Annotated in this window: 50 protein-coding genes, 1 rRNA gene and 1 riboswitch (1 of these 52 only partly in view); of the genes, 42 read left to right on the top strand and 9 right to left on the bottom strand. The window is 41.9% G+C overall.

Features of this window, described 5'->3' with window-relative positions:
- The 14 genes from rrf to purD form a co-directional block, all read left to right on the top strand.
- Window positions 1–104: ribosomal RNA gene (gene rrf / locus ACQKFG_RS24615) — 5S ribosomal RNA — on the top strand; the annotation flags it as partial.
- A 534-nt stretch (window positions 105–638) separates the two neighbouring features.
- A complete protein-coding gene (locus tag ACQKFG_RS24610) occupies window positions 639–839 on the top strand; it encodes an NETI motif-containing protein (protein ID WP_192207621.1) in 201 nt (66 codons plus the stop codon).
- A gap of 74 nt (window positions 840–913) precedes the next feature.
- Window positions 914–1,015, top strand: a riboswitch (purine riboswitch).
- 177 nt (window positions 1,016–1,192) lie between these two features.
- Entirely contained in the window at window positions 1,193–1,681 is a 489-nt protein-coding gene (gene purE / locus ACQKFG_RS24605) for a 5-(carboxyamino)imidazole ribonucleotide mutase (RefSeq protein WP_098370632.1), read from the top strand.
- Entirely contained in the window at window positions 1,665–2,825 is a 1,161-nt protein-coding gene (gene purK, locus ACQKFG_RS24600) for a 5-(carboxyamino)imidazole ribonucleotide synthase (protein ID WP_427563643.1), read from the top strand. Before purE ends, purK begins: the two co-directional genes overlap by 17 nt.
- The gene (purB, locus tag ACQKFG_RS24595; protein WP_076372692.1) at window positions 2,822–4,114 is read left to right on the top strand and encodes an adenylosuccinate lyase; all 1,293 of its coding nucleotides are present in this window, start codon (window positions 2,822–2,824) and stop codon (window positions 4,112–4,114) included. The genes purK and purB overlap by 4 nt, the downstream gene beginning before the upstream one ends.
- 104 nt (window positions 4,115–4,218) lie before the next feature.
- Entirely contained in the window at window positions 4,219–4,938 is a 720-nt protein-coding gene (purC, locus tag ACQKFG_RS24590; RefSeq protein WP_192207624.1) for a phosphoribosylaminoimidazolesuccinocarboxamide synthase, read from the top strand.
- The gene (purS, locus tag ACQKFG_RS24585; protein ID WP_034306118.1) at window positions 4,931–5,185 is read left to right on the top strand and encodes a phosphoribosylformylglycinamidine synthase subunit PurS; all 255 of its coding nucleotides are present in this window, start codon (window positions 4,931–4,933) and stop codon (window positions 5,183–5,185) included. The genes purC and purS overlap by 8 nt, the downstream gene beginning before the upstream one ends.
- On the top strand, window positions 5,182–5,868 hold the full coding sequence (purQ, locus tag ACQKFG_RS24580) for a phosphoribosylformylglycinamidine synthase subunit PurQ (RefSeq protein WP_192207625.1): 687 nt from the start codon (window positions 5,182–5,184) through the stop codon (window positions 5,866–5,868). The genes purS and purQ overlap by 4 nt, the downstream gene beginning before the upstream one ends.
- Complete coding sequence (purL, locus tag ACQKFG_RS24575) at window positions 5,852–8,074, top strand: phosphoribosylformylglycinamidine synthase subunit PurL (RefSeq protein WP_427563639.1); 2,223 nt, start codon at window positions 5,852–5,854, stop codon at window positions 8,072–8,074. Before purQ ends, purL begins: the two co-directional genes overlap by 17 nt.
- Window positions 8,059–9,474 carry an amidophosphoribosyltransferase gene (purF, locus tag ACQKFG_RS24570; protein ID WP_192207627.1) on the top strand — a complete coding sequence of 472 codons (1,416 nt, stop codon included), beginning with the start codon at window positions 8,059–8,061 and terminating at the stop codon, window positions 9,472–9,474. The genes purL and purF overlap by 16 nt, the downstream gene beginning before the upstream one ends.
- Window positions 9,475–9,516: 42 nt before the next feature.
- A complete protein-coding gene (purM, locus tag ACQKFG_RS24565; protein WP_427563637.1) occupies window positions 9,517–10,542 on the top strand; it encodes a phosphoribosylformylglycinamidine cyclo-ligase in 1,026 nt (341 codons plus the stop codon).
- Entirely contained in the window at window positions 10,542–11,117 is a 576-nt protein-coding gene (purN, locus tag ACQKFG_RS24560) for a phosphoribosylglycinamide formyltransferase (RefSeq protein WP_353871389.1), read from the top strand. Before purM ends, purN begins: the two co-directional genes overlap by 1 nt.
- 18 nt (window positions 11,118–11,135) lie before the next feature.
- Window positions 11,136–12,671, top strand: coding sequence for a bifunctional phosphoribosylaminoimidazolecarboxamide formyltransferase/IMP cyclohydrolase (gene purH, locus ACQKFG_RS24555; protein WP_427563634.1), 1,536 nt, complete (start codon window positions 11,136–11,138; stop codon window positions 12,669–12,671).
- A 19-nt stretch (window positions 12,672–12,690) separates the two neighbouring features.
- Entirely contained in the window at window positions 12,691–13,965 is a 1,275-nt protein-coding gene (purD, locus tag ACQKFG_RS24550; protein WP_427563632.1) for a phosphoribosylamine--glycine ligase, read from the top strand.
- A 49-nt stretch (window positions 13,966–14,014) separates the two neighbouring features.
- Here purD and ACQKFG_RS24545 read toward each other — a convergent pair whose 3' ends face one another.
- Window positions 14,015–14,281, bottom strand: coding sequence for a YgaP-like transmembrane domain (locus tag ACQKFG_RS24545; protein WP_260288220.1), 267 nt, complete (start codon window positions 14,279–14,281; stop codon window positions 14,015–14,017).
- Between the two features lie 145 nt (window positions 14,282–14,426).
- Here ACQKFG_RS24545 and ACQKFG_RS24540 point away from each other — a divergent pair, with 145 nt between their 5' ends.
- From ACQKFG_RS24540 to ACQKFG_RS24465, 16 genes are all read left to right on the top strand, one after another.
- Complete coding sequence (locus ACQKFG_RS24540; protein ID WP_427563630.1) at window positions 14,427–16,172, top strand: adenine deaminase C-terminal domain-containing protein; 1,746 nt, start codon at window positions 14,427–14,429, stop codon at window positions 16,170–16,172.
- Between the two features lie 43 nt (window positions 16,173–16,215).
- On the top strand, window positions 16,216–17,253 hold the full coding sequence (locus tag ACQKFG_RS24535) for a DUF3048 domain-containing protein (RefSeq protein ID WP_353871392.1): 1,038 nt from the start codon (window positions 16,216–16,218) through the stop codon (window positions 17,251–17,253).
- 26 nt (window positions 17,254–17,279) lie between these two features.
- Complete coding sequence (locus ACQKFG_RS24530; RefSeq protein ID WP_034306094.1) at window positions 17,280–17,594, top strand: YerC/YecD family TrpR-related protein; 315 nt, start codon at window positions 17,280–17,282, stop codon at window positions 17,592–17,594.
- A gap of 220 nt (window positions 17,595–17,814) precedes the next feature.
- Window positions 17,815–18,498 (top strand): heptaprenylglyceryl phosphate synthase, encoded by a 684-nt coding sequence (locus tag ACQKFG_RS24525; protein WP_192207635.1) that lies wholly within the window; start codon window positions 17,815–17,817, stop codon window positions 18,496–18,498.
- A gap of 61 nt (window positions 18,499–18,559) precedes the next feature.
- Window positions 18,560–20,806, top strand: a complete 2,247-nt coding sequence (pcrA, locus tag ACQKFG_RS24520; protein ID WP_144529660.1) for a DNA helicase PcrA — start codon at window positions 18,560–18,562, stop codon at window positions 20,804–20,806.
- Between the two features lie 103 nt (window positions 20,807–20,909).
- Window positions 20,910–22,916: an NAD-dependent DNA ligase LigA gene (ligA, locus tag ACQKFG_RS24515; protein WP_349730506.1), complete on the top strand. Its 2,007-nt coding sequence runs from the start codon at window positions 20,910–20,912 to the stop codon at window positions 22,914–22,916.
- Window positions 22,917–22,927: 11 nt separating this feature from the next.
- The gene (locus tag ACQKFG_RS24510; protein ID WP_192207638.1) at window positions 22,928–24,097 is read left to right on the top strand and encodes a CamS family sex pheromone protein; all 1,170 of its coding nucleotides are present in this window, start codon (window positions 22,928–22,930) and stop codon (window positions 24,095–24,097) included.
- Window positions 24,098–24,476: 379 nt separating this feature from the next.
- Window positions 24,477–24,767, top strand: coding sequence for an Asp-tRNA(Asn)/Glu-tRNA(Gln) amidotransferase subunit GatC (gene gatC / locus ACQKFG_RS24505; RefSeq protein ID WP_076372748.1), 291 nt, complete (start codon window positions 24,477–24,479; stop codon window positions 24,765–24,767).
- A 12-nt stretch (window positions 24,768–24,779) separates the two neighbouring features.
- Window positions 24,780–26,240 carry an Asp-tRNA(Asn)/Glu-tRNA(Gln) amidotransferase subunit GatA gene (gene gatA / locus ACQKFG_RS24500; RefSeq protein ID WP_342615781.1) on the top strand — a complete coding sequence of 487 codons (1,461 nt, stop codon included), beginning with the start codon at window positions 24,780–24,782 and terminating at the stop codon, window positions 26,238–26,240.
- A 12-nt stretch (window positions 26,241–26,252) separates the two neighbouring features.
- A complete protein-coding gene (gene gatB / locus ACQKFG_RS24495) occupies window positions 26,253–27,680 on the top strand; it encodes an Asp-tRNA(Asn)/Glu-tRNA(Gln) amidotransferase subunit GatB (protein ID WP_427563626.1) in 1,428 nt (475 codons plus the stop codon).
- A 165-nt stretch (window positions 27,681–27,845) separates the two neighbouring features.
- Window positions 27,846–28,388, top strand: coding sequence for an RNA polymerase sigma factor (locus ACQKFG_RS24490; protein WP_427563624.1), 543 nt, complete (start codon window positions 27,846–27,848; stop codon window positions 28,386–28,388).
- Window positions 28,385–28,858 carry a hypothetical protein gene (locus ACQKFG_RS24485; protein ID WP_427563622.1) on the top strand — a complete coding sequence of 158 codons (474 nt, stop codon included), beginning with the start codon at window positions 28,385–28,387 and terminating at the stop codon, window positions 28,856–28,858. The genes ACQKFG_RS24490 and ACQKFG_RS24485 overlap by 4 nt, the downstream gene beginning before the upstream one ends.
- Window positions 28,851–29,921 carry a hypothetical protein gene (locus tag ACQKFG_RS24480; protein WP_192207642.1) on the top strand — a complete coding sequence of 357 codons (1,071 nt, stop codon included), beginning with the start codon at window positions 28,851–28,853 and terminating at the stop codon, window positions 29,919–29,921. Before ACQKFG_RS24485 ends, ACQKFG_RS24480 begins: the two co-directional genes overlap by 8 nt.
- Entirely contained in the window at window positions 29,918–30,844 is a 927-nt protein-coding gene (locus tag ACQKFG_RS24475; RefSeq protein WP_427563619.1) for a hypothetical protein, read from the top strand. Before ACQKFG_RS24480 ends, ACQKFG_RS24475 begins: the two co-directional genes overlap by 4 nt.
- A 175-nt stretch (window positions 30,845–31,019) precedes the next feature.
- Window positions 31,020–31,934, top strand: a complete 915-nt coding sequence (locus ACQKFG_RS24470; RefSeq protein WP_192207644.1) for a diacylglycerol kinase — start codon at window positions 31,020–31,022, stop codon at window positions 31,932–31,934.
- A 62-nt stretch (window positions 31,935–31,996) separates the two neighbouring features.
- Window positions 31,997–32,572: a GNAT family N-acetyltransferase gene (locus ACQKFG_RS24465; protein WP_192207645.1), complete on the top strand. Its 576-nt coding sequence runs from the start codon at window positions 31,997–31,999 to the stop codon at window positions 32,570–32,572.
- Window positions 32,573–32,616: 44 nt separating this feature from the next.
- Here ACQKFG_RS24465 and ACQKFG_RS24460 read toward each other — a convergent pair whose 3' ends face one another.
- Entirely contained in the window at window positions 32,617–32,835 is a 219-nt protein-coding gene (locus tag ACQKFG_RS24460; protein WP_076372766.1) for a hypothetical protein, read from the bottom strand.
- Between the two features lie 189 nt (window positions 32,836–33,024).
- Between ACQKFG_RS24460 and rlmD the strand changes: the two genes are divergently transcribed.
- Both rlmD and ACQKFG_RS24450 read left to right on the top strand, forming a co-directional pair.
- Entirely contained in the window at window positions 33,025–34,395 is a 1,371-nt protein-coding gene (gene rlmD, locus ACQKFG_RS24455) for a 23S rRNA (uracil(1939)-C(5))-methyltransferase RlmD (RefSeq protein ID WP_192207646.1), read from the top strand.
- Between the two features lie 475 nt (window positions 34,396–34,870).
- Entirely contained in the window at window positions 34,871–35,392 is a 522-nt protein-coding gene (locus ACQKFG_RS24450) for a YitT family protein (protein ID WP_370662509.1), read from the top strand.
- An 8-nt stretch (window positions 35,393–35,400) separates the two neighbouring features.
- Here the strand turns inward: ACQKFG_RS24450 and ACQKFG_RS24445 are convergent, their stop codons facing one another.
- The 4 genes from ACQKFG_RS24445 to ACQKFG_RS24430 form a co-directional block, all read right to left on the bottom strand.
- Entirely contained in the window at window positions 35,401–36,261 is an 861-nt protein-coding gene (locus ACQKFG_RS24445) for a DUF421 domain-containing protein (protein ID WP_192207647.1), read from the bottom strand.
- A 30-nt stretch (window positions 36,262–36,291) separates the two neighbouring features.
- Window positions 36,292–36,498: a DUF1657 domain-containing protein gene (locus tag ACQKFG_RS24440; RefSeq protein ID WP_192207648.1), complete on the bottom strand. Its 207-nt coding sequence runs from the start codon at window positions 36,496–36,498 to the stop codon at window positions 36,292–36,294.
- Between the two features lie 234 nt (window positions 36,499–36,732).
- Entirely contained in the window at window positions 36,733–37,737 is a 1,005-nt protein-coding gene (gene spoVAD, locus ACQKFG_RS24435; protein ID WP_342614964.1) for a stage V sporulation protein AD, read from the bottom strand.
- 333 nt (window positions 37,738–38,070) lie between these two features.
- On the bottom strand, window positions 38,071–38,274 hold the full coding sequence (locus ACQKFG_RS24430; protein WP_192207650.1) for a DUF1657 domain-containing protein: 204 nt from the start codon (window positions 38,272–38,274) through the stop codon (window positions 38,071–38,073).
- Between the two features lie 255 nt (window positions 38,275–38,529).
- Between ACQKFG_RS24430 and ACQKFG_RS24425 the strand changes: the two genes are divergently transcribed.
- The 3 genes from ACQKFG_RS24425 to ACQKFG_RS24415 are packed head-to-tail and all read left to right on the top strand — an operon-like array spanning window position 38,530 to window position 40,471.
- Window positions 38,530–38,925, top strand: a complete 396-nt coding sequence (locus ACQKFG_RS24425; protein WP_349730500.1) for a hypothetical protein — start codon at window positions 38,530–38,532, stop codon at window positions 38,923–38,925.
- A complete protein-coding gene (locus ACQKFG_RS24420) occupies window positions 38,922–40,199 on the top strand; it encodes an ammonium transporter (protein ID WP_349730499.1) in 1,278 nt (425 codons plus the stop codon). The genes ACQKFG_RS24425 and ACQKFG_RS24420 overlap by 4 nt, the downstream gene beginning before the upstream one ends.
- Window positions 40,200–40,243: 44 nt before the next feature.
- A complete protein-coding gene (locus ACQKFG_RS24415) occupies window positions 40,244–40,471 on the top strand; it encodes a hypothetical protein (RefSeq protein WP_427563613.1) in 228 nt (75 codons plus the stop codon).
- Between the two features lie 287 nt (window positions 40,472–40,758).
- Here ACQKFG_RS24415 and ACQKFG_RS24410 read toward each other — a convergent pair whose 3' ends face one another.
- A complete protein-coding gene (locus ACQKFG_RS24410; RefSeq protein ID WP_427563649.1) occupies window positions 40,759–41,091 on the bottom strand; it encodes a hypothetical protein in 333 nt (110 codons plus the stop codon).
- Between the two features lie 355 nt (window positions 41,092–41,446).
- Here ACQKFG_RS24410 and ACQKFG_RS24405 point away from each other — a divergent pair, with 355 nt between their 5' ends.
- From ACQKFG_RS24405 to ACQKFG_RS24385, 5 genes are all read left to right on the top strand, one after another.
- Window positions 41,447–42,103, top strand: a complete 657-nt coding sequence (locus ACQKFG_RS24405; RefSeq protein WP_427563611.1) for a 5-bromo-4-chloroindolyl phosphate hydrolysis family protein — start codon at window positions 41,447–41,449, stop codon at window positions 42,101–42,103.
- The gene (locus ACQKFG_RS24400; protein ID WP_192207655.1) at window positions 42,100–43,272 is read left to right on the top strand and encodes a toxic anion resistance protein; all 1,173 of its coding nucleotides are present in this window, start codon (window positions 42,100–42,102) and stop codon (window positions 43,270–43,272) included. The genes ACQKFG_RS24405 and ACQKFG_RS24400 overlap by 4 nt, the downstream gene beginning before the upstream one ends.
- An 11-nt stretch (window positions 43,273–43,283) precedes the next feature.
- Window positions 43,284–43,853, top strand: a complete 570-nt coding sequence (locus tag ACQKFG_RS24395) for a nitroreductase family protein (protein WP_427563609.1) — start codon at window positions 43,284–43,286, stop codon at window positions 43,851–43,853.
- A 194-nt stretch (window positions 43,854–44,047) separates the two neighbouring features.
- Window positions 44,048–44,554 (top strand): SEC-C metal-binding domain-containing protein, encoded by a 507-nt coding sequence (locus tag ACQKFG_RS24390; protein WP_427563607.1) that lies wholly within the window; start codon window positions 44,048–44,050, stop codon window positions 44,552–44,554.
- A gap of 319 nt (window positions 44,555–44,873) precedes the next feature.
- Window positions 44,874–45,872 (top strand): S8 family peptidase, encoded by a 999-nt coding sequence (locus ACQKFG_RS24385; RefSeq protein WP_427563605.1) that lies wholly within the window; start codon window positions 44,874–44,876, stop codon window positions 45,870–45,872.
- Window positions 45,873–45,920: 48 nt separating this feature from the next.
- Here the strand turns inward: ACQKFG_RS24385 and ACQKFG_RS24380 are convergent, their stop codons facing one another.
- Window positions 45,921–46,583: a YcnI family protein gene (locus ACQKFG_RS24380; protein WP_427563603.1), complete on the bottom strand. Its 663-nt coding sequence runs from the start codon at window positions 46,581–46,583 to the stop codon at window positions 45,921–45,923.
- A gap of 16 nt (window positions 46,584–46,599) precedes the next feature.
- Window positions 46,600–48,234 (bottom strand): copper resistance protein CopC, encoded by a 1,635-nt coding sequence (locus ACQKFG_RS24375; protein ID WP_427563601.1) that lies wholly within the window; start codon window positions 48,232–48,234, stop codon window positions 46,600–46,602.
- 325 nt (window positions 48,235–48,559) lie between these two features.
- Here ACQKFG_RS24375 and ACQKFG_RS24370 point away from each other — a divergent pair, with 325 nt between their 5' ends.
- Window positions 48,560–48,778, top strand: coding sequence for a cadherin-like beta sandwich domain-containing protein (locus ACQKFG_RS24370; RefSeq protein ID WP_427563599.1), 219 nt, complete (start codon window positions 48,560–48,562; stop codon window positions 48,776–48,778).
- A 44-nt stretch (window positions 48,779–48,822) separates the two neighbouring features.
- On the top strand, window positions 48,823–49,658 hold the 5' portion of the coding sequence (locus tag ACQKFG_RS24365; protein ID WP_427563597.1) for a cadherin-like beta sandwich domain-containing protein. Its footprint extends 121 nt past the window's final position; 836 of the gene's 957 nt are visible here — the first part of the coding sequence; the start codon lies at window positions 48,823–48,825; its stop codon lies beyond the right edge, outside the window.

Raw genomic sequence — 49,658 nt, 5'->3', positions numbered from 1 at the left:
AGCGAAGAGGTCACACCCGTTCCCATTCCGAACACGGCAGTTAAGCTCTTCAGCGCCGATGGTAGTTGGGGGTTTCCCCCTGTGAGAGTAGGACGCCGCCAAGCCATTTCAAAGATCAGCCATCCGGCTGGTCTTTTTTTGTATAGATAAACTTTCAGCTATCAGGGAGAAGTGAGGTGGTTTAACATCTAGTTCGACCTGTAGAGTAATTTAAACGCCCTGAAACGAGATATGGTTAAACCCGCAGACTATTAATTTCGACCTATCGTAAACACTTGAATTGAAATAATTCATGAGAGCAAGTTACGAATATGTACCGATCATGGAGCAATGGTTAATTTCATGAATCAGGCTATAGTAATTCAGAGGGAGAGAAGGGTAGGATAAATAAAGGGGATGCATAATTTATAAGCGGAGGACTTTAACGGAAGACAGAGATATCATAATCTGAGGCAATAGTGGATTTCTATTATGATGAAATCGGTTTTATTGAGATGTATTCTTGTCTTTATTTGTTCCTTTCATTATACTAGGAAGAATTTATTGTTGATGAAGAACTTACTTAATATTGATAATAATGCAAGTTGATTGCTAAGGAAGAAAACAGACAAAATAGAATTATGGAAGGGGTCGGTATTGTGAGTAAAAAGGGTAAGGAAAGGTTTGAAGTCATCGAGGGCGAGTCGATCGATGCATGTTTAGATCGGATTAAAGCGGCAGGATACTTTCCTGTAAGGCGAACGGAGGAGCCAATCTTTGCCGAGAGAATTGAAAATGGCAAAGTCCAATATGTGCCAGTTGATCGGAAAATTGTATTCGAAGCAAAATTAATTGAGTAAAACACGAACGATTAATTAATATGATGTGAAAATATTCGATTTTAACTTGACATTAAAATGACCGGAAGGTAATATGAAGTTACATTAATACATCTCATATAATCATGGGGATATGGCCCAAAAGTTTCTACCTGATGACCGTAAATCATCGGACTATGAGAAAAGCATCTGACTATTTCGGAAACTAGCCAAGTCTTTTTGCACTTTTTCAAAAAGGCTTTCTTTTCCGGACAGGTTGCTTTCTCGATGAGGAAGCAACCTGTCCGGTTTTTTATTTACATGTTATAGATAATGATAAGCGTCCGTCTACATACTCGGGACGCCATAATATGAGTGTTGGAGGGAAAGATGATATGAAACCGCAAGTTGGGGTTATTATGGGAAGTGTCTCGGATTGGGAGACGATGAAATACGCTTGTGAATCATTGGAACAGCTTGAGATTCCCTATGAAAAAAGAGTCGTTTCCGCCCACCGGACGCCGGATTTACTATTTGAATATGCAGAGAGTGCAAAAGAGAGAGATATTAAAGTGATTATTGCCGGAGCAGGCGGGGCTGCACATCTTCCAGGTATGACCGCCGCTAAAACGATTGTCCCTGTGATAGGCGTTCCAATACAGTCGAAGGCATTAAATGGGATGGATTCGTTATTATCGATTGTTCAAATGCCTGGTGGCGTACCGGTTGCAACGGTCGCGATCGGAAAAGCGGGCGCAGTCAATGCCGGTTTGTTTGCGGCTCAAATATTAGCAGCTTTTGATTCTGACATTGCTGATAGGTTAGAGGCTTTACGAAACGAAACCAGAGAAAAGGTGTTACAGAGCAGTGAACAACTTAAATAATACAGTCATTTTACCGGGACAGACCATTGGAATAATTGGCGGTGGGCAATTGGGCAGGATGATGGCCTTATCGGCTAAGGCATCGGGCTTTAAAATTGCGGTCCTTGAGCCGACTGCAGAAGGTCCATGTGCTCAAGTGGCGGATATAGAAATCACTGGTGCTTATGATGATATCGAAGCATTGAAAAGGTTAGCTGAGGTCAGTGATGTCATAACTTACGAGTTTGAAAATATCAGTTCAGCAGCCTTGGATTGGTTAAAGCAACATGCATATCTTCCACAGGGCTCAGAATTATTAAAGCTGACACAGGATAGATTGACGGAAAAAAAAGCCATATCTGATGCAGGTGCTTCCGTTGCTCCTTATCAGGAAATACAGGATATTTCAGAAATTTACCTTCATATAGAGAAAATAGGGTACCCTAGTGTGTTAAAAACGACGCGGGGCGGTTATGATGGAAAAGGGCAGTTGGTCATTAAGGAAGAAGCCGATATCAAAAAGGCTGAATCCCTGCTCAAAACAGGTAAATGTGTGCTGGAAGCCTGGATTCCTTTCGTAAAGGAAATCTCCATTATCGTGACGCGCAAGGCAAATGGCGAGGTAAGTCATTTTCCGATTGCGGAAAACATTCATATTGAAAACATTCTTCATAAAAGTATTGTTCCCGCCCGTATTAGTCAACAAGCTGAACGGAAAGCTATTAATGAAGCTTTGCAGCTTGCAGAGAAACTTGATTTGGTGGGGACATTGGCAGTCGAGATGTTTTTAACCGCTCAGGATGAGATCATCATTAATGAATTAGCGCCAAGACCTCATAACTCAGGCCATTATACAATGGAAGCATGTGAGACTTCACAGTTCGAACAGCATATTAGGGCTGTCTGCAATTGGCCGCTCGGAAATACGGCGTTATTGAAGCCTGTGGTAATGATAAACATCCTTGGTGAGCATATCGGGCCCTTAATGGATGAAATTCCGACGCTTTCAGATTGGAAGGTCCACCTATACGGTAAGAAAGAAGCCAAGCTTAAGCGGAAAATGGGTCATGTGAATATTTTACGTCCAACGATCGAGGAAGCTCTTTTGGAAAGTGATCGAAGCAAAATATGGAATCAACAGGTTGAAACGGAGGAAGTAAAATGATTGAACGTTATACCCGCCCAGAGATGGGAAACATTTGGACAGAAAAGAACCGCTTTAATGCGTGGTTGGAAGTTGAAATCTTAGCTTGTGAAGCATGGTCTGAGCTAGGTGTCATTCCAAAAGAAGATGTGAAGCTTCTTCGTGAAAAGGCTACATTCGATGTGGACCGTATCAATGAAATCGAAAAAGATACACGCCATGATGTTGTTGCTTTTACACGTGCGGTTTCTGAAACGTTGGGTGAAGAACGGAAATGGGTCCATTACGGACTGACTTCCACTGATGTGGTGGATACAGCTCTTTCATATGTGATTAAGCAAGCGAATGAGATCCTTGCCAAGGATTTAAATAACTTCGTGGAGATCCTGAAAAATAAAGCGAAGGAACATAAATATACGGTTCAAATGGGACGTACACATGGAGTTCATGCTGAGCCGACCACTTTTGGGTTGAAACTGGCTCTTTGGTATCAAGAAATGAAACGCAATGTCGAACGTTTTGAAGAAGCAAGAAAGAACATAGAGGTTGGGAAAATCTCTGGAGCTGTCGGAACTTACGCAAACATCGACCCGTTCGTTGAAAAATTTGTTTGTGAAAAGCTTGGTCTTGAAGCAGCGCCAATTTCAACACAAACATTGCAGCGCGATCGCCACGCACATTATATGAGCACATTGGCTTTAATAGCGACATCAATTGAAAAGTTCGCAGTGGAAATTCGCGGCTTGCAAAAAAGTGAAACACGCGAAGTGGAAGAATTCTTTGCAAAAGGACAAAAAGGTTCTTCAGCAATGCCCCATAAACGGAATCCAATCGGTTCTGAAAATATGACGGGCATGGCACGTGTAATCCGCGGTTACATGATGACAGCATATGAGAATGTGCCATTATGGCATGAACGTGACATTTCACATTCTTCTGCTGAGCGCATCATCTTGCCGGATGCAACGATCGCATTAAACTACATGCTGAACCGTTTCAGCAACATAGTGAAGAACTTGACCGTATATCCAGAAAATATGAAACGCAATATGGACCGTACGCTTGGATTGATTTTCTCACAACGTGTACTGCTTTCCCTTATCGATAAAGGACTTGTCCGCGAAGAAGCTTATGATACGGTTCAGCCGAAAGCGATGGAGGCATGGGAGCTTCAAGTTCCATTCCGAAGCTTGATCGAAAAGGATGATAAAATCACAAGCTTGCTTACGAAAGAAGAACTTGATGATTGTTTCGATCCTACACATCACCTGAAAAATGTTGATGTAATCTTTGATCGTTTAGGTTTATAAAAAGTGAAGGCGGCAAACATGGCACCTCTAAACGGTGATATGTTTGCCAAGCCTAACCAATGGCAGGAAAATTCATAATATTCACAATGTGGGGGTCTTGACAGATGGAAAAACGAGAATTGTTGTATGAAGGAAAAGCGAAACAGATTTTTGCAACGGACAACAGTGAAATAGTATGGGTGGAATACAAGGATTCGGCAACAGCGTTCAATGGCGAGAAGAAGTCAGAGATTGCCGGAAAAGGTAAGTTGAATAATCAAATTACTAGCTTACTATTTTCAAAGCTTGCCCAAGAAAATATCCCGTCCCATTTTATTGAAATGCTTTCCGACCGGGAGCAGCTAGTAAAGAGGGTATCCATCATTCCGCTTGAAGTCGTTGTCAGAAATACGGCTGCCGGCAGTTTTTCTAAAAGGACTGGCATTGAAGAAGGCAAGCCGCTAAAGAAAACGCTGATTGAGTTTTACTATAAAGACGACGAACTCGGCGATCCTCTGTTAACGGAAGACCATATTGAAGAATTGGAACTTGCAAGCAAGGAAGATGTAGCGATTTTAAAAGAAAAAGCACAAGAAATCAGTATTGTCTTAACTTCCTTCTTTAAAGAGTTGGACATTAAATTGATTGATTTTAAATTAGAGTTCGGTAAAACCCCGAATGGAGACATTTTGCTGGCAGACGAAATTTCACCTGATACTTGCCGATTATGGGATATTAATACGAACGAAAAGTTAGACAAAGATGTATTCCGCCGTGATTTAGGAAGTTTAACAGATGCTTACGAAAAAATACTAGCAAAGTTGGAGGGCACTCAACATGTATAAGGTTAAGGTATATATCACACTACGCGAAAGTGTACTAGATCCACAGGGAGCAGCAGTGCAACAATCACTTCATAGTTTGACTTATAACGAAGTTAGCGATGTTCGAGTGGGGAAATACATTGAACTTACAATTAAAGATACGGATCGTGATTTAGATCAACTTGTGAAGGAAATGTGTGAAAAACTATTGGCCAATACGGTAATTGAAGCTTACCGTTATGATGTTGAGGAGGTTATCACCCAATGAAATTTGCTGTCATAGTTTTCCCTGGTTCCAATTGTGATGTCGATATGTACCATGCGATAAAGGATGCACTGGGGGAAGAAGTGGAGTATGTTTGGCACTCTACAGACAATCTAGATCAGTATGATGGGATTCTCCTTCCAGGAGGTTTCTCTTATGGAGACTATTTACGCTCTGGAGCAATTGCACGATTTTCGAATGTAATGGCCGAAGTCGTAAAAGCGGCACAAGCAGGAAAGCCTGTCTTGGGTGTCTGCAATGGTTTTCAGATTTTACTTGAAGTAGGACTTTTACCTGGAGCGATGCGCCGTAATGAAGGCTTGAAATTCATTTGCCGCAATGTAGGACTGAAGGTTGAAAATAATCAATCGATGTTCACGACAGGATATGAATTAAATGAAACGATTACGATCCCGGTTGCCCATGGTGAAGGGAATTACTACTGCGATAATGAGACATTGGCTGAATTAAAACGAAATAACCGCATCTTGTTCACGTATGATGGTGAAAATCCAAACGGAAGCTTGGAACAGATAGCGGGGATTACAAATGAACAAGGAAATGTCCTCGGAATGATGCCTCATCCCGAACGTGCTGTTGATTCGCTGCTTGGCAGTAAAGACGGCTTAAAGATTTTTCAATCCATCGTAAAAAACTGGAGGGAATCACATGTTATTACAGCTTGAACCAAGTCCGGAAAAAATTAAATCGGATCGTTTGTACGCAACTATGGGACTATCCGATGATGAATTTGCAATGGTGGAGAAAATCTTAGGCAGACTGCCGAATTATACGGAAACTGGATTGTTTTCGGTAATGTGGTCAGAGCATTGTTCCTACAAAAATTCGAAACCCATCTTAAGGAAGTTCCCGATTACAGGGGAGAAAGTGCTGCAAGGTCCTGGTGAAGGAGCAGGTATCGTTGATATCGGTGACGATCAGGCTGTCGTTTTTAAAATTGAAAGTCATAACCACCCTTCGGCAATAGAACCTTATCAAGGTGCTGCTACTGGTGTCGGCGGAATTATCCGTGATGTCTTCTCCATGGGTGCCCGTCCAATTGCGATGCTGAACTCGCTTCGCTTTGGTGAGTTAGATAATGATCGCGTGAAATATTTATTTAAAGAAGTGGTTGCCGGGATTGCGGGATACGGGAATTGTATCGGAATTCCAACTGTCGGCGGAGAAATTCAATTTGATCCATCGTATGAAGGGAATCCTCTAGTCAATGCCATGTGTGTAGGTTTGATCGATCATAAGGACATTAAAAAGGGCCAAGCGCATGGAGTGGGCAACACGGTGATGTATGTGGGTGCCAAAACTGGACGTGATGGAATCCATGGAGCAACTTTTGCATCTGAAGAGCTTTCAGAGTCTTCAGAAGAAAAACGGCCTGCCGTACAAGTAGGCGATCCATTCATGGAGAAACTGCTTTTGGAAGCATGCCTTGAATTGATTCAAAATGATGCCCTTGTCGGTATTCAGGATATGGGAGCAGCGGGTCTTACAAGCTCATCTGCCGAGATGGCGAGTAAAGCTGGATCAGGAATAAAAATGAATCTTGATTTGGTACCGCAGCGTGAGACGGGAATGACAGCATATGAAATGATGCTTTCTGAATCACAAGAGCGGATGCTGATCGTTGTAACTAAAGGACGCGAACAGGAAATAGTTGACTTGTTTACAAAGTATGACCTAGAAGCTGTTGCTGTTGGAGAAGTAACGGATGACAAAAATCTAACACTTTCCCATCAAGGTGAAATCGTTGCTGAGGTTCCGGTTGATGCATTGGCTGAAGAAGCCCCAATCTATCACAAGCCATCTGCAGAACCGCAATATTTCCGTGACTTCCAAAGCATGAAGGCTGAAGTTCCAGCAATTGGAGATTACAAAGAAACATTGGTTTCACTATTGAAGCAACCGACAATTTCGAGTAAGGAATGGGTCTACGACCAATATGATTACATGGTCCGCACGAATACAGTCGTCTCACCTGGATCGGATGCGGCCGTAGTGCGTGTACGGGGTACGAATAAGGCCCTTGCCATGACGACGGATTGCAACTCCCGCTTTATTTATTTAGATCCTGAAACAGGTGGCAAAATCGCAGTGGCTGAAGCTGCCCGTAACATCATTTGCTCGGGTGCAGAGCCTTTGGCGATTACGGATTGCTTGAATTTTGGAAATCCAGAAAAACCTGAGATATTTTGGCAATTGGAAAAAGCGGCAGACGGTATGAGTGAGGCTTGCAGAAGCTTAAGTACTCCTGTAATTGGCGGAAATGTCTCCCTTTACAATGAAACGAATGGTGAAGCGATTTATCCGACACCTGTAGTTGGGATGGTTGGTCTTGTTAGTGATCTTCAGCACATCACTACACAAACATTTAAAAATGAATCCGATTTGATTTATGTGGTCGGCGAAGCGAAGGTTGAATTTGGAGGCAGTGAATTACAGAAAATGCTTGAGGGTAAAATCTTTGGGCGCGCTCCAGAACTTGATTTGTCCATTGAACAAAAACGTCAGCAGCAAATTCTAACTGCAATCCAAAAAGGACTTGTTGCATCAGCCCATGACCTTTCGGAAGGTGGTTTGGCAGTGGCTTTAGCTGAATCTTTATTCGGGGCTAGCAAACTTGGGGCAAAAGTGAATATATCCGGCGAACCGGTATCCGAATTATTCAGTGAAACGCAATCACGATTCTTACTGTCCATCAAACCTGAAAACCAAGCGGCATTTGAAGCACTTGTTGAAGATGCGATATGCATAGGTTCAGTAACGGCTGATAATAAATTAGTCGTGGAGACATGCAGTGATAGCAAAGTATTGGAAGCGGACGTTGAAGATTTACAAACAGCTTGGAAGGGAGCCATACCATGCTTGCTGAAATAAGAAGCCTAAACGAAGAGTGTGGTGTTGTAGGAGTCTGGGGACATCCCGATGCTGCACAGCTTGCTTACTACGGTTTGCATAGCTTGCAACATCGTGGTCAAGAGGGAGCAGGCATCGTCGTGACGGATGGTGAGCAGATGTCCATCTCTAAGGGCGAAGGACTTGTCACAGAGATATTCACTGCTGAAAAAATGCAGGCACTTTCCGGTACCGGAAAAGCGGCAATCGGCCATGTCCGTTATACTACGGCAGGCGGCGGCGGGTATCAAAATGTTCAGCCTTTCCTGTTCAATTCGCATACAGGAGGGCTGGCACTTGCCCATAATGGGAATATCGTCAATGCCCATCAGTTAAAAGCGCAGCTTGAAGGACAGGGAAGCATTTTTCAAACGACATCCGATACGGAAGTTCTGGCACATCTGATTAAACGCTCCGGCTACTCGGATGTAAGAGATTCCGTGAAGAACAGCTTAAGCATGCTGAAGGGGGCCTATGCCTTTGTCATCATGACCGAAAACCAAATGATCATGGCAAGAGATCCGCATGGCTTCCGTCCACTTTCCTTGGGGAAAATAGGCGATGCATATTTCGCTGCATCAGAAACATGTGCACTCGATATTGTAGGTGCAGAATTCATCCGCGATATTGAGCCGGGTGAACTTGTTGTCATTAATGATGAGGGAATCACATCCGAGTACTTTTCGCTTTCCAGTCAACAGGCAATGTGCACGATGGAGTACGTGTATTTTTCCCGTCCGGATAGCAATATTGATGGGATCAATGTCCATACGGCACGAAAAAACCTTGGCAAGCAAATGGCACTGGAAACCAAAATTGAAGCAGATGTAGTTACAGGTGTACCTGATTCCAGCATTTCGGCAGCGATTGGCTATGCTGAAGCTGCAGGCATTCCCTATGAAATGGGTTTAATAAAAAATCGGTATGTTGGACGGACGTTCATTCAGCCATCACAAAGTCTGCGTGAACAAGGCGTGAAGATGAAACTATCACCTGTAAGAGGGGTAGTGGAAGGTAAGCGGGTCATAATGGTTGATGATTCAATCGTCCGTGGGACAACGAGCAGAAGGATTGTCCGCATGTTAAAAGATGCCGGGGCGAAAGAAGTGCATGTAGTAATCAGCTCACCACCGATCAAGAATCCATGTTTTTATGGCATAGACACGTCTAAAAAGGAAGAACTGATTGCGAGCTCTAAATCGGTGGAGGAAATAAGGGAAATCATCGGTGCCGATTCCTTAACTTTTTTAAGTGTCGAAGGTATGGTCGAAGCAATTGGAAGACCGTTTCCTGGAGAAACGCGCGGTTCATGCCTAGCTTGTTTCACCGGAAATTATCCGACTGAAATTTTTGAATACGAACGAGAAAAAACAAAATGTTAATCAAGTCGGCAATGATGATTGATTTTCGGAGGAGGATTTCAAATGGCTAATGCATATAAACAGGCTGGTGTGGATATTGAGGCTGGTTATGAAGCGGTAAATCGAATGAAAAAACATGTAAAGCGCACATTTCGTCCAGAAGTAATGAATGGTCTGGGCGGTTTCGGCGGCATGTTTGATTTATCTTCCTTGAACCTTAAAGAACCTGTGCTCATCTCAGGTACGGATGGAGTGGGTACAAAACTTTTGTTGGCGTTCATGATGGATAAACACGATACAATTGGAGTGGATTGTGTAGCTATGTGCGTCAATGATGTTGTCGTTCAAGGTGCTGCACCTTTATACTTTTTAGATTATATTGCCTGCGGTAAAGCAGATCCCGAACGAATTGAAATGATCGTCAAAGGAATTGCAGATGGCTGTGAGCAGGCGGGCTGTGCTTTAATCGGCGGAGAAACGGCTGAAATGCCTGGCATGTACGAGACGGAAGAATACGATGTTGCAGGTTTTACTGTTGGTGCCGTTGAAAAATCACGTCTAATTACTGGTGAAGCAATCTCGGCGGGTGACGTCGTTATTGGACTCGCTTCAAGCGGCATCCACAGTAATGGATATTCCCTTGTTCGTAAAATTCTTCTTGAAGACTCAGGTATGGGGCTTCATGACTTCGTACCGGAACTGGATTGCAAGTTGGGAGAGGAATTATTAAAACCGACAAAAATCTATGTGAAGTCCGTCTTATCGACGTTGGAAAAATTTGAGGTCAATGGTCTTGCCCATATCACTGGTGGGGGATTCATCGAGAATATTCCGCGTATTCTTCCTGAAGGATGCGGTGTTGAAATCGAGCTCGGAAGCTGGGAAATTCCAACTATATTCTCAATCCTTGAAGAAAAAGGGAACCTTGTAAAAGAGGAAATGTTCAATATCTTCAATATGGGAATCGGAATGACGGCCGTCGTGAAAAAAGAAGTGGCATCCGATGTGCTAGCCCACCTACGTTCTTGCGGTGAAGAAGCCTCGGTTATTGGAACGGTAGTGGATGGAAATGGAGTGTCGTTCAAATAATGAAACGCCTTGCTGTCTTTGCATCAGGTAACGGTAGTAATTTTCAATCAATTGCTGAAGCAATAAAAAGTGGAAAGTTAGAGGCGGAAATCTGTCTTGTCGTTTGCGATCGTGAAGACGCATATGTGCTTGAGAGAGCTATGCTTGAGAATATTGATTCTTTCTCCTTTTCAGCGAAGAACTACTCGAATAAGATTGAGTATGAATCGGAAATCCTCGAAAGACTTCGCCAGTATGAGATAGAATTCATCATTCTGGCTGGTTATATGCGTTTGATCGGTCCAACTTTATTACAAAAGTATTCACAGAGGATTGTGAACATCCACCCTTCACTTCTGCCTAGTTTTCCAGGCAAGGATGCAATTGGCCAGGCTTTTGATGCAAGAGTGAAGGAAACGGGGGTAACGGTTCATTATGTCGATGATGGAATGGACACAGGACCGGTCATTGCCCAAAAGGCAGTGCCAATTCTTGAGGGGGATACGAAAGATATCCTTCAAAAAAGGATTCAGGAGATGGAGCATGACTTGTATCCGTCAGTTTTGCGGGAGCTATGCCACAAGAAACTTACTTAATGGAGGGACCAACATAACATGAAGAAACGTGCATTAATTAGTGTATCGGATAAAACAGGTATCGTAGAATTTGCTCAAGGTTTAATTGAAGCAGGTTTTGAAGTCATTTCTACAGGCGGTACCAAAAAAACGCTGCAGGATAATGGTATTGAGGTAATTGGAATCAGTGACGTCACCGGTTTCCCGGAAATATTGGATGGACGTGTTAAAACACTTCACCCGAATGTCCATGGAGCAGTGTTGGCAAAACAGGATGACAAAAATCACACAGCACAGCTTGCAGAGCATAATATTGAACCCATTCAACTAGTCTGTGTGAACCTATATCCATTCCAAGCGACTATTTCCAAACCGGAAGTCACTGTGGAAGATGCTATTGAAAACATCGATATCGGTGGACCGACAATGCTTCGTTCTTCTGCTAAAAACCACGAATATGTGACTGTTATCGTTGATTCCAATGATTATCCTAACGTATTGGCTGAGCTGAAACAAAATGGCGGAGTATCAAAAACCACGAATCGCCGCCTGGCTGCAAAAGTTTTCCGCCATACAGCAGCATATGATGCCGTTATTTCAGAGTATATGACAGAGCTTGCCGATGAAGAAAATCCTGAATCATTGACTGTTACCTTTGAATTGAAACAGTCGCTTCGTTATGGGGAAAATCCACATCAAAAAGCCGCATTCTATAAAAAACCGCTTGGTTCTGTTTTCTCAATTGCAGAAGCGAATCAACTACATGGAAAAGAACTTTCATACAACAACATTAATGATGCTGATGCAGCACTTCAAATCGTTAAAGAATTCAATGAGCCGGCTGCAGTTGCAGTCAAACATATGAATCCTTGCGGCGTCGGTGTCGGTGCGACCATTTTGGAAGCATTTGACAAAGCTTATGAGGCAGATGCCACTTCCATTTTCGGTGGGATCATCGCATTGAACCGTGAAGTTGACAAGGCGACTGCTGAAAAACTTCATGAAATTTTCCTTGAAATCATCATTGCCCCTGGGTTTACACACGAGGCAGTGGAAGTATTGACAAGCAAGAAAAACCTTCGTTTATTAACGATCGATTTCGATGCGGTTAAAAAGCCTGAGCGTAAATTGACATCCATTGAAGGCGGATTACTTATTCAAGATCGGGATGCACATAGCTTAAAGGATGCAGAGATAAAAGTGGCAACGAAACGTGAGCCTACCCCTGAAGAGTGGAAAGCCATGGAACTTGGCTGGAAAATCGTGAAACATGTCAAGTCGAATGCAATAGTGGTTTGTAACGATCAAATGACATTAGGTGTTGGTGCAGGTCAAATGAACCGTGTGGGAGCTGCAAAAATTGCCCTGGAACAAGCTGGGGAAAGAGCGACAGGAAGTGCATTGGCATCAGATGCTTTCTTCCCAATGGATGATACTGTAGAAGCGGCAGCGAAAGCGGGCGTCACGGCAATCATTCAGCCTGGTGGATCTGTTAAAGATGAGGATTCAATCAAGAAAGCTGATGAATATGGGATTACGATGGTGTTTACAGGAATTCGTCACTTTAAACATTAATCAAAAATGAGGTGCGATAATGAATGTACTAGTAATTGGCCGGGGCGGCAGGGAGCATGCCATAGCCCGCAAACTATTTGAAAGTAAACGGGTTGGGACAGTTTTTGCAGCACCGGGAAATCCAGGGATGACTGATGTAGCGACTCTTGTTCCGATTGATGAAAACAATCACGGGGATTTGGTTGCCTTTGCCAAGCAGAATGCAGTTTCATTAACTGTGATCGGGCCCGAAACCCCATTGTTGAATGGACTTGCCGATGATTTTACGGAGGCAGGATTACAAGTATTTGGCCCTAATGGCCGTGCTGCAGTCATCGAGGGAAGTAAATCCTTTGCTAAAGATTTAATGAAGAACTACAGCATTCCGACAGCAGAATATGAAACATTTTCCGATTACGATTCAGCAAAGGCATATATCGAAAAAGTGGGTGCCCCCATCGTCATAAAAGCGGACGGTTTGGCTGCAGGAAAAGGTGTCGTAGTTGCCATGACGATGGAAGAGGCGTTAGACGCCATCCATGATATGCTAGTCGGAGCAAAGTTCGGGGAAGCATCTGCTAAAGTCGTTATTGAAGAATTCCTTGATGGCGAGGAATTTTCATTGATGGCATTCGTTAATGGGGAAAAAGTGTATCCGATGGTCATTGCTCAAGATCATAAGCGGGTTTTTGATGGTGATCAGGGTCCGAACACAGGTGGAATGGGTGCATATTCACCAGTGCCGCAAATTTCCGATGAAATGGTTCAGACCGCAGTCGAAACAATTCTTAAGCCCACGGTAAATGCGATGATTTCGGAGAATCGGAGTTTTACAGGAATATTATATGCCGGGTTGATTGCTACCGATAAAGGCACAAAAGTCATTGAGTTCAATGCCCGTTTTGGCGATCCGGAAACGCAAGTTGTTTTACCGCGCCTAAAAACAGATTTCGTAGATACGCTTGAAGCGGTTCTTTCTGGAGAGGATTTAGAACTTGAGTGGCATGAAGAAGCTGTTCTTGGGGTGGTCGTCGCAGCTGATGGATATCCAGGGGAATATAAAAAGGGTTCTATTATTAATGGCTTGGAAAAGATTGATCAGTATGCCCATGTTTATCATGCTGGAACGGCACTCGATAGTGAGGGGAAATTCATTGCGAATGGCGGACGTGTACTTCTGGTTGCTGCAAAAGGGAAAGATTTGGCCTCTGCCCAAGCTGAAGTATATAAAGAGTTGGGACATATTGAGAAAGACGGCTTATTCTGGCGGATGGATATTGGCTACCGTGCAATAAAATACAATTTCTCATCATAATATAAAGAAGCTGACTCTAAGCGGAGTCAGCTTCTTCTTTAGAAAAAACTTAATAGTGATCAGATTGATTAGATTCATGTCCCTGTTTTGGTTCATTTGTCGTTAAGTTTTGTCTGTTTTCCATCGCATCGACGACAGGGCAATAGCGGAGTATGCCTTCGCCTATTTTCATGGCAGAAAGCATGACCACGAATATATAAGATTGGTTTTTCCATGGTTTTTTCACCATTTTAGCCATAGCCCATGTTAGCAATGTAAAACCACAGGTAATTCGCATTAATGCATTTATTATACTGATATTTTGTTTAAACTTCACTTTAAGTCCATCCCTTCACAAAAATTTAACAATAATCTGGTTAACATTACTGTTCTAATGAGGCAAGTATGTTACTATGAAATAAAATTGGATTGAAAATGGTTTTTTCATACATCTGTTTCTATAAAATTATGGGGGAATGTTTATGCTTGAACAGCGCTATAGATGGAAAAATAAACATCTAAGAGAACATATAGATGTGCTGGATGGCAATAGGGCACCACACATTCTGCTTAAAAATACGACTTATTTAAATCAGGCTTTACGAAAATGGGTAAAAGCGAATATATGGATATATGATGACCGCATCGTATATGTTGGCGATAAGCTTCCTGATAATATAGACCGCTGTGAAATGGTAGACTGTACAAACCAGTACTTAGTCCCGGGTTATATTGAGCCGCATTCACACCCTTCTCAATTATATAATCCCCTATCTTTTTCACGTTATGCATCTCATTTCGGCACAACGACATTGATCAATGATAACTTGCCGTTTTTATTGCAGTTGGATAAAAAGAAAGCGTTTTCTCTTTTGAAAGAATTACGTAACATTCCTGTAACAATGTATTGGTGGAGCCGTTTTGACGGACAAACGGAATTGATCGATGAAGACATGGTTTTTTCTCATGGGGCCGTTAAATCATGGCTGGAGCATGATGCCGTATTACAGGGCGGGGAACTGACTGGATGGCCGAAGCTTCTGGATGGGGATGACATGATGTTGCACTGGATTCAGGAAGCCAAGCGAATGAGGAAGAAAATAGAAGGACACTTTCCAGGTGCTTCAGAGAAGACTTTAGCAAAAATGACCTTGTTCGGCGCCGATTGTGATCATGAGGCAATGACAGGAGATGAAGTCATGTCGCGCTTGCTGCAGGGCTATTATGTATCGTTAAGACATTCTTCGATCCGGCCGGATTTACCGAAGATGATACAGGAAATCCATGAGCTGGGCATCGATCAATATGACAAATTCTTTTATACGACAGATGGATCGCCGCCATCCTTTTATGAGGGTGGGTTCATAGACTGCTTGATCAAAATAGCAATAGAAAATGGCGTTCCGGTCATCGATGCATACAATATGGCAACTATCAACATCGCACGATATTATAACATTGAATACCTTCATGGTAATATTGCCACAGGAAGGGTAGCGAATATCAACTTCCTGACCGATGTAAAGGAACCCGCACCGGTTTCGGTAATGGCAAAAGGGAAATGGGTTAAAAGGGATGGTGAGATCATTCCGGATGAACAGGAAATCCAATGGAGTGATTTCGATTTTAAACCACTTGATCTTGATTGGGATCTTAGTTTAAAGGAAGATTTTGAGTTTTCCATGCCGTTTGGGATTGAATTGGTCAATAATGTAATTACGAAACCCTACTCCCTTGCCAATGATGTTGGGTATGAAGAACTGAACTTTGAGGATGATGAATGCTTTTTCATGCTTATCGATCGGGAAGGGAAATGGCGCATCAATACGATATTAAAAGGGTTTGCGGACAAATTGTGTGGTTTTGCTGGCTCTTATACAAATACAGGTGATATCATACTAATCGGTAAAAGGAAAAAGGATATGCATTTGGCATTTAACCGGCTGAAGGAAATCGGCGGTGGAATCATTTTAACGGAACAAGGCAAGGTGATCCATGAACTTCCTCTGAAATTAAAGGGAGTCATGTCCACCAAGGAGGTTCCTGAACTGATAGAAGAAGAAAATGTATTGAAACATTTGCTGCGGGAGAGAGGTTATCGCTTCGCCGATCCTGTGTATACCCTTTCATTCTTTTCGACAACCCATCTGCCATATATAAGGCTAACCCAGCGAGGAGTATATGACGTAATGAATAAAACTATACTCTTTCCCACTATAATGCGTTAAAATATAAGAGAAGAAATGGCTAATAAATCAGAGGAGTGGAAAGATGAATTTTAAGAGAGTTCTTTTCATGGTTATTGCTATTTTACTGCTGGCAGGCTGTTCTACGAAAGAAGATCCTGCATCGGATGACAGTAAGCCAAAAGACCAAGCTGTCATCAAAAATACAGATGTGAAAAATGAACCTTCCAATGAGTTTCCACTTACAGGTATAGCCACCGATACAGGCAGTGATCGAAGGGCTGCAGCAGTGATGATTAATAATCATCCGGAAGCACGCCCACAATCGGGCCTCTCAGAAGCCGATATGGTCTACGAAATGCTTGCAGAAGGTGACATAACCAGATTTTTAGCTATCTTCCAAAGTGAAATGCCAAGCCAAATCGGTCCGATTCGGAGTGCAAGGGACTATTATATCGAATTGGCTAAAGGCCTTGATTGCATCTATGTCTGTCATGGGAATAGCCCCGAGGCAAAAACCATGCTGGACAAAGGGTATATTGATAACTTGAACGGATTATATTATGATGGTACTTTGTTTCAACGTTCGGCAGATAGAAAAGCACCGCATAATTCCTACACCACCTTTGAGGATATCCAAAAAGGTGCGAAGGAAAAGGGATATGAGTTGAATGGTGCACCGGAGCCTTATGCCTTCCTTACAAAGGAAGAGGCGGCTGGCCTTCAAGGGGAACCGGCATTGAAAACCGAGGTTTCCTACGGATCAGACGAGTATGATGTTCAGTATGAATACGAAGCCACGGAAGAGAAATATAAACGTTATTCGAATGGAGAGCAAACAGTCGAACATAAATCGAGTAAACCTATTTTACTGGATAATATATTGATCATTGAGGCTGCTCATCAAGTGATTGACGATAAAGGGCGTCGAAAAATCGACTTGAAAAGTGGCGGAAAAGGTTATTTACTTCAAAAAGGAAAAGCGAATGAAGTAGAATGGGTTAATAAGGATGGTCGGATTATACCAGTGAAAAACGATAAAGAGGTAGGGTTGATTCCAGGGAAAACTTGGGTCAATATTATTCCGGATGAACCTGGTTTAGTAGGAGACGTCTCATTTTGATACCCATGAAATTGAGGGGGAGTAACATGCAAATTGATAAGTTGAGAGGAAAAGAAACGGATCAGCTGTTTAAGTCGATCCTTTCCTTGCGTGATTTGGACGAATGCTATCGATTTTTTGATGATTTATGCACGGTTAATGAAATTTCATCACTGGCACAGCGTCTTGAAGTAGCCCGCATGCTTGAAGAAGGGAAAACCTATCATAAAATTGAAACGGAAACGGGTGCAAGTACGGCTACGATTTCCAGGGTCAAACGCTGCTTGAATTACGGAAATGACGCTTATTCCATGGCTCTTAACCGTATTAAGGATAACGTCGAGGAAACAACTGAATCTTAATTCTTTCGATTATAATAAAAAGCCGGGAAATTCATTTCCCGGCTTTTTACTTTGAGTCCAGCACTTTCTTTGCCGGCTGTCTTTCAGCCATATCCATGTTATATTGGATTTTAGATTCAGAGGTTCCATTTGGTAATAACATTTTATCGATACTTCTCTTTTTTAATGAAAAATCTTAATGCTATAATGGTGTAATGGGAAGTGTGAATGGAGGATTATAATGTACGATTTTCGCGAGTGGAAACATGTTTTCAAACTCGATCCAAATAAAGAAATAAGTGATGAAGCCCTTGAAAAAGTTTGTGAATCCGGTACCGATGCAATAATGGTCGGGGGAACGGATGGAATCACGCTTGAGAATGTGCTTCATTTAATGGCACGTGTCAGAAGATATACCGTCCCATGTGTGATGGAAATTTCTTCTGTAGAAACGGTGACGCCAGGTTTTGATTTATATTTCATTCCGAGTGTACTGAATAGCACCAACCCTGATTGGATGATGAAACTGCATCAGCAAGCAGTCAAGGAATACGGATACCTTTTGAATTGGGATGAAATTTTCGTTGAAGGGTACTGTATCCTGAATCCTGAGTGCAAGGCGGCCGAATTGACGAAAGCCAATACCGATTTGGATATGGATGATGTGGGTGCATACGCGATGATGGCGGAAAAAATGTTCAACCTGCCGATTTTTTATTTGGAATACAGTGGTGATTACGGCGATGTCCAGATGGTGGAAGCGGCCAAAGAGAGTTTGGAGGATACGATACTATTCTATGGCGGTGGGATAAAATCGGTTGAACAAGCCAAAGAGATGTCTAAGATTGCGGATGTCATCGTTGTCGGCAATGTGATTTATGAAGATTTAAAAGTGGCACTTGCAACAGTTTCGGCAGTTAAATGAAAACATGTAATAAATATAGTATACTAAAACAGAAACGAATGTTCGTATAGGTGGTGTGATAATGCAATATTTAGCGGAAAAATTACTAATAGGTTTGAATGAACAGCAACAAAAAGCAGTGAAATCAACTGATGGCCCACTTTTAATCATGGCTGGGGCAGGAAGTGGAAAGACGCGTGTGCTGACTCACCGAATAGCTTACTTGATGGTCGAGAAGGAAATAGCGCCTTGGAACATCCTTGCAATCACGTTCACCAACAAGGCGGCACGTGAGATGAAGGAGAGGATACGTGCCATACTAGGCGGTGCATCCGAAGATATCTGGATTTCGACTTTCCACTCGATGTGTGTCCGAATTTTACGAAGAGATATTGACCGTATCGGATTTAATAGGAACTTCTCGATATTGGATACAACGGATCAGCAATCGGTCATAAAACAAATCATGAAAGATCGTAATATGGATACAAAGAAATATGATTACCGTGCCATTTTGGGTAGCATCAGTTCAGCGAAAAATGAATTGGTCGGGCCGGAAGAGTACCTGAAGACGGCATCTGATTACTTCACTAAAGTAACTGCCGATGTATATACGGAATATCAAAAACGGTTGCGTAAAAATTCAGCGCTCGATTTCGATGATTTGATCATGATGACGATTCAATTGTTCCAGCTCGTACCTGAGGTGCTTGAATATTATCAGCGTAAATTTCAATACATTCATGTTGACGAGTACCAAGATACGAACAGGGCTCAATACATGCTTGTTAAACTATTGGCTTCACGCTTCCGTAATCTCTGTGTTGTCGGGGATTCCGATCAATCGATCTATCGTTGGCGCGGTGCGGATATTGCGAATATCCTTTCATTTGAAAAAGATTACCCGAATGCCAACATGATTTTCCTTGAACAGAATTACCGCTCGACGAAAAAGATTCTTGAAGCGGCGAATAAGGTCATCGATAACAATCAAAACCGGAAGCCGAAAAATCTTTGGACCGAGAATGCTGATGGCAATAAGATATTCTATTACCGTGCGGACAATGAACAAGGGGAAGCGCAATTTGTAGCCGGTAAGATAAATGAGTTAGTGCAGGCCGGAAGCAGGAAATATTCAGATATAGCAATACTTTACAGGACAAATGCACAATCACGTGTCATGGAGGAAGTTCTGCTTAAATCCAATATAAATTATGCAATAGTCGGGGGCACCAAGTTCTATGACCGTAAAGAGATTAAGGATTTACTTGCCTATCTTCGCCTTATTGCGAATCCTGATGATGACATCAGTCTCCGCCGTGTAATCAATGTACCAAAACGCGGAATTGGTGCAACTTCAATGGACAAAGTGGCAGATTATGCAGATCAATATGATGTTTCCATCTATAAAGCACTCGAATCCGTTGAAATGGTAGGGATAAGTGGGAAGGCTACCAAAGCGGCAAGGGAATTCCATACGCTGATCACTAACTATACAAATCAGCAGGAATATTTATCCGTGACGGAACTTGTGGAGGAAGTCATTAAGAAAACCGGTTACCGTGAGATGCTGCAGGCAGAAAAAACGATTGAATCACAAAGCCGGCTTGAAAATATAGATGAGTTTTTATCTGTTACGAAAGCATTCGAAGATAACAGCGAGGACAAATCATTGGTGGGCTTTTTGACTGACCTGGCGTTGGTTGCCGATATAGACCAACTTGATGAGAATTCCGAAGAAGCTACAAATACGGTAACGTTGATGACACTGCATTCAGCGAAGGGACTTGAATATCCGGTGGTCTTTCTATTGGGCCTTGAAGAAGGGGTTTTCCCTCACAGCCGCTCGCTTATGGATGAAGAGGAGATGGAAGAAGAACGCCGTCTGGCTTATGTGGGAATTACAAGGGCTGAAAATGAGCTATTCATAAGCAATGCCCAAATGCGGACATTGTATGGACGGACTAGCATGAATCCTGTTTCACGTTTCATTAATGAAATACCAGAAGAACTACTTGAAGATTTAAAACCGAAACCGGCTCCTAGAGCAAGGCAAACACCTTTCAGTTCTTCAAGAACCGGATCTCCTTCAACAGCTTCAACAAGAAAAGTGCCTGCCTTTGGAAGAGCTGTTTCTGCACCATCCGCAACTGGCGGAGAAGAAATCGGCTGGGCTGTCGGCGACCGTGCATCCCATAAAAAATGGGGTATAGGAACCGTGGTGAGCGTAAAAGGGGAAGGCGAAGGCAAGGAACTGGATATAGCCTTCCCAAGTCCAATTGGCATCAAACGCCTATTGGCGAAATTTGCACCAGTTGAAAAAGCATAAGCTATTAATATGCTTCTACTGGTAAAGAATAGGGATATCTGACTTTAGACACCGCTCTTCTAAAAGAAGTGCGGTGGAGTCTTCTTTAGAAAGGATTGAACGTATGGACTTACAAGCTGCAGAGAAGAAAGTTCTAGAACTGCAAACGTTATTGAACCAATACAGCTATGAATATTATGTAATGGACCAGCCATCAGTACCTGATGCTGAATATGATCGGCTACTCCGTGAACTGATTGAGTATGAGGAGAAATTTCCGGAACTGCAAACGGCGGACTCACCGACACAACGGGTCGGTGGCGCCATTTTGGATATGTTTGAAAAAGTAGAGCATACCACACCGATGCTTAGTTTAGGCAATGCCTTCAATGAAAGTGACTTAAGGGATTTTGACAGAAAGGTCAGACAATCCGTAGGTGACGATTTTTCCTATGTATGTGAATTGAAAATTGATGGACTTGCCGTCACTCTTCAATATGAGAATGGATTTTTCGTAAGAGGGGCAACTCGTGGAGATGGAACGATCGGTGAAGATATTACCGCTAATTTGAAAACGATCAAGTCGATTCCATTGAAGTTGCGGGAGCCGGTTGCCATAGAAGTGCGCGGTGAGGCCTTCATGCCAAAAAAATCATTCGAATCATTGAACAAGGCAAAAGATGAACGCGGTGAGGAACCATTTGCAAACCCACGAAATGCGGCTGCCGGTTCGTTAAGGCAGCTTGACCCAAAACTCGCTGCAAAACGGAACTTGGATATTTTCCTTTATGCGATTGCCAATTTTGGGGAAACAGGGGTCCGTTCCCACAGTGAGGGTCTGGATTTATTGGATCGCCTCGGGTTTAAGACGAATCGGGAAAGAAAAACATGCTCCAATATAGAGGAAGTAATAGCTTATATAGTAGAATGGACGGAGCAACGTCCAAACTTAGCCTATGATATTGATGGAATTGTCGTTAAGGTGGATTCCCTTGAACAGCAGGATGAATTAGGTTTTACTGCAAAAAGTCCGCGATGGGCCATTGCGTATAAATTCCCAGCTGAAGAAGTCATTACAACCCTAAGGGATATCGAGCTGAATGTGGGCCGTACGGGTGTATTGACTCCGACCGCCGTTTTGGATCCCGTTCGGGTAGCAGGTACGACAGTGCAGCGAGCTTCACTTCATAACGAAGACTTAATCCGTGAAAAGGACATCAGAATCGGAGATCAAGTGGTCGTGAAAAAAGCGGGTGATATCATTCCAGAGGTGGTCAATGTACTGGCAGAGCGCCGTACAGGGGAAGAAGTCGAGTTTAAGATGCCGGCTGAGTGCCCGGAATGCAGCAGTGAACTTGTCCGGCTTGAGGGAGAGGTTGCTTTACGCTGCATCAACCCGAAGTGTCCTGCACAAATAAGGGAAGGCTTGATTCACTTTGTTTCCCGTACAGCAATGAATATAGACAGTCTTGGTGAAAAAGTGATTAGCTTGTTGTTTAAAGAACAACTCATACAAGATGTGGCTGATATTTATAAGCTTACATACGATCAACTGATTGCTTTGGAAAGGATGGGGGATAAATCCGTCAATAAGCTCCTTCAAGCAATCGAGGCTTCGAAAACCAATTCGTTGGAAAAATTACTATTCGGGCTGGGCATTCGCCATGTTGGTTCAAAAGCGGCCAAGACACTAGCACGTGAGTTCGGGACGATGGAAGCCTTGAGCAAGGCGAGCCGTGAAGACCTAACGGCCATTAATGAAATAGGTGATAAGATGGCCGATTCCATCGTAGCCTATTTTGAATTGGAAGAAGTCCATGCGTTACTCAATGAATTGGAAGCAGCCGGTGTGAACCTTACATTTAAAGGCCCAAGAGCTGTTGCCATTGAAGAAATCGATTCCTTTTTTGCCGGTAAAACAGTCGTTTTAACGGGGAAATTGTATCAGTTAACGCGTAACGAAGCAAAAGAGAAATTAGAGGCGCTAGGAGCCAACGTTGCTGGAAGTGTCAGCAAGAAAACCGATTTGGTCATAGCTGGCGAAGATGCCGGTTCCAAACTGGAAAAAGCGGAAAGCCTAGGCGTCATGGTATGGGATGAAGAGAGACTGATTGAGGAACTAAATAATTAAGAGGTGTAGCTATGAGGAAACACTCTATTTTGGGGATGATTCTTATACTGCTTCTTGCTGGATGTGCGCCTAGTTTTGAGGATAAGCAAGAGGTAGTTCAAGACTCCAAAGACAAAAAAGAAACGGCAATTATTCCGAAGTATAAAATTTCGGAAGAATACTATCAAACAATCCTACCGTTTGAACCATCAAAAGCACGCGGTTTGGTCGTATCCAATCTAAATACCCGATATGACATTGAAGAATTCGAAAATGGATTGATGCGGTTGGCCCAAACCCAATTCGACCCGGAAGATTACCTGTTTCAAGAAGGGCAAATGCTGGATAGTTCCACGATATCTTCCTGGCTGAACAGAAAATATACCGATAGTCAGTTGAAAGAAAAGAAGATGAAGGCCTCAGAGAACCTTGGCCTGAATCCGGTTGATCCAGGTAAAGGAGACATTGATAAGCGGAATGAAGAAAACCCGATTTATCTTGCTCATATTTTAGAACATAATTACTTGGTCAAAACAAAGGATAATTCAGTGAGCCTTGGCGGGGTTGTCATAGGTCTTGCTTTGAATTCAGTGCATTACTATCAAAAAGAGGCATTCGGTGCCACCTATGAAAATAAAATAGATAGTAAAAAGCTGAAGCAAGAAGGGGAGAAAATTGCTGCAGAAGTCTTAAAAAGGCTGCGTAAAATGGACAAGCTGAAAAATGTTCCGATTACGATTGCCTTATTCGAGCAAAATGAAAAATCCTCTGTAGTTCCTGGGAATTTCATTTCCTATACAAATATTGATAAAGGCTCTGACAATATTGGAAAATGGACGAACTTGAATGAAGAGTATTTCCTATTTCCTTCTGCTAGTGCTGAAAAAAAATACCGTGATGACGTCAATACCTTCACGAACTTTAAAGAAGATGTCGAAGAGTACTTCCCTAACTTTAACGGAGTCATCGGCAGGGCGTTCTATATGGATGATCAATTGCAAAGTTTGAACATCGATATCCCGATTCAATTTTATGGGAACTCGGAAGCGATCGGCTTTACTCAATATGTTGCCGGGCTTGTAATGGAACGGTTCCCGAACTACATTGCCATACAGGTATCCATTACCTCTGTAAATGGACCTGAAGCGCTCATAGTCCGTGAAGCAAATCAAGACGAACCAACCGTGCATATATACGAATGAAAAAAGATGAAGCTTAACAGCTTCATCTTTTTTGCAACCCGCTTAAAATTCGGATCTGTTTTTTGTGAATTTCAAAATAACCTCTAACCAGGAATGAAAATATATATAGGAAGTAAACCCTTCCATCTCAGGGAACAAATGCACGTTAGAGGGAACATTTGTCGAATTTTACAGGCCTAATTGTCATTTCCCCGGAAATTCCGGCAACTTTCCCATATTTCCCGGAAAATATCTCTTTTTCCTTATGAAATAATTGATTTTCGACATTGTATCTCTTGTTGCTTTACTGTGCAATAGTTTGATATGATTTAAACGATGATTATATGGAGAAAAGCGGCGAAATTCAGTCGATTTGGATATTTTTTCGGAGGTGAAGAGAATGTCACGTATTTCTATGGAACAAGTTAAACACGTTGCCCATTTGGCTCGTTTGGCCATTACGGAAGAAGAAGCACAACAGTTTCAGCATCAGCTTGACCAAATGATTTCATTCGCGGAGCAGTTGAATGAGCTTGATACGGATCAAGTAAACCCGACTTCTCACGTTTTGGATATGAAGAATGTTATGCGCGAAGATGTCGCAAAACCGGGATTGCCAGTAGAAGAAGTAGTTAAAAATGCACCGGATAGCAAAGAAGGATATATCCGTGTACCATCTATAATTGAATAAGGAGGGACAATGATGTCGTTGTTCGAACAAAAAGTTTCTGAGCTTCATGAACGCTTACATAAGAAAGAGATAAGTGTCACTGATCTTGTTAACGAATCGTATAAGCGGATCGGACAGGTAGAGGACAAGGTGAAGGCATTTTTGACACTAGATGAAGAAAACGCCCGCAGTCAAGCAAAACGATTGGATGATCAATTGGTAAAAGGCGAGAACGAAGGCGCTTTATTTGGTATGCCAATCGGAGTGAAGGATAATATTGTCACTAAAAATTTGCGTACGACTTGTGCGAGCAAAATTTTGGAGAACTTTGATCCAATCTATGATGCAACCGTCGTTCAAAAACTACAAAAGGCAGAAACGGTTACGATCGGAAAATTGAATATGGATGAGTTTGCGATGGGTTCCTCTAATGAGAACTCCGCATTTCAAGCTACACGCAACCCATGGAACACGGAATATGTCCCAGGAGGTTCTTCGGGTGGTTCAGCTGCATCTGTCGCTTCAGGTGAAGTCCTATTCTCTTTAGGTTCCGATACGGGTGGTTCGATCCGCCAACCAGCTGCATATTGTGGAGTTGTCGGCTTAAAACCTACATATGGACGGGTTTCCCGATTCGGACTTGTAGCTTTTGCGTCTTCATTGGACCAAATTGGACCTGTCACAAGAACGGTTGAAGATAACGCTTATTTGCTTGAAGCGATTTCAGGTGTAGATCCAATGGATTCAACCTCTGCTAATGTTGACGTGCCGAGTTTTGTGAATTCATTAACAGGCGATGTTAGAGGATTGAAAATAGCCGTGCCTAAAGAATATCTTGGTGAAGGCGTTGGCGAAGAAGCACGTAATTCCGTAATTGAAGCGTTAAAAGTATTAGAGGGGCTTGGAGCTGAGTGGGAAGAGGTATCTTTGCCGCATTCCAAATATGCCTTAGCTGCCTATTATTTGCTTTCTTCATCTGAAGCTTCGGCTAACCTTTCACGTTTTGACGGAGTGCGTTTCGGGCATCGTACCGATAATGCAGAAACTCTTATAGAAATGTATAAGCAAACCCGTGCAGAAGGATTCGGTGACGAAGTGAAGCGCCGTATCATGCTTGGAACGTTCTCCTTAAGTTCCGGTTATTATGATGCTTATTATAAAAAGGCTCAAAAAGTACGTACGTTAATCAAAAAAGACTTTGAAGATGTCTTTGAAAAATACGATGTCATCGTTGGGCCGACTACACCTACGCCTGCATTTAAAATTGGTGAGAAGGTCGACGATCCATTAACGATGTATGCCAATGATATCTTGACGATTCCAGTCAATCTTGCTGGTGTACCGGGTATATCCGTGCCGTGTGGATTCGCAGCGAATGGCCTTCCGCTTGGACTGCAAATGATTGGAAAGCATTTTGATGAAAGCACGATTTACCGAGCGGCTCACGCATTTGAGCAAGCAACAGATTTTCATAAACAATTTCCTAAGCTGTAAGGGGTGAAAAAAATGGACTTTGAAACGGTGATTGGTCTAGAAGTACACGTAGAATTAAAAACGGATTCTAAAATTTTCTCGGCGAGCCCAAACCATTTTGGTGCGGCTCCAAATAGTAACACGACTGTAATCGACCTAGGCTACCCAGGTGTATTGCCTGTCGTCAATAAAAAGGCTGTTGATTTTGCAATGAAGGCTGCAATTGCCTTGAATTGCGAAGTGGCGGAAATTACGAAATTCGACCGGAAAAACTATTTTTACCCGGACAATCCTAAAGCATACCAAATTTCACAGTTCGATCAGCCGATCGGTGAGCATGGCTGGATTGAGATCGAAGTGGGCGGCAAGAAAAAGAAAATTGGCATTACCCGGATTCATATGGAAGAGGATGCTGGAAAGCTGACACATAAAGGGAACTATTCACTTTGTGATTATAACCGCCAAGGTACGCCACTTGTTGAAATCGTATCTGAACCGGATATCACTTCCCCGGAAGAAGCTTATGCTTATCTGGAAAAGTTGAAATCGATCATTCAATACACAGGAGTTTCCGATTGTAAAATGGAAGAAGGCTCACTTCGCTGTGATGCAAACATTTCCTTGAAACCTGTCGGGCAAAAGGAATTCGGTACGAAAACCGAATTGAAAAACTTGAACTCATTCAACTTTGTCCGCAAAGGATTGGAGCATGAAGAAATCCGCCAAGCGGAAATCTTGAATGAAGGCGGCATAATCGAACAGGAAACACGCCGGTTCGATGAAGCTACAGGCAGAACGGTACTAATGCGAATTAAGGAAGGCTCCGATGATTATCGTTACTTCCCGGAACCGGACTTATTGACAATCCATATCGATGAAGAATGGAAAGCACGTATTGCTGCCGAGATTCCGGAACTTCCGGATGCCCGAAAAAAACGTTATGTCGAAGAATTTGGCTTACCTGAATATGATGCAGCCGTTTTGACGGTAACGAAAGAAAGTGCCGATTTCTTTGAAGCGACAGTTGCTTCAGGCGCGGATGCGAAACTAGCATCAAACTGGATCATGGGTGAGGTTTCTGCTTTCTTGAATGCAGAAGGAAAAGAGCTGCATGATGTCAAATTGACTGCCGAATCGTTGGCTGGAATGATCAAGCTGATTGAAGATGGCACGATTTCTTCTAAAATCGCTAAAAAAGTTTTCAAAGAATTGATTGAAAATGGCGGAGATGCTGAAACAATCGTCAAGGAGAAGGGGCTAGTCCAAATTTCCGATGAAGGCGCATTGCGTACAGCCATTGAAGAAGCATTGAATAATAACCCGCAATCAATTGAAGATTTTAAGGCCGGTAAACAAAAAGCAATCGGCTTCCTTGTCGGGCAGATCATGAAAGCGACAAAAGGACAGGCCAATCCACAGCTTGTTAATAAAATTTTGGTGGAAGAAATCAATAAACGTTAATATTGACCGTATCACTTTTAAAGTGGTACGGTTTTCTCTTGATTAAGAAAAGAGTTACCGTGAAAAGGCGGAAAAATATTTTTGATTTTTTTTTGAGTTATCTGTAGGGGTAACTCCTTTTTGTGCGTCTATTACATGAATGATTAAAGGAAAGGAGGAAGAGAAGTGACGGATGAGTTAGTTGAAAAGGTAAGGGCTGGGAATGAGCATGCATTCCGAATGTTGATTGAAACATATAAACAGACGATTTATAGGACTGTCTATTCCGTCTTGCGGAATCAAAAGGATGCAGAAGATGTTACCCAGGAAGTCTTTATCAAAATCTACACCTCTCTTCCTCAATATAAGAACCAAGGCTTCAAAACCTGGATTACCCGAATTGCGGTCAATCATGCTATCGATCTAAAGAGAAAGAGGGAACGTCAAAAGGAAGATTTGCAGGAAGAACATTCATCGGAAGCTAATTTGGGCTTAACGGATGATGCCGAGGCCGTATTCTTTCGGAATGAAAGGCGAAAGCAAGTATTACGGAAGCTGAATGACATTCCAGAGGGATATCGGGATGTTGTATATAGCTATTACATAAAGGAAAAGACATTCAAGCAAATTGCAGAGGAACAGCATATTCAAGTGAAATCTGTCGAGGTAAAGCTATATCGGGCAAGAAATTGGATGAGAAAACATTGGAAAGAGGAGGATTTTTCATGAATCATGTTCCTGAAGCAGAATGGGTGGCATATTTGGCAGATGAAATACCAGAGGCTCTAAAAATTGAATATGAAAATCATCTATACTCCTGTGACAAGTGTTTGTCCGCCTATATGGAAGCGATGGAAATAGAAGAAATCAGTCAGGGCATTGAAGGAGTTGATATTGATATTGCAGGTCCTGTCATGGACTCGATTAGCCGATTGAAAGTTGGCTCTGTTGAAGGGGAAAAGCAACACCGAAAAGAGAAATCACTTCGGACGATAACAAGACATTACCTGATTGCTGCCGGGTTTACGATCTTATTGATGGCAGGCGGAGTATTTCAATCATTGACAGAATACATGGATTCTGTGGAATCAAGCAGTGAAAAGGAAACGCATTCCTTAACCGATGGACTTATTGATAAAACATTTAATTGGATGGAAACTATCGAAAAGAAAAATAAGGAGGGGTTTAGAAATGAATAAAAGTCCGGTTTTAGCTTTTTTATTATCTTTTCTGCCAGGTTTCGGACATTTTTACCTAGGAAAGAAATATAAAGGGTTATTTTATTTTCTTGCCACGGCTGGATTGGGGCTTGGTGGTCTTCTTCTTTCGTTGATCAGTCAATCGGATGCGTTTCTGGCTTTTTCCATTATTGGAATGGTGTTTTATTTCATCAGTATATTTGATCTGGTGGTCACCTCACTGAGGAACCCTAAAAGTGAAGAGGATGTAGGGGGAATGGCAGATCAGCCGGAAACGGAAAGATTTTATGTAATCATCCTATCATTCGTTCCTGGATTAGGGCATTTTCAGCTGGGCCTCATGAATCGTGGACTTATTTTTCTCATAGGCTTTTTAGGCCTTGGCATCATGGTGATATTCATCAGTGTGATGACACAAATGGAAGGTCTGTTAATTTTCATGGCACTATTGCCTGTTATCTGGATTTACAGCTTTTTTGATTCTGTTCAACAGCTGAATAAAAAGCAAAGGGGTGAGGAGCTTATCGATCGGACCGTTTTGGAAGATTTCGAGGAGAGGCGGGAATCCGGGAAGAAGAGTAAATCGGTCGCGACTTTATTCGCTATTTTCCCTGGTGCAGGTCACTTATATTTGGGGCTGCAAAAACGTGGGATACAATTGATGGCCGGCTTTTTATTCGCCATTTATATACTGGATTTACTCCGGTTAGGCTTCTTCTTTTTCCTTATTCCGATTATTTGGTTTTATAGTTTTTTTGATGGATTGCAAAAAGCCTCAAAAATGGAAGAGGGTCCAGTAGAAGATACGCCCATCATTTCTGGAATGGTCAATCATCAAAAATGGGTAGGATTGGGGTTGGTGGGACTTGGAATCTACTTCTTGGCCAGTAATATAATCGTCCCGGCCATTGCTCCTCATTTAGATGAATGGATTGGAAGCAACTTGGAATACTGGTTTAGAGATTATTTTCAAAAAGGTCTTGTATGTATCCTTCTTATAGGCGGGGGAATCAAATTGCTGTCGGGAAGTAAAAAAGGGAGAGCCAAGGAGGAGACAAAATGAGAACATGGAGAGTCGGAACGATTTCAATGGGGATCTCCCTGGTTGGTTTGGGTTTGGTTTTACTGGTTTCTCAAATTGCGGATATGAATTTGACGACGATTCTGCTATCATGGTGGCCGTTGCTGTTCATTATCTTGGGTGGAGAGATTCTACTCTATATTTATTTTTCGAGAAAAGAAAGTTCTTTTGTAAAGTATGATATTCTTAGCATTCTTTTCGTGGGATTGCTTGGAACGACGGGAATAGTTTTAATTCTGCTAACATCAAGCGGATTGATGGATCAAGTCAGGGCTGCCGTGAATAGTGAAGAGAAAACGGTCAATTTGCCTGGTTTCAATCAAAACGCAGGGAAAGGCATACAGCGAGTTGTCCTGGACTCTGGTACATACCCATTGACTATTGAAAGTGGAAATGACGGAAAAGTTTCCGTTTTTGGAACATATGGTGAGCGGGTAATGAAAGATGCTGATACGTTGTTGAAGAAGGCGGAAGATTATTTACTCGTTGAGAGAAGTGGTGATACGCTTTATATTAGCTTCAAGGATTTGCCGATTCAAAATGGACTTTTGGACAGTGGTGCAAAGAATCTTAAGGCAACTCTTATAATCCCTGCTGAGTTGGCAGTGGAGATAGACGGACAAAGTACCGATCTTGTCTTGAAGCCTAGAAAACTCTTGAATGACTGGAGTGTGAAGGATAGCGGAAATCTAAGTGTATTCCTTCAAGATAATAGTGATATCAAGATAGATGCTAGAGGGGTCGAGGAATTTGAGGGTCCAAAGAATGGCTGGAAGATGACTGAAGTGAAAAAAGAAACAAGTGAAGAAGGCATTGTAAAAAAGAATGGGTTATTCAATATGGGTAAAGGGAAACATACTTTAACGGTTACCGATACATTTAACGTGAATGTTCAATATCCATGAAATCATTTACTAGAATAAAATTGTAAAAAGCATTATAATTTCCCTGATACGATTTCTGGTAAAATGCAAAAGATACGGACCGAAATACGGTCCTCTTTTTTTCGAATATTGCTTTTCATGTAACGAAGGATTAAGATGTAAATTATGGAATCAATATGTATAAGGATGATGGGAAATGAAAAGAGCAAGGTTGATTTACAACCCGACTTCGGGCCGGGAAGCCATTAAGAGAAGCCTGCCAGGTGTGCTAGCAAAACTTGAAGAAGCTGGTTATGAAGCTTCTGCACATGCGACGACCGGCGCTGGGGATGCGACGAAAGCGGCTAAGATAGCGATTGAACGCGGCTATGATATAGTTATTGCAGCAGGGGGCGACGGTACGATTTATGAGGTTGTTAATGGACTGGCCACTGCAGAGAAACGTCCGAAACTAGGAATCATTCCGACGGGAACGACTAATGATTTCGCGCGGGCGCTGCATTTACCGAAGACGATCGAAGGGGCGGCGGAAATTATTGCCGGTGGGCATACGATGCCAGTCGATATTGGAAAAATGAATGATAAGTATTTCATCAATATTGCTGGCGGAGGCAGATTGACCGAATTGACCTACGACGTGCCGATCAAGCTGAAAACCATGCTTGGTCAGCTAGCCTACTATATTAAAGGAATTGAAATGCTTCCTTCAATTAAGCCGACGGAAGTTTCTATTGAATATGATGGAAAGATTTTTGAAGGAGAGATCATGCTTTTCTTGGTGGCTAACACAAATTCGGTCGGCGGCTTCGAGAAACTGGCTCCTGACGCCTCTTTGAATGATGGGATGTTCACGTTGCTTATTTTGAAAAAGGCAAACCTCGCTGATATTGTCCGTGTCGCTACATTGGCAATGCGCGGTGAGCATATCCATGATAAGAATGTCATTTATGAAAAAGCCAACCGAATTAAAGTACATGCCAAAAAGGACATGATGCTTAATTTGGATGGGGAATTTGGCGGGATGGCCCCAGCTGAATTCGTAAATCAGTACCGTCATTTTGATGTATTCATCCCGCAAGGAATACTGCCGGACGATCCGGCAAATAAATAGGGTGAAAGGGCCGCTGAATCTGGTGGCCTTTTCAGTTTAATAAAGCAAGGAGAATTGCAAACATGTATATCAGGAAAGCGACACCGGAAGATGCGGACAAGGCAGCCGTATTGACCCGGTTAGCGATTAAGGAAATTGCAGAGGTTTTGACAGGCGAAACGGAAGAAGAAAGAATACTTTCCGTTCTTGCTGATTTGTTCAGGAAAAGCGGGAATCGGATCAGTTATGAAAATACCCTTGTCAGTGAACATGATGGACAAGTATCTGGATTGATCATTGCTTACCATGGCAAGGATGCCGAAAGTTTGGATGAACCGATAGTGAAACAATTAAGGATGAAAATGAAGGACCCTAGCGTTACGCTCGATAAGGAAGCGGAAATGAGGGACTTTTATTTGGATACTGTGTCCGTTGACCCGAATTTTCAAGGAAAAGGAATTGGTAGTGCACTGATTCAATATGTAGAGGGGTACGCTAAACAGAAGGGATATCCAAGAATTTCTTTAGTCGTTGAAAATGAAAATGAAGCGGCGAATCGTCTCTATAGCAGATTAGGATATAGGGAAATGAAGACCATTTCGATTAGCTCCCATGAATTTCGCTATATGGTGAAGAAAATAGAAGAACCCCCTGTTTAACAGGGGGGCCTTTTTAGTCATTTGAAATTTGGCACTGAATGCGGTTACATTTGCTGCCCGTTCATGGCTGCCCAATCAGAGTAAACTCCGGTGCCATTACAGCCGGGACAGTCGTGTATATCGGAAAAATGATATTCCGTAGGTACGAAGGAGCTGTATCCACGTCCGTAACAATCTGGACAGAGGCCTTTTTCCTCCATACTTGCTCGGTGTTTTTCTAACCTTGTAGCATTCCAGGCTGATATAGAGTTAAATAAACCCATTTCCTCACCTCATCTGTTTTTCCTTATTTTTCATTTTTTAATGAACTTTTATACATGGAACTATGAAAAATCCGTAATTCCTTCCACTATATTTTTATGAAAACCAGGGTAAATTGGTGAGTGGTTTTGTGACAAGGCCTCTATTGTGGTAAAATACAGGCTAGCATAAAAAAGAAAAGAGAAGATGATATGAAAAAAACAGCACCGGTTGCTAAAAATGATATTATAGAGGTTTTATTTGAAGATTTAACACATGAAGGAGCTGGCGTCGCTAAAGTCGATGGCTACCCGATCTTTGTTCAGAGCGCCCTTCCAGGTGAAAAAGCAAAAATTAAAGTGATGAAGGCCAATAAAGGTTATGGCTTCGGACGCTTGATGGAGATTATCGAAAACAGTCCTTACCGGGTTGAGGTCACGACTGAAGATTACCATAAATACGGTGGTTGTCAGCTGCAGCATATGAGCTATGAAGGACAGTTGGAATTCAAGGAAAGGCAAGTGCGTGAAGTGATGACACGCATTGGGAAACTTGAGGATGTGAAGGTTCACCCGATCATCGGGATGGAGAACCCGACCCATTATCGTAATAAGGCGCAAGTGCCTGTTGGTGAAAAGGATGGCAAGCTAATAGCAGGGTTCTTCAAACCGCGGACACATGAAATTGTTGAAACGAAAGAAAGCATTATCCAAAATGAAGTGGTCAATGAAGCCGTTCAAGTTGTTAAAGAAATTTTCAGTAAGCTTGGTATCCCTGCTTACAATGAAGAGGCACATAAAGGTGTATTGCGGCACATCATGGCCCGTTATGGCAAGCAAACAGGTGAATTAATGATCGTTCTCGTTACAAGAACGAAAAGTATTCCTTTCATCGAAACAATCGTGAAGGAAATCGTTGAACGTCTTCCTCAAGTGAAATCCATCGTTCAAAACGTGAATTCCAAGAAAACGAATGTTATCTTAGGCGATAAAATGACTGTACTATGGGGCGACGAAGTTATCCATGATATGATCGGTGATGTGAAATTTGCGATATCAGCAAAATCATTCTATCAAATCAATCCGGACCAAACGAAAGTCCTTTATGATAAAGCTCTTGACTATGCAGGGCTGACTGGTGAAGAAACGGTGATTGATGCCTATTGCGGCATTGGAACCATCTCTTTATTTTTAGCTAAAAAAGCGAAAAAAGTAATCGGTGTCGAAGTGGTCGAAGAAGCGATAGATGACGCACGCCGCAACGCTGAATTGAATGATATCTCAAATGCTGAATTCATGGTTGGCGATGCAGGTAACGTTATTGCTGAATGGTATCAAAAGGGCAACACTGCAGATGTCATCGTTGTGGATCCTCCTCGCAAAGGCTGTGAAGAGTCCCTACTGAATACGATCATCGAGATGAAGCCAAATAAAGTCGTATACGTATCATGCAACCCAGGCACTCTGGCGCGTGATCTTCATATCTTGGAAGAGGGCGGATATAAAGCAGTTGATATCCAGCCTGTCGATATGTTCCCAATGACGACACATGTTGAAAATGTAGTGTTATTAGAATTGAAATGATGGAATGGGGCCCGGTCGAAATGACCGGGCCCTACAGTTTTTTTTGGCTTGTACAACTCCAGGCACTCGCTTTCCGCGGGCAATCAGGGAGCCTCCTCGGCCTGCGCTTGCGCGGGTCTCTCCCAGACGCGCTTTTCTAAGCAGAAGTCTCTCATACCCGCTCCAATCCACTTTGTTATAACATTTATAGATAGAAACCATACCCTGAGAAGTTGAAGGTGTTGCTTTGGGGCAGATGGTTCGAGAACATCATGTGATGAAAGATATTTGTTCCGAACGCCTTTTACCTATAAATTGTGGGTCTCGGTCAATGACCGGACCCTTTTTCGATTGAAGTGAAAGGAGGGGGATTTTTTTTTTGAATGGATATTCTTGACGCTCTGACTTGGACATATAGTAAGGATATATATAATGTGAGGCAGGTGATTTTATTAATTTTCAAAAAGCGTTTGCTGTAATTGTTGGTAGCTTTTTGGTGGGTATAGGAATCAATGGCTTTTTAGTCCCGCACCATTTAATAGATGGCGGCGTTATCGGGATTGCACTCATCCTTCATTATTTCTTTGGGTTTCAAACAGGGCTATCCATGTTGATCCTCAGTATTCCCATATTTTTATATGCCTGGTACTATGAACGGTTTTTTTTCTATAGCAGTGTTCACGGATTGCTTCTGACATCCCTTTTTATGGATTGGCTTAATCCATTGAAAAAAGTCTTTTCCATGTCGATACTAACAAGTTCTTTGATTGGCGGTGCCATCATAGGGATGGGGATAGGTCTCATGCTTCGATATGAGACAAGCAGCGGGGGAACGGATATGTTAGCCAAAATTATCTCGAAGTCTACTTCCATGGATATTGCATTGGCGATTATCGTCATAGATACACTAATCATTTCAGCTGCAGCATTCACCTTAGGTATCGAAATTTTTCTTTTTTCATGTGTGACGATCGTCATCATTGGACTGGTCACTTCGCTTATGAAAGTGAGGAAATGAATATACTATCAGTTCCTTAAGATATAGGCCACTTCATCTATTGCCCTTTGCAGCTTTTCGCTATTTTTGTTAAACATCTCTTTAGCTTCCTTTGATTCAGTTCCAAGTGCAAACAACTCTAAGTCCGCTTGGCATTTTTTCAAGGTCGCGAGCAAAAGAGGTTTTTCTTGGGGAGAAGGAACTTTAAGTTTATCATCAAAAAGGTCCACGGTTAATTCCCCGTTGGAATTAGCTTGACCAAGAAACACATTATCAAGGATTACACCCAACTTATCCAGTTCAGTATGAAGCCAATTTCGGTTCAGTCCAATCGTGGAAAGCGGTTCATCAAGTATGTTGCCGTCCATAATGATGGTTTGTGGCTCCTTTACTGCAGCCACTGACAGGTTAAGGTCCTTAGGTGTTATAGGTAGATTTTGCTTCTTTAACATTACGGAAAAATCCCCGTTGGCTTCCAATAAGGCAAACTCAACTTCAGAAACATCGAAGACATCTTTTTTCCGGAGCAATGCCAATAATTCATCAATGGTGTATTTCTCTTTTTTTAAATTATCTTCCATGACTTTTCCATCTTTGATGAAAACCGATGCCTTTCCTTCCACAAGATCACGGAATGTTTTACTTTTTAGGGATATTGATCCCGCAATGAAGGGTGCTATGGCAAAAACAAGAATGGACAGTACACCATGTATAACATTGCCCTCAACTTTCGTAGCTAATTCTGCCCCAACATTACCAATGGTTATACCCGTTACATATTCAAAAAAGGAGAGCTGGGACAATTGTTTTTTTCCTAGCACTTTTGTGATCACAAAAAGAACAATTAAAAAGAATAATGAACGTAAAACAATTTCTATCCAATCCGGCATTACCAAACACCTCCTGCTTGATCATTGTATTTAAAAACCTTTATATTGTGGTTCTTCCCGTTCTAACTCTCCCACGCGCTTCTGTACATCCTCCATAACTTCATTCACCACCAGCATCGTTTCATGTAAGATGCGTTTAGATTCATCATCTTCGGTCCGGAGTGCTAAGCTGGATAAGCCTGCTTCAACTCCTTTAAGGCTAGAGACACATTGTTTTACATTAGAAGCTATTGTCATACAGCATCCTCCTCGTCCTTTGGCTCTTAATATAATGGCTTGTAACACTCCGAGGCTGTTTTTCCCGGCACAGGTTACTTCAATCGTGCCAGTGACAACAACCGATCAATCCATGCTTTTACGCATCCGCTAACGCTCCTGAAAACAATGTCCTCAGCCGCGAATCCTCATTCCGATGAGCAGGCACTTCAAACCATATATGACCCGATTACACAAGTGAATCATGGTTGTCACTCATTCATATTCAATCGAAACGGCATGGGCTATGCATGGGATCGTCTCACTTTGTTGAAAAGATAAGGGAGATAATAAGGCGCCGGTAGCCACGACGAGCAATCGTTTTATTTCTCCCTTTTTCATGCGATTCAATAAATGACCATAAACGACGGTTGCTGAACATCCAGGGCCACTTGCCCCGGACAAGACCGGTTGACCATCCCTGTATATCATTAAACCGCAATCTTTATATTGCTCTTCTTTAATCGGCGTACCATGTTTTTTAAATAATGCCAGAGAAACTTCATGTCCAATCTTCCCTAAATCCCCGGTCACTATTAAATCATAATAGGATGGGTCGAGGTTTCGTTCTCTTAAATGGGCTTCAATCGTATCTACAGCAGCTGGTGCCATGGCACCGCCCATATTGAAAGGATCAGTCAATCCCATGTCGATGACACGGCCTATCGTAGCTGAAGTGACCCTAGGGCCTTCACCGGCACTACTTAATAAAGCCACCCCTGCCCCCGTAACGGTCCATTGGGCTGTTGGAGGTTTTTGCCCTCCGTATTCAGTCGGATAGCGAAATTGCTTTTCTACTGCGGCGTTATGACTTGATGCTCCTGTCAATAAGTACTCTGCCCCTTTGGTATTGACAAGGTATGCACCAAGAGCCAGTCCCTCCATGGAGGTGGAGCAAGCACCGAATAAGCCGAGATAAGGTGTTCCCAGTGTACGACAGGCAAAACTCGTAGGGGTTATTTGATTGATAAGGTCGCCTCCAAGGAAAAAGTGAATCTGTTCCTTCTGAAGACCCGCCTTTTCTATTGCTTTTGTACTCGCTTCTTCCAATAAGACTTTATGTGCCTTTTCATAGGTATCTTGATTTATCCATAAATCGGAATGGAGTAGATCGAAATCATCCGCAAGCAAACCTTCTGCTTCAAATGGACCGCCAACGGTTCCTGTGGAGATGATGACAGGCTTTTGATCAAACACCCATGTGCGATGCCCCGTAAGCATTATAAACCCCTCCATTGTAGAGTATTGTCAGTGCTAAGATTAAACCTTGGAATAAACATTGATCCTTGAGTCAATTCCTTTTGAAATCCTTTTATTAAGGTCTTACGAAAATTTGTAAGCGTATGAATTAATAGCTTCAGCGACTTCGTCCTGTTTCATTAGCTTTAGGCTTGATTGCCTGCTATTCGGTCAATTGGATTGCTTCTATGTAACCCTAGGTATATTCAAGCCCCGTCCTTTATTAAAGAAAAAGAATGGAAGGCTTCATTCTCCTTATGGATTAAAGATATAAAAAAGGCTGGTTGCTTTAACCAACCTTTTTTATATGAATGATTATTGTTTATATTGAGGTTCCTCGCTTTGAATCTCTTCAATACGAGGTGTGATGCTGTCCACGATTGTTTGTGTTTGTTGGGCAGCTTGTTGGTATAGCTGTTTGGCTTGCTCATTATCTGTGGATAGAGCGAAGGTTTCAAAGCTCGCTTGAGCGCTTTTTAGCCCAGCTATAGTTGTCTTAACATCGCTTATTACTGTCATGTTGTATGAACCTCCCTTTTTTGTAACTGCCTTATTAGAGTACGGAAAAAATGATTATCTATACTTTCCAAATTTCTCTAGGAATTGAGTTAATCAAACGTTTGATTAATGGAAAGGAGTGTAGTTAATCTCTCTCCATTTGATACGCAAATCGTTTCATTGTTTAATTATTGACTGAATTCAGAATTATTAATATAATTACAGAAAACATAACGTGATTACGTGAGGTGATATAACATTTATATTCGGGACGATTTGTATAGTAGAGTTGTTTTTGAAATTTCATCTGATGAAGTGTTAAAAGGCCTGCTTTTTTATAAAAGCAAACAGGAGTCGGAAATTGAATCGATCAAAGGTAAAATACATAAATATGAGCAAAAACGAAGAGCTGAGGAAGCTTGGTATCAATCCCTATCACCATTTAAACGTTTTTTTACAGGGCGTGCCCCAAGTCATCACCAGGCCGTTGAGCATTTGGTGAATGTTAAGGATCGATATAAAAAAATTGAGATAATAAAACAGAAGGTTGCTTTTTTAAATCAGGTGATCGGTTTACTCGAAGCTGAAACGGAAAAACGGGAAATGAATTTACCATCAGACATCATTAAAGAAATAATGGACTGGCAGAAAGCGGAGGGAACGCCAAGATGACTCTAGAAACGTTAAACACGGGATTGGATACGGTTTGGGTGGTTCTGACAGCAGCCATGATTCTATTAATGGAGGGCGGGTTTGCTTTATTGGAGGCGGGGTTCGTCCGTACGAAGAATAATGTGAATATCATCATGAAGGTTTTTGCTGATATTACGATCGGCACGCTTTGCTATTTCGTCGTTGGTTTTGGCTTAATGTATGGAACCGATGTATTTGGAACCATTGGGGCAAGTGGCTTTCTTCTGAAAGGCGATTTGTCGCACATCGACCTTACGATTTCCATGGATGCATTTTGGTTATTTCAAGGGGCATTCGTCATCGCCGTTATTTCAATAGTTTCGGGAGCGGTTGCGGAAAGGATTAACTTTCGGGCGTATCTTATTTTTGTTGTAATGATGACGGCATTCATCTATCCGATTGCCGGTCACTGGGTATGGGGGGGTGGCTGGTTAAGCGGGTTGGGCATGCAGGACTTCGCAGGGTCTGCGGTCATTCATGCACTAGGCGGTTTTTCTGCACTTGCGGCTGCCAGTGTAATCGGTCCGAGAGCAGGTAAATTCACTTCACGGGGGACTAGCTCCATTTCACTGCCGAGTAATCTTCCACTGGCATCTGTCGGGGCATTCCTTTTATGGTTTGGCTGGTTTGGATTCAATGCAGGAAGTACCTTGCAGGCTACAGATGGACGCATTGGCCATATTGCCATTGTCACGATGCTCTCAGCAGCATCAGGGGGAGCGGTGACCTTGCTTTATACACTATTTAGATATGGACGCTCGGATGCTCCTTCCGTCATCAATGGCTCACTTGCAGGTCTTGTCGGGATTACAGCTGGATGTGCATTCGTTAGTGATCTGGCAGCATTACTGATTGGATCGGTTTCTGGAATGTTGATGTTGGCTGCGACAAATTGGTTGGAAGCCCGAAAAATCGATGATCCTGTTGGTGCCTTTCCCGTTCATGCGGCATCAGGAATGTGGGGCGCTATAGCGGTAGGGCTTTTTTCCACTGAAAACGGATTGTTTGCAGGTGGGGGATGGCATTTGCTCGGAGTTCAAACGTTAGGATTAGTGGTGTTATGCATCTGGGGCTTTTCAGTGACATGGCTCGTTTTTAAAGTGATAAATGTTTGGCTGCCTATTAGATCCACTGAAGAAGAAGAAGAACTTGGGTTGGATATCAGTTATCATGGCATCATGGCCACACATACCTCACCGGAGTTCATCAAGGTAGAGGACTACTATAAGCAAGATGAAGAATTGACAAGGTAATGTCCATAAAACGATGGTAGAATCAAGTAAGAGGTGAATTTTAAATGGGTGCATGTAATCTTAATCATTCGCAACAAGATGTCAGGCTGAAATTTGAGAGTCAAAAGGCATTTTTACCAACCGAATTGAGTCGAACATTAGATCGATATCTTGAAAAAGGGAATTCGCAAGAAACATTGAATGAACTTTTTCATCTATTGAAAAAGTATGACTTGTCTACCAAGGAGGAACAGGAATCTAGAAACGAAAAGTTGAAACGGATCATGCTGTAAAAGAGAAAGAACGAGAGTGCAAGTATACTCCCGTTCTTTTTTTGGGTTTTTATTATGGAATCTTCTGTTAAATGTTTAAAGGATTCCGCGGGAATGTGGCTGACTCTTATTTTCTTTTAAACCAGCGCATCAGTAATTATAACTACTTATTTTGATTAATCATTTTAATTTAAAGTTTTAATCAATCGTTTGATTAAAACTCATGTACTGGCTGACTAACAGAGCCTTCGATAAAAGCAAGGAGAAAGTAAAAAAGCGGGAGCCCATAAGGAGCTCCTGCTATTTCTTTAAAAACCATCATCTGTTGCGGTGAAGGGGATGTTAAGGTTTCGTTCAACGGCACGAAGTCTTTGATTTAGTCGATTCAGCCTATTCATTTGACGTTGATCATTTTGACTCAGTCTGGTTATTTCCTGGTTTACACGGTTCACTTCTCGATTTATCCTTGTAATTTCTTGGTTCTGCCGAGTGAGTTCCCTTGATTGACGCTCGTTTTGACGCTCAAGTTCCCGGACTCTTCTCTCAATTTGTTGAGGCTGCCTTTCAACGTCGAATTGGTCGGGTGCCTGGCTATATGGATTTTCTTGTACCTGCTGAAGGTTCCAATCTTGCTGTGGCATGTAATCAAATCGTTCAGGCTGTTGGAAATATGGGTTATAATTAGGCTCAAAGTACTGGTGATTTCCATTTTGTTGTGGAAAAGGGTAAAATCCGTATGAATTCATCGTCAACTCTCCTTTTTAAAATTCAGGATGGATACTTTATAACTTATGTAAGTTCCGATGAAGTGACTAGGCGTTAGCCCATACTCGGGAGAAGAGTTAATTCACAGAAAAAATTTCAATAAATTTGCAGAAACCATCCGGTTCCTATATCGTTTAGGATAGGGGAAATTCTTTTAATCCATCTTGAAACCAATCCATGGGATAATCCGTATATATATATAAAAGAGTGTAAGTCAGGAGTGTAATGATTATGAATCGATTTCTTGCTGATTTTGTTCCGATATTGATTGCATTTCCAACGGTTTTGCCGATCTGGATGATTAGCTATTTTGCATTGAACCAACCGTTTGCCTTATCCGTTGTCATTTCTTTAGCAGGAGGGGCGCTTGCATACTGGCTAAGTTCCGTATATTTTTCATCAAGATACCTCAAAAAACATGAATTGACGAGAAAAGAATATCAATATATTAAGAAAAATTTATTTGAAGCAAAATCGAAGATATGGCGGGTTCAAAAAGCATTAATCTCGGTCAGGCATATCTCTTCTTTTAAACAGAGGAAGGATATGATTAAAATGATCAGAAAAATATATAGTCTGACAAAGAAAGAACCGAAGCGATTTTACCAAGCGGAACAATTTTATTATTCGCATCTGGATTCCGCCATGGAGCTTGCGGAGAAATATGTTTTTTTAGCACAGCAGCCAAAAAAGAATAGGGAACTCGAACTTTCCTTAACAGAGACTCGCAAAACTTTAAAGGAACTCACTAATACGATAGAAAAGGATTTATATAAAGTTATTGCCGATGATATCGATCACCTTAACTTCGAATTGGATGTTGCTAAGCAATCCATTGAAACTAGAAAAAAGTCACAAGTAATTGATGAAAGCAGGAGGTTAAAATGAATAACAATGATCCAAACCTGTTGAATAAAACGAATAATGCCAGTTTGATCGATGATCTTTTAGCCAATCCATTTGATGGGGTGCAGGAGCTGGAGAAAGTATCTTCCCAGGAAGCGAAACCGGTTAAACTGATTGATGTCATTCCTGAAGAGAACAGGGCAAAGGCATATCAGCTTGCCGAACAAATCGACCCAACCAATCATCAGGCGATGATATCCTATGGTACACCCGCCCAATCAAAGCTTCTGACCTTTTCTAATTCGATGCTTGAGCATGTCCAGAAAAAAGATGTGGGTGAAGTGGGCAACATTATCAGTGATTTAATGAAAAAGTTAAACGAGCTGAGCCCGGATGAGCTAAAACCGGATAAGCCCTCTTTCTTTGCGCGTATGTTCGGGAAGCTCTCGGGATCTGTACAGGAAGTGCTATCCAAATATCAAAAAACTGGTGCCCAAATTGATCGAATCAGTGTGAAACTCGAGCGGAGCAAGAATATCCTGCTATCGGATATCGTAATCCTTGAAAAGCTATATGAAACGAATAAGGATTATTTCCAGGCATTGAATGTCTATATTGCAGCCGGGGAAATTAAACTCGAAGAAATCCATGGGAAAACGATTCCGGAGTTAAGGAAGTCCGCTGAATCGAGCAATGATCAAATGAAGTTCCAGGAAGTCAATGATATGCTGCAATTTGCTGAACGGTTGGATAAAAGGCTTCATGATTTGAAATTGAGTCGCGAAATTACGATTCAAAGCGCACCGCAAATCAGGCTGATCCAAAACACGAATCAGGCGCTGGTCGAGAAAATACAATCTTCGATCATGACAGCCATCCCCCTTTGGAAAAATCAAGTTGCGATAGCATTGACCTTAATCAGGCAAAGGCATGCAGTAGAAGCACAAAAGCAGGTTTCCAAAACTACAAATGACTTGTTATTGAAGAACTCTGAGATGCTGAAAACGAATACCATTGAAACGGCAAAAGAAAATGAGCGCGGACTTGTCGATATCGAAACATTAAAGAATACCCAAGCCAATTTGATTTCCACGCTTGAGGAAACCATGCGGATTCAGGAAGAAGGAAGGCATAAACGCCGACAAGCCGAACGGGAATTGGCTACAATGGAAAATGAACTGAAACAGAAACTATTGGAGATAAAGGGATAAGGGGAGATAACATGGAAACCATCGAGGCTATAAAAACGAGAAGAAGCATTGGAATCGTCAAGCAAGATCCGGTACCTAAGGAAATGATCGAGCAAATCATTGAAGCTGGAACGTATGCCCCTAATCACCATCGAACGGAGCCTTGGCGCTTTTTTGTAATGACAGGAGAAGGAAGAAATAAACTTGGAGAGGTATTCGAAGAAATCACAAGAATTGAAAATGCTGATGATACCCCTGAAAGTTTAATCAGCAAGCTTGAAAGGCAAAAAAAGAATCCATTAAGGGCTCCAGTCATCATCGCAGTGGGCATAGAGCCTAGTGATAAGAATAATGTCCTCGTGGCAGAAGAATATGCAGCAGTGAACAGTTCCATTCAGAACATGCTTCTTGCAGCACATTCCCTAGGTCTGGGAGCGGTATGGAGAACGGGAAAAATAACTTATCATGAAAAGGTCCGTGAATTTTTTAATTTATCCTCAAAAGGAGAAGTATTGGCTTTCATATACTTGGGTTATCCTGATATGGAGCCGAAACCTGCCAAAAAAACACCGTTTGATGAATTGACCACATGGATTGGATGAAGGGTTGAGGGGCAGCTGCATCAGTGGATACACACTGATGCAGCTTTTTTTTTGCCTTCGATAAGGATGCCTTAAATCTGATTTTGATGAAAGGGATTTGGATTTGACAGGCTTCGTTTCAAGTGACGATTGGTGAATTAGGTTGTACAATACAGAGGAAGAATAAATTTTGATGAATTAGGATGTGTCTATAGATGAGAACGATTGATCCATTTGAGATACTTGATGGAAAAGCGATAAAATATTTGGATGTTTTTGGCGTGGAGGATGGAATTGCTTTAAAGAGTAAGTACGAAGATAAAACGTATTGGATATATGATTATTATTGTATGCACCAGACTTGTGATTGCCAGGAAGTATACCTTGAATTCGTTGAGGAGCTTAAAGCAAATAAACAGGCAGGACAGCATTTTGGAGTGAGGGTTTCTTTCGGGGATAATCAATTTGTCCTTGAGGATTATAATATTTCCAAGCAAAAGGCGATGGATATTGCGGAAGATACGTTAAAATACAGTAAAGATGTTATGGAGTTATTTAAACAGCGTTATCAGCAAATGAAGGAAAAAGGCACGCAAATCATCATGGAAAGTGCAAAGGCAGCTAAAATGCCGCATGTTCATGCAGAGCCGGTCATTGGCAGAAACGAACCATGCCCATGCGGAAGCGGGAAAAAATTCAAAAAATGCTGCGGCGCAGCTTAACATCTCATGGAAGCTGACTCGATTTGGGGTCGCTTCTTTTTTATTTGGGAAAAAATTGAGTAATGAATAAAAAAATATGGCATTTCTCGAACGTTTGTTCTATAATGAGAGTACCAGATAATAACACAAAAAGAAATAAAAAGTAGTTATTTAGATGGAATTTTCCAAAAACTTCTTTTTTATTTTCATAAATCTGGTATATATAAGAGAGAAGAGTTTTTTGATCTCATCTCTTTCAACGGTAGACGGCAACCAGACGGGATGAATATCCCCACACTGATGGCAGTTTAACTTATTGAACGAAGGAAGGGGTAATCAAATGACAAGAGAAAAAAGATTAATACCTTACAAAGTTCTTGAAGTAATGGAAACGGTGAAAGAGAAGATTCCTGAGGGTGTCGAGCTTGTGAAGGCCCCGGCAATTTGGGAGAAAAGCAATTATGGTGAGGGCGTGATAGTTGCCGTCATCGATACAGGTATTGACAAGGGACATCCAGACCTCAAAGAAAGAATTATTGGTGGGAAGGATTTTACCAATACCGGGGATTATCAAGATGATAATGGACATGGGACACATGTTAGCGGTACGATTGTGGCTGCCGTCAATAATACTGGTGTAGTGGGAATGGCCCCGAAAGCGAGCATATTAGCGTTAAAGGCCTTAAATGGTCAAGGGCAAGGTGATATAGCCTGGATTAATGGAGCTCTAGAGTATGCAATCAATTGGCGGGGACCTAATGAAGAAAAGGTTTCGGTTATTTCACTTTCACTTGGCGGTCCTCCGGATGAGGCTGAACACAAACTCATTCAAAAAGCCCTTCAGAATGATATCCTTGTTGTTTGCGCAGCTGGAAATAGTGGTGATGGGCGTCATGAAACGGATGAATTGGATTATCCAGGAGCATATCCCGAGGTAGTGGAAGTCGGAGCTGTGGATTTAAGCAGAAATTTAGCGGATTTTTCGAATACAAATGATGAAATTGACTTGGTGGCGCCAGGTGTCGATATTCTTTCTACGTATCCAGGAAATAAATTTGCCCGGTTGAGCGGAACGTCAATGGCTACGCCTCATGTAAGCGGTGCAGCAGCCCTCTTGAAAGTGATTGCTGAAAAGGAATTTGACCGCAATTTAACTGAAGCGGAATTATATGCACAGCTTGTGAAAAGTACGGAAGATCTGGGTATAAGCAAAAAAGCACAGGGAAATGGATTGCTTAACCTAACGATAGCGGACCAAAGAGCTGAAAAATCGATTAAGATTACCATAGAATCAGAAAACCTTAAGTTACCGAGTAAATCGGTGGTCATGGAATATTAGAAGGGAAAAAAGGTGCCTCAAGAATTCTTGGGGCACCTTCCATAATGATTATTTTTTAGTTTTCCTTAGAGCTGCAAAAAGTGCTACAATTGACAGGATTAGTGAAATGACAGCCAGAGTGATGATCAGCGTTTGATTGCCATCACCTTCTGTTGTTGCCGAATCCTTTGAATTGTCAGTTGCCGTGGAATCATTAGTTTCAGCCTCATCTTTGTGACCATGGTCCGCTGGTTCTGCATCAGCCTTGGGCGCAACTGTAATCTCCGTTACAGAATGCGGTAGGTCTGAGCCTTCATCACCGCTCCATTCAACAATTTCACCATCTTCGTAATATTGAAATGCATCCCAGGCAACTTTCGTTTCTTCTTTTGGATTTTGTGCTACGAAAGAGAATTGCTGGAATTGTCCAGCAGCTATTCCTTCATCAGTTGCTGTCCAAGTTACCGTTTTTACATGCCCATCTTTGTCACCTTCTGTTGTTACTTTCCACCCCGGTACAGGTTGATAGCTTTCAAAAGTAACCCCTTCAGGTACTTTTAAAGTTACCTTTGTAGTGGCAGTTTCTTTCTCTACTGGTACTTTGAGTGTATAAGTTTCCCACGCCTCAGGTGCAGATGAACTAGGCTTGACTGTAACGTGAGCATATGCTGAACCGGAAAAAATGAATAATGCAGCAAATGTGAAAATAAGTAGTTTTGAAATGTTTTTCATTAATATAAACCTCCTGTTATGAATTCCCTATGAAAATTATAAAATCAGCATCAATTGAATCCAGGCCTTCAGTTAATCCGTGAACATGGATATTCCACTTTCCTGGCATGGTTAATAAAGACTTGGATGTAAATGTACCTGTGTTTTTCTCCTTCATTTGCAGTGTTATTTCACCGCGTGGCGTATCTAATGGCTGCATAGTGATTGTAAGCTGCTCTATTTCAGCAATGGGTTTGCCTTCATTGGATAAGTTTACTTGAATCACGTTATCCCCGACTTCATTGGGAGTCACCATTAATGTAACCTCATTATTTTCTTCAGTCCGTAACGTCTTTTCAATGGGCCCGGGAGAAGACATGGCAGTTTGGACATTTGTCAGTAGAGCTGCAATGAGAAGTATGACGATTCCTAAACCAAACTCCATTCCTACACTATAACCAAGTTTTCTCGTTTGCTTTTTCCCTCTGAGAAAATGGAAGCCTCCTAAAACGATCATGACTAACATGAGAATGATTTTCGCCAGTAACAATTGTCCATATGTTGTGTAGAACAATGAATGGATAGTCGGAACATGCTGTAAACTGCTATATATCCCGCTAACAATCAGTATGATTACAAACAGAAATGCCCATCTGGAAAACCTTTGAATGATTGACCAGTAAAATATTTTCTTATCTTCTTGGACTGCCTGCCGATCAGCAAGCCCAGGTAAAATCACTAATATGGCCATAAGGCCGCCGAGCCATAAAGCCATGGACAACAGATGAAGGAAATCCATCAAAACGGCCAGAACCTGATTAGGAACAGCAGCTGTATGTCCAGTTAAAGCCTTACAAATCATCAAGCTGGCCATTATGATGAAAGAAAAGAAAGGCAATGATTTATTCAGGGAGTTCTCGAGCATGAAATAAATCACTAAAAATAGAAGAAGCAATATTAGTACTTCAATGATCCAGACCGCTCCAAAGTTTGTAGCATTCAATACTTCTTTTATATAACTCAATTTAAATGCATCCGTCCAACCTACGCCGGCGTCAATCGTAACTTTTAAAGGTAGATTTAAGAAGATGGAAAAGGCTAAACCTGCATATGAAAGCCAAAGGTATAGTCGTGTTCTTCTGCTTGCTTCAAAAAGTCGAGGATCCTTCATTAACGATAATCTGAAAAAAAGGATTCCAGTAAGTGCAGCGAAGCATATGTATTGAAGACTTTGAAGGATAACATTGATGGAATTCGGAAAACTTGCATTCACTTCGGGATTTTCTTGGTCTGAAAGGCCCGCTGAATCTCCGAATTGAAAGGGAATTGTTCCTTCAATGGGATGTCCATCACTTGAAACCACTCTCCATTTAATGTAATAAATCCCTTCGTCGATAGTGCCCTTCCACTTAGCTTCCAGTATTTTTTCACTTTGTTCCGAGATTGTACTGTCATGAATTTTGACTTTGTCCCCGCCTTGGCTGAATACCTCAAGTGAATGGAAAGATGGTTGAATATTCTCGCTGAATTGAATGCTGATCTTTTCAGGAAGGGTATCCATCGCTTCATTCGGGCTAGGATTAGAGCTTATTACCGTAGCATGACCAAAAGCCATTGCCGGGTATAAAAGCAAACTGAATAGGCTGACTACGAGCCATAAATATTTTTTCATCTTGGTGTGCCATCATCCTTTCATCAGATCATGTAAGCTCATTATAAAAGGAAAATGTGAAAAAACAGTGAAAATAAATTAGTTATCTAAAGGCGGTTTGAAAGGTTCGCTAGAAAAGTGATAACAATAAGTTTAGATTTGCCTTCCTTCCTCCATTATAGCCATAAATATTGGTTTGGAATTCCTTTTTGCAAAACATTAATAGGCATCCTCTTCCGTCATTCAAAAAGAGGAACAAACGGTAAATAGCCTTTCAAAGCTGGAAATAGAGGATATAGCACTGGATCAAAAATTTTCAGAAGATGTACACGAATAAAGTTCGGCAGTGGGGAATGATGTGGGAAAGATCAACTTACTTGCAGCAAGTCCTAATGAGAATGCAGCCATATACGTGACTGGTGTCAAAATGACAGAGGGGAAGGTGAAGGACTTACAGCTTCAAACTGGCATGAACACGTTTGAAATCACCGTCAGCGATGGGCAAAATGAAACGGTTGTCTATAGCTCAAGGTCGAAAGACTTGAAAGTGATGATAACCTTTTAACATCAATTGGATTATCAGAAGGCTTAATAACATTCGAATCTAAAGTGGCAGCTTATAACGCTTCTGTCGAAAATGAAGTCCAGTCCATTACGGTAACTCCGACATTGAATGACAGTACCGCAATTGTAAAGGTGAATGGAAAGGATGCAACCAATGCAGGTGTAAAGGTTACCCTTCCAATCGGTAAGACAAAGGTGAAGATTATCGTTACAGCAGAAAATGGAGATGAAAAAACCTATACGCTTACGATTACACGGGCGGCAGCCAAGGAAAAAGAAGCATCGAATACTGTACCTAAAGCGGGTGAAGTTCAACAGGAGCCCTCAACAGGAACGGGTAAAACTCAACCTTCCTCCGATAAGGGAAATAAATCATCTGTAACACCAACGGAATCCTCCAATAATCTAAAACCAAGCAGTGCTGTCAGCCAAGCACAGCAACTTGAAAGCATTTCAACAGAAAGAGCGAAAACGGATTCTATAGAGAAGGTAACGTCAGCAGATTCCTTAGGTGATGAGGGCAATAATGCACCAGTGTTAAACAATCTGACTGTATCATCAGGAGTATGGAACAAAGCTTTTGAATCTAATGAGCATACCAATCATATCGAGGTCGATCATGATATTTTTTCAGTCGAAATGAATGCAACGACAAATGCCGGCGGAACAACGATTGAATACGATGGTGAGAGCAGTAAAAAAGTGAAGATCAAGGATAAACCGAAAACGGCCATTTCCGTTACCGTTTCAAAGGATGGGGAGCGTCGTACTTACGTCCTTGTTTTCGAAAAGGATATGGATGTGGAAATGGATGAGGAAGAAACCGTGGATGATGTCATAACAAAAGAGGTGGGAGTTGGGGCAACACAGATGAGTACAGC

The sequence above is a fragment of the Peribacillus sp. NPDC076916 genome (assembly GCF_050269675.1).
GTDB lineage: Bacteria > Bacillota > Bacilli > Bacillales > DSM-1321 > Peribacillus > Peribacillus aracenensis.
The sequence above is the reverse complement of the archived record's forward strand: the minus strand, read 5'-3'. Positions and strand labels throughout refer to the sequence as shown.

Coding starts and splice junctions, on each gene's coding strand:
- purE (WP_098370632.1), top strand. CDS start 1,193: ATGAAACCGCAAGTTGGGGTTATTATGGGAAGTGTCTCGGATTGGGAG.
- purB (WP_076372692.1), top strand. CDS start 2,822: ATGATTGAACGTTATACCCGCCCAGAGATGGGAAACATTTGGACAGAA.
- purC (WP_192207624.1), top strand. CDS start 4,219: ATGGAAAAACGAGAATTGTTGTATGAAGGAAAAGCGAAACAGATTTTT.
- purS (WP_034306118.1), top strand. CDS start 4,931: ATGTATAAGGTTAAGGTATATATCACACTACGCGAAAGTGTACTAGAT.
- purQ (WP_192207625.1), top strand. CDS start 5,182: ATGAAATTTGCTGTCATAGTTTTCCCTGGTTCCAATTGTGATGTCGAT.
- purL (WP_427563639.1), top strand. CDS start 5,852: ATGTTATTACAGCTTGAACCAAGTCCGGAAAAAATTAAATCGGATCGT.
- purF (WP_192207627.1), top strand. CDS start 8,059: ATGCTTGCTGAAATAAGAAGCCTAAACGAAGAGTGTGGTGTTGTAGGA.
- purM (WP_427563637.1), top strand. CDS start 9,517: ATGGCTAATGCATATAAACAGGCTGGTGTGGATATTGAGGCTGGTTAT.
- purN (WP_353871389.1), top strand. CDS start 10,542: ATGAAACGCCTTGCTGTCTTTGCATCAGGTAACGGTAGTAATTTTCAA.
- purH (WP_427563634.1), top strand. CDS start 11,136: ATGAAGAAACGTGCATTAATTAGTGTATCGGATAAAACAGGTATCGTA.
- purD (WP_427563632.1), top strand. CDS start 12,691: ATGAATGTACTAGTAATTGGCCGGGGCGGCAGGGAGCATGCCATAGCC.
- ACQKFG_RS24540 (WP_427563630.1), top strand. CDS start 14,427: ATGCTTGAACAGCGCTATAGATGGAAAAATAAACATCTAAGAGAACAT.
- ACQKFG_RS24535 (WP_353871392.1), top strand. CDS start 16,216: ATGAATTTTAAGAGAGTTCTTTTCATGGTTATTGCTATTTTACTGCTG.
- ACQKFG_RS24530 (WP_034306094.1), top strand. CDS start 17,280: ATGCAAATTGATAAGTTGAGAGGAAAAGAAACGGATCAGCTGTTTAAG.
- ACQKFG_RS24525 (WP_192207635.1), top strand. CDS start 17,815: ATGTACGATTTTCGCGAGTGGAAACATGTTTTCAAACTCGATCCAAAT.
- pcrA (WP_144529660.1), top strand. CDS start 18,560: ATGCAATATTTAGCGGAAAAATTACTAATAGGTTTGAATGAACAGCAA.
- ligA (WP_349730506.1), top strand. CDS start 20,910: ATGGACTTACAAGCTGCAGAGAAGAAAGTTCTAGAACTGCAAACGTTA.
- ACQKFG_RS24510 (WP_192207638.1), top strand. CDS start 22,928: ATGAGGAAACACTCTATTTTGGGGATGATTCTTATACTGCTTCTTGCT.
- gatC (WP_076372748.1), top strand. CDS start 24,477: ATGTCACGTATTTCTATGGAACAAGTTAAACACGTTGCCCATTTGGCT.
- gatA (WP_342615781.1), top strand. CDS start 24,780: ATGTCGTTGTTCGAACAAAAAGTTTCTGAGCTTCATGAACGCTTACAT.
- gatB (WP_427563626.1), top strand. CDS start 26,253: ATGGACTTTGAAACGGTGATTGGTCTAGAAGTACACGTAGAATTAAAA.
- ACQKFG_RS24485 (WP_427563622.1), top strand. CDS start 28,385: ATGAATCATGTTCCTGAAGCAGAATGGGTGGCATATTTGGCAGATGAA.
- ACQKFG_RS24480 (WP_192207642.1), top strand. CDS start 28,851: ATGAATAAAAGTCCGGTTTTAGCTTTTTTATTATCTTTTCTGCCAGGT.
- ACQKFG_RS24475 (WP_427563619.1), top strand. CDS start 29,918: ATGAGAACATGGAGAGTCGGAACGATTTCAATGGGGATCTCCCTGGTT.
- ACQKFG_RS24470 (WP_192207644.1), top strand. CDS start 31,020: ATGAAAAGAGCAAGGTTGATTTACAACCCGACTTCGGGCCGGGAAGCC.
- ACQKFG_RS24465 (WP_192207645.1), top strand. CDS start 31,997: ATGTATATCAGGAAAGCGACACCGGAAGATGCGGACAAGGCAGCCGTA.
- ACQKFG_RS24460 (WP_076372766.1), bottom strand. CDS start 32,835: ATGGGTTTATTTAACTCTATATCAGCCTGGAATGCTACAAGGTTAGAA.
- rlmD (WP_192207646.1), top strand. CDS start 33,025: ATGAAAAAAACAGCACCGGTTGCTAAAAATGATATTATAGAGGTTTTA.
- ACQKFG_RS24445 (WP_192207647.1), bottom strand. CDS start 36,261: ATGCCGGATTGGATAGAAATTGTTTTACGTTCATTATTCTTTTTAATT.
- ACQKFG_RS24440 (WP_192207648.1), bottom strand. CDS start 36,498: ATGACAATAGCTTCTAATGTAAAACAATGTGTCTCTAGCCTTAAAGGA.
- spoVAD (WP_342614964.1), bottom strand. CDS start 37,737: ATGCTTACGGGGCATCGCACATGGGTGTTTGATCAAAAGCCTGTCATC.
- ACQKFG_RS24430 (WP_192207650.1), bottom strand. CDS start 38,274: ATGACAGTAATAAGCGATGTTAAGACAACTATAGCTGGGCTAAAAAGC.
- ACQKFG_RS24420 (WP_349730499.1), top strand. CDS start 38,922: ATGACTCTAGAAACGTTAAACACGGGATTGGATACGGTTTGGGTGGTT.
- ACQKFG_RS24415 (WP_427563613.1), top strand. CDS start 40,244: ATGGGTGCATGTAATCTTAATCATTCGCAACAAGATGTCAGGCTGAAA.
- ACQKFG_RS24410 (WP_427563649.1), bottom strand. CDS start 41,091: ATGCCACAGCAAGATTGGAACCTTCAGCAGGTACAAGAAAATCCATAT.
- ACQKFG_RS24405 (WP_427563611.1), top strand. CDS start 41,447: ATGAATCGATTTCTTGCTGATTTTGTTCCGATATTGATTGCATTTCCA.
- ACQKFG_RS24400 (WP_192207655.1), top strand. CDS start 42,100: ATGAATAACAATGATCCAAACCTGTTGAATAAAACGAATAATGCCAGT.
- ACQKFG_RS24395 (WP_427563609.1), top strand. CDS start 43,284: ATGGAAACCATCGAGGCTATAAAAACGAGAAGAAGCATTGGAATCGTC.
- ACQKFG_RS24390 (WP_427563607.1), top strand. CDS start 44,048: ATGAGAACGATTGATCCATTTGAGATACTTGATGGAAAAGCGATAAAA.
- ACQKFG_RS24385 (WP_427563605.1), top strand. CDS start 44,874: ATGACAAGAGAAAAAAGATTAATACCTTACAAAGTTCTTGAAGTAATG.
- ACQKFG_RS24380 (WP_427563603.1), bottom strand. CDS start 46,583: ATGAAAAACATTTCAAAACTACTTATTTTCACATTTGCTGCATTATTC.
- ACQKFG_RS24375 (WP_427563601.1), bottom strand. CDS start 48,234: ATGAAAAAATATTTATGGCTCGTAGTCAGCCTATTCAGTTTGCTTTTA.